The 54,579-nt window shown below is 66.3% G+C and carries 57 protein-coding genes and 2 tRNA genes (2 of these 59 running past the window's edge); 32 read left to right on the plus strand and 27 right to left on the minus strand.

All coding sequences use genetic code 11. The features are described from left to right. A protein-coding gene (locus H3005_RS05145) for a DUF808 domain-containing protein (RefSeq protein WP_099819718.1) crosses the window boundary here: on the plus strand, positions 1–645 show its 3' portion. The gene continues 282 nt to the left of window position 1, outside the view; 645 of the gene's 927 nt are visible here — the last part of the coding sequence; its start codon lies beyond the left edge, outside the window; its stop codon occupies positions 643–645. Positions 646–924: 279 nt separating this feature from the next. Here the strand turns inward: H3005_RS05145 and H3005_RS05150 are convergent, their stop codons facing one another. Further along, positions 925–2,463: a GGDEF domain-containing protein gene (locus tag H3005_RS05150; protein ID WP_191077699.1), complete on the minus strand. Its 1,539-nt coding sequence runs from the start codon at positions 2,461–2,463 to the stop codon at positions 925–927. A gap of 106 nt (positions 2,464–2,569) precedes the next feature. On the opposite strand from H3005_RS05150, the gene H3005_RS05155 reads away from it, so the two are divergent. From H3005_RS05155 to H3005_RS05165, 3 genes are all read left to right on the plus strand, one after another. Next, positions 2,570–3,205, plus strand: coding sequence for an NAD-dependent dehydratase (locus tag H3005_RS05155; RefSeq protein WP_191077700.1), 636 nt, complete (start codon positions 2,570–2,572; stop codon positions 3,203–3,205). Then, on the plus strand, positions 3,205–3,912 hold the full coding sequence (locus H3005_RS05160; RefSeq protein WP_191077701.1) for a YafY family protein: 708 nt from the start codon (positions 3,205–3,207) through the stop codon (positions 3,910–3,912). Before H3005_RS05155 ends, H3005_RS05160 begins: the two co-directional genes overlap by 1 nt. Positions 3,913–4,176: 264 nt before the next feature. Continuing rightward, positions 4,177–4,563 (plus strand): VOC family protein, encoded by a 387-nt coding sequence (locus H3005_RS05165; RefSeq protein WP_191077702.1) that lies wholly within the window; start codon positions 4,177–4,179, stop codon positions 4,561–4,563. 82 nt (positions 4,564–4,645) lie between these two features. Here the strand turns inward: H3005_RS05165 and H3005_RS05170 are convergent, their stop codons facing one another. Genes H3005_RS05170 through pdhA form a run of 4 tightly spaced genes read right to left on the minus strand, consistent with a single transcriptional unit; the run spans position 4,646 to position 8,534 of the window. Next, positions 4,646–6,040: a dihydrolipoamide acetyltransferase family protein gene (locus H3005_RS05170; protein WP_191077703.1), complete on the minus strand. Its 1,395-nt coding sequence runs from the start codon at positions 6,038–6,040 to the stop codon at positions 4,646–4,648. Continuing rightward, positions 6,037–6,390 (minus strand): SH3 domain-containing protein, encoded by a 354-nt coding sequence (locus tag H3005_RS05175; RefSeq protein ID WP_025874583.1) that lies wholly within the window; start codon positions 6,388–6,390, stop codon positions 6,037–6,039. Before H3005_RS05175 ends, H3005_RS05170 begins: the two co-directional genes overlap by 4 nt. 1 nt (position 6,391) lies before the next feature. Then, positions 6,392–7,459: an alpha-ketoacid dehydrogenase subunit beta gene (locus H3005_RS05180; RefSeq protein WP_191077704.1), complete on the minus strand. Its 1,068-nt coding sequence runs from the start codon at positions 7,457–7,459 to the stop codon at positions 6,392–6,394. Continuing rightward, entirely contained in the window at positions 7,452–8,534 is a 1,083-nt protein-coding gene (pdhA, locus tag H3005_RS05185) for a pyruvate dehydrogenase (acetyl-transferring) E1 component subunit alpha (protein WP_089237414.1), read from the minus strand. Before pdhA ends, H3005_RS05180 begins: the two co-directional genes overlap by 8 nt. A gap of 325 nt (positions 8,535–8,859) precedes the next feature. On the opposite strand from pdhA, the gene H3005_RS05190 reads away from it, so the two are divergent. From H3005_RS05190 to H3005_RS05205, 4 genes are all read left to right on the plus strand, one after another. Beyond that, entirely contained in the window at positions 8,860–9,735 is an 876-nt protein-coding gene (locus tag H3005_RS05190) for a tryptophan 2,3-dioxygenase family protein (RefSeq protein ID WP_099819712.1), read from the plus strand. 179 nt (positions 9,736–9,914) lie between these two features. Further along, positions 9,915–11,414: an oligopeptide:H+ symporter gene (locus tag H3005_RS05195; protein WP_191077705.1), complete on the plus strand. Its 1,500-nt coding sequence runs from the start codon at positions 9,915–9,917 to the stop codon at positions 11,412–11,414. 16 nt (positions 11,415–11,430) lie between these two features. Continuing rightward, entirely contained in the window at positions 11,431–12,033 is a 603-nt protein-coding gene (locus H3005_RS05200) for a thioredoxin family protein (protein ID WP_100462741.1), read from the plus strand. A 170-nt stretch (positions 12,034–12,203) separates the two neighbouring features. Continuing rightward, a complete protein-coding gene (locus H3005_RS05205) occupies positions 12,204–13,343 on the plus strand; it encodes a hypothetical protein (protein ID WP_191077706.1) in 1,140 nt (379 codons plus the stop codon). Between the two features lie 41 nt (positions 13,344–13,384). Here the strand turns inward: H3005_RS05205 and H3005_RS05210 are convergent, their stop codons facing one another. From H3005_RS05210 to H3005_RS05220, 3 genes are all read right to left on the minus strand, one after another. Then, positions 13,385–14,446, minus strand: coding sequence for a PDDEXK nuclease domain-containing protein (locus tag H3005_RS05210; RefSeq protein WP_191077707.1), 1,062 nt, complete (start codon positions 14,444–14,446; stop codon positions 13,385–13,387). A 19-nt stretch (positions 14,447–14,465) separates the two neighbouring features. Further along, the gene (locus H3005_RS05215; RefSeq protein WP_100462157.1) at positions 14,466–14,693 is read right to left on the minus strand and encodes a hypothetical protein; all 228 of its coding nucleotides are present in this window, start codon (positions 14,691–14,693) and stop codon (positions 14,466–14,468) included. Between the two features lie 543 nt (positions 14,694–15,236). Continuing rightward, complete coding sequence (locus H3005_RS05220) at positions 15,237–15,731, minus strand: MarR family winged helix-turn-helix transcriptional regulator (protein ID WP_050815698.1); 495 nt, start codon at positions 15,729–15,731, stop codon at positions 15,237–15,239. Between the two features lie 129 nt (positions 15,732–15,860). Here H3005_RS05220 and hppD point away from each other — a divergent pair, with 129 nt between their 5' ends. Both hppD and hmgA read left to right on the plus strand, forming a co-directional pair. After that, positions 15,861–16,973, plus strand: a complete 1,113-nt coding sequence (hppD, locus tag H3005_RS05225) for a 4-hydroxyphenylpyruvate dioxygenase (protein WP_181393117.1) — start codon at positions 15,861–15,863, stop codon at positions 16,971–16,973. Between the two features lie 103 nt (positions 16,974–17,076). Then, the gene (gene hmgA / locus H3005_RS05230; RefSeq protein ID WP_191077708.1) at positions 17,077–18,375 is read left to right on the plus strand and encodes a homogentisate 1,2-dioxygenase; all 1,299 of its coding nucleotides are present in this window, start codon (positions 17,077–17,079) and stop codon (positions 18,373–18,375) included. Positions 18,376–18,425: 50 nt separating this feature from the next. On the opposite strand, the gene H3005_RS05235 is transcribed toward hmgA, so the two are convergent. Then, positions 18,426–18,962, minus strand: a complete 537-nt coding sequence (locus tag H3005_RS05235) for a hypothetical protein (protein WP_191077709.1) — start codon at positions 18,960–18,962, stop codon at positions 18,426–18,428. Positions 18,963–19,086: 124 nt separating this feature from the next. Here H3005_RS05235 and H3005_RS05240 point away from each other — a divergent pair, with 124 nt between their 5' ends. Together H3005_RS05240 and H3005_RS05245 are read left to right on the plus strand one after the other, a co-directional pair. Continuing rightward, positions 19,087–19,731, plus strand: coding sequence for a hypothetical protein (locus H3005_RS05240; protein WP_100553833.1), 645 nt, complete (start codon positions 19,087–19,089; stop codon positions 19,729–19,731). Positions 19,732–19,804: 73 nt separating this feature from the next. Next, positions 19,805–20,764 (plus strand): sodium:calcium antiporter, encoded by a 960-nt coding sequence (locus H3005_RS05245; protein WP_191077710.1) that lies wholly within the window; start codon positions 19,805–19,807, stop codon positions 20,762–20,764. A gap of 142 nt (positions 20,765–20,906) precedes the next feature. On the opposite strand, the gene H3005_RS05250 is transcribed toward H3005_RS05245, so the two are convergent. From H3005_RS05250 to H3005_RS05285, 8 genes are all read right to left on the minus strand, one after another. Further along, positions 20,907–21,293 (minus strand): Na+/H+ antiporter subunit G, encoded by a 387-nt coding sequence (locus H3005_RS05250; RefSeq protein WP_100553831.1) that lies wholly within the window; start codon positions 21,291–21,293, stop codon positions 20,907–20,909. Beyond that, positions 21,290–21,574, minus strand: coding sequence for a K+/H+ antiporter subunit F (locus H3005_RS05255; RefSeq protein ID WP_025874598.1), 285 nt, complete (start codon positions 21,572–21,574; stop codon positions 21,290–21,292). The genes H3005_RS05250 and H3005_RS05255 overlap by 4 nt, the downstream gene beginning before the upstream one ends. Continuing rightward, complete coding sequence (locus H3005_RS05260) at positions 21,571–22,077, minus strand: Na+/H+ antiporter subunit E (RefSeq protein ID WP_089237392.1); 507 nt, start codon at positions 22,075–22,077, stop codon at positions 21,571–21,573. The genes H3005_RS05255 and H3005_RS05260 overlap by 4 nt, the downstream gene beginning before the upstream one ends. Continuing rightward, entirely contained in the window at positions 22,074–23,609 is a 1,536-nt protein-coding gene (locus H3005_RS05265) for a monovalent cation/H+ antiporter subunit D (RefSeq protein WP_191077711.1), read from the minus strand. The genes H3005_RS05260 and H3005_RS05265 overlap by 4 nt, the downstream gene beginning before the upstream one ends. Beyond that, positions 23,606–23,983, minus strand: a complete 378-nt coding sequence (locus tag H3005_RS05270) for a Na+/H+ antiporter subunit C (protein WP_100553830.1) — start codon at positions 23,981–23,983, stop codon at positions 23,606–23,608. The genes H3005_RS05265 and H3005_RS05270 overlap by 4 nt, the downstream gene beginning before the upstream one ends. After that, the gene (locus H3005_RS05275; protein WP_191077712.1) at positions 23,983–26,811 is read right to left on the minus strand and encodes a monovalent cation/H+ antiporter subunit A; all 2,829 of its coding nucleotides are present in this window, start codon (positions 26,809–26,811) and stop codon (positions 23,983–23,985) included. The genes H3005_RS05270 and H3005_RS05275 overlap by 1 nt, the downstream gene beginning before the upstream one ends. Positions 26,812–27,143: 332 nt before the next feature. Further along, positions 27,144–27,629, minus strand: coding sequence for an Mpo1-like protein (locus tag H3005_RS05280; protein WP_100462165.1), 486 nt, complete (start codon positions 27,627–27,629; stop codon positions 27,144–27,146). Between the two features lie 185 nt (positions 27,630–27,814). Continuing rightward, positions 27,815–28,741, minus strand: a complete 927-nt coding sequence (locus H3005_RS05285; protein WP_162291998.1) for a phosphoribosylaminoimidazolesuccinocarboxamide synthase — start codon at positions 28,739–28,741, stop codon at positions 27,815–27,817. Between the two features lie 141 nt (positions 28,742–28,882). Here H3005_RS05285 and H3005_RS05290 point away from each other — a divergent pair, with 141 nt between their 5' ends. The 4 genes from H3005_RS05290 (at position 28,883) to yegS (ending at position 31,633) form a co-directional block, all read left to right on the plus strand. Further along, a complete protein-coding gene (locus H3005_RS05290; RefSeq protein WP_025874605.1) occupies positions 28,883–29,212 on the plus strand; it encodes a DnaJ domain-containing protein in 330 nt (109 codons plus the stop codon). 57 nt (positions 29,213–29,269) lie between these two features. Continuing rightward, complete coding sequence (rpe, locus tag H3005_RS05295; protein ID WP_046983681.1) at positions 29,270–29,947, plus strand: ribulose-phosphate 3-epimerase; 678 nt, start codon at positions 29,270–29,272, stop codon at positions 29,945–29,947. 12 nt (positions 29,948–29,959) lie between these two features. After that, entirely contained in the window at positions 29,960–30,442 is a 483-nt protein-coding gene (locus H3005_RS05300) for a GNAT family N-acetyltransferase (RefSeq protein WP_191077732.1), read from the plus strand. A 258-nt stretch (positions 30,443–30,700) separates the two neighbouring features. After that, positions 30,701–31,633: a lipid kinase YegS gene (gene yegS / locus H3005_RS05305; RefSeq protein WP_191077713.1), complete on the plus strand. Its 933-nt coding sequence runs from the start codon at positions 30,701–30,703 to the stop codon at positions 31,631–31,633. An 8-nt stretch (positions 31,634–31,641) separates the two neighbouring features. Here the strand turns inward: yegS and H3005_RS05310 are convergent, their stop codons facing one another. Then, positions 31,642–32,496 (minus strand): ankyrin repeat domain-containing protein, encoded by an 855-nt coding sequence (locus H3005_RS05310; RefSeq protein WP_191077714.1) that lies wholly within the window; start codon positions 32,494–32,496, stop codon positions 31,642–31,644. Positions 32,497–32,507: 11 nt separating this feature from the next. Further along, complete coding sequence (locus H3005_RS05315) at positions 32,508–33,371, minus strand: ankyrin repeat domain-containing protein (protein ID WP_223880058.1); 864 nt, start codon at positions 33,369–33,371, stop codon at positions 32,508–32,510. A 359-nt stretch (positions 33,372–33,730) separates the two neighbouring features. On the opposite strand from H3005_RS05315, the gene H3005_RS05320 reads away from it, so the two are divergent. From H3005_RS05320 to H3005_RS05350, 7 genes are all read left to right on the plus strand, one after another. Further along, a complete protein-coding gene (locus H3005_RS05320) occupies positions 33,731–35,854 on the plus strand; it encodes an XVIPCD domain-containing protein (protein WP_331273738.1) in 2,124 nt (707 codons plus the stop codon). A gap of 177 nt (positions 35,855–36,031) precedes the next feature. Then, complete coding sequence (trpE, locus tag H3005_RS05325) at positions 36,032–37,507, plus strand: anthranilate synthase component I (RefSeq protein ID WP_191077716.1); 1,476 nt, start codon at positions 36,032–36,034, stop codon at positions 37,505–37,507. A 67-nt stretch (positions 37,508–37,574) separates the two neighbouring features. Then, on the plus strand, positions 37,575–38,351 hold the full coding sequence (locus tag H3005_RS05330; protein ID WP_191077717.1) for an SIMPL domain-containing protein: 777 nt from the start codon (positions 37,575–37,577) through the stop codon (positions 38,349–38,351). Positions 38,352–38,353: 2 nt separating this feature from the next. Then, positions 38,354–38,941, plus strand: coding sequence for an aminodeoxychorismate/anthranilate synthase component II (locus H3005_RS05335; RefSeq protein ID WP_100553822.1), 588 nt, complete (start codon positions 38,354–38,356; stop codon positions 38,939–38,941). Between the two features lie 16 nt (positions 38,942–38,957). Beyond that, complete coding sequence (gene trpD, locus H3005_RS05340) at positions 38,958–39,989, plus strand: anthranilate phosphoribosyltransferase (protein ID WP_089237368.1); 1,032 nt, start codon at positions 38,958–38,960, stop codon at positions 39,987–39,989. A 74-nt stretch (positions 39,990–40,063) separates the two neighbouring features. Next, entirely contained in the window at positions 40,064–40,858 is a 795-nt protein-coding gene (gene trpC / locus H3005_RS05345; protein WP_033832398.1) for an indole-3-glycerol phosphate synthase TrpC, read from the plus strand. Next, complete coding sequence (locus tag H3005_RS05350) at positions 40,855–41,571, plus strand: haloacid dehalogenase-like hydrolase (protein ID WP_100553820.1); 717 nt, start codon at positions 40,855–40,857, stop codon at positions 41,569–41,571. Before trpC ends, H3005_RS05350 begins: the two co-directional genes overlap by 4 nt. A gap of 188 nt (positions 41,572–41,759) precedes the next feature. On the opposite strand, the gene H3005_RS05355 is transcribed toward H3005_RS05350, so the two are convergent. After that, the gene (locus H3005_RS05355) at positions 41,760–42,521 is read right to left on the minus strand and encodes a sulfite exporter TauE/SafE family protein (protein WP_100553819.1); all 762 of its coding nucleotides are present in this window, start codon (positions 42,519–42,521) and stop codon (positions 41,760–41,762) included. A 139-nt stretch (positions 42,522–42,660) separates the two neighbouring features. Further along, positions 42,661–43,350, minus strand: a complete 690-nt coding sequence (gene crp / locus H3005_RS05360; protein WP_089238148.1) for a cAMP-activated global transcriptional regulator CRP — start codon at positions 43,348–43,350, stop codon at positions 42,661–42,663. Between the two features lie 150 nt (positions 43,351–43,500). Here crp and speD point away from each other — a divergent pair, with 150 nt between their 5' ends. Then, positions 43,501–44,295, plus strand: a complete 795-nt coding sequence (gene speD / locus H3005_RS05365; RefSeq protein ID WP_025874620.1) for an adenosylmethionine decarboxylase — start codon at positions 43,501–43,503, stop codon at positions 44,293–44,295. Positions 44,296–44,461: 166 nt separating this feature from the next. Further along, the gene (gene sugE, locus H3005_RS05370) at positions 44,462–44,782 is read left to right on the plus strand and encodes a quaternary ammonium compound efflux SMR transporter SugE (RefSeq protein ID WP_025874621.1); all 321 of its coding nucleotides are present in this window, start codon (positions 44,462–44,464) and stop codon (positions 44,780–44,782) included. A gap of 72 nt (positions 44,783–44,854) precedes the next feature. On the opposite strand, the gene coq7 is transcribed toward sugE, so the two are convergent. Next, positions 44,855–45,499 carry a 2-polyprenyl-3-methyl-6-methoxy-1,4-benzoquinone monooxygenase gene (gene coq7, locus H3005_RS05375; protein ID WP_100462173.1) on the minus strand — a complete coding sequence of 215 codons (645 nt, stop codon included), beginning with the start codon at positions 45,497–45,499 and terminating at the stop codon, positions 44,855–44,857. 196 nt (positions 45,500–45,695) lie between these two features. Here coq7 and rplM point away from each other — a divergent pair, with 196 nt between their 5' ends. Together rplM and rpsI are read left to right on the plus strand one after the other, a co-directional pair. After that, positions 45,696–46,124 carry a 50S ribosomal protein L13 gene (rplM, locus tag H3005_RS05380; protein ID WP_025874623.1) on the plus strand — a complete coding sequence of 143 codons (429 nt, stop codon included), beginning with the start codon at positions 45,696–45,698 and terminating at the stop codon, positions 46,122–46,124. 2 nt (positions 46,125–46,126) lie between these two features. Next, complete coding sequence (gene rpsI, locus H3005_RS05385) at positions 46,127–46,519, plus strand: 30S ribosomal protein S9 (RefSeq protein WP_005411311.1); 393 nt, start codon at positions 46,127–46,129, stop codon at positions 46,517–46,519. Between the two features lie 227 nt (positions 46,520–46,746). Here the strand turns inward: rpsI and H3005_RS05390 are convergent. Together H3005_RS05390 and H3005_RS05395 are read right to left on the minus strand one after the other, a co-directional pair. Next, positions 46,747–46,820, minus strand: a tRNA-Gln gene (locus H3005_RS05390). 58 nt (positions 46,821–46,878) lie between these two features. Then, a tRNA-Met gene (locus tag H3005_RS05395) sits at positions 46,879–46,955 on the minus strand. Between the two features lie 121 nt (positions 46,956–47,076). Here H3005_RS05395 and H3005_RS05400 point away from each other — a divergent pair. From H3005_RS05400 to bfr, 3 genes are all read left to right on the plus strand, one after another. Next, the gene (locus H3005_RS05400; protein ID WP_100553818.1) at positions 47,077–47,697 is read left to right on the plus strand and encodes an RNA pyrophosphohydrolase; all 621 of its coding nucleotides are present in this window, start codon (positions 47,077–47,079) and stop codon (positions 47,695–47,697) included. Positions 47,698–47,805: 108 nt separating this feature from the next. Then, a complete protein-coding gene (locus H3005_RS05405) occupies positions 47,806–48,015 on the plus strand; it encodes a bacterioferritin-associated ferredoxin (RefSeq protein WP_089237360.1) in 210 nt (69 codons plus the stop codon). A 140-nt stretch (positions 48,016–48,155) separates the two neighbouring features. After that, entirely contained in the window at positions 48,156–48,626 is a 471-nt protein-coding gene (bfr, locus tag H3005_RS05410) for a bacterioferritin (RefSeq protein WP_025874625.1), read from the plus strand. 1 nt (position 48,627) lies between these two features. Here bfr and H3005_RS05415 read toward each other — a convergent pair whose 3' ends face one another. From H3005_RS05415 to H3005_RS05425, 3 genes are read right to left on the minus strand one after another with little or no spacing between them, the layout of a single operon-like run. Beyond that, positions 48,628–50,832, minus strand: coding sequence for a hybrid sensor histidine kinase/response regulator (locus H3005_RS05415; protein WP_100553817.1), 2,205 nt, complete (start codon positions 50,830–50,832; stop codon positions 48,628–48,630). Next, positions 50,833–52,731, minus strand: a complete 1,899-nt coding sequence (locus H3005_RS05420; protein WP_100553816.1) for an EAL domain-containing protein — start codon at positions 52,729–52,731, stop codon at positions 50,833–50,835. 44 nt (positions 52,732–52,775) lie between these two features. Further along, positions 52,776–53,393 carry a DUF4126 domain-containing protein gene (locus tag H3005_RS05425; RefSeq protein ID WP_100553815.1) on the minus strand — a complete coding sequence of 206 codons (618 nt, stop codon included), beginning with the start codon at positions 53,391–53,393 and terminating at the stop codon, positions 52,776–52,778. A gap of 178 nt (positions 53,394–53,571) precedes the next feature. On the opposite strand from H3005_RS05425, the gene H3005_RS05430 reads away from it, so the two are divergent. Together H3005_RS05430 and H3005_RS05435 are read left to right on the plus strand one after the other, a co-directional pair. Further along, a complete protein-coding gene (locus H3005_RS05430; protein WP_089237352.1) occupies positions 53,572–54,315 on the plus strand; it encodes a DUF6776 family protein in 744 nt (247 codons plus the stop codon). Between the two features lie 4 nt (positions 54,316–54,319). Continuing rightward, positions 54,320–54,579, plus strand: the 5' portion of a protein-coding gene (locus tag H3005_RS05435; protein ID WP_089237350.1) for a polymer-forming cytoskeletal protein. It continues 205 nt past the right edge of the window; 260 of the gene's 465 nt are visible here — the first part of the coding sequence; its start codon is at positions 54,320–54,322; its stop codon lies off the right edge, out of view.

Genomic DNA, 54,579 nt, shown 5'->3' on the forward strand with positions numbered 1-54,579 from the left:
CTGATCGTGCCGCTGATGATGATCGGCGGTGCCTTCCTGTGCTTCGAGGGCGTGGAGAAGCTGGCGCACCGTTTCCTGCATTCAGCCGATGAGGACGCCGAACACCAGGCCGAACGGCGCAAGGCGCTGGCCGATGCGCAGGTGGACATGGTCGCGTGGGAGAAAGACAAGGTGAAGGGCGCGATCCGCACCGACTTCATCCTCTCGGCCGAAATCATCGTGCTGTCGCTGGGTGTGGTCGCCACGGCGTCGTTCATCAACCAGGTCAGCACTCTGGTAGTGATCGCGCTGGCGATGACCGTGTTCGTCTATGGGCTGGTGGCCGGCATCGTCAAGCTGGATGACCTGGGCCTGTACCTGTCGCGCAAGGGCGCGGCGCTGGCGGCCGTCGGCCGAGGGCTGCTGGTATCGGCACCGTGGCTGATGAAGTTCCTGTCGGTGGCCGGAACCGCGGCGATGTTCCTGGTCGGCGGCGGCATCCTGGTGCACAACGTGCCGGCGCTGCACCACGCGGTGCAGGCGCTGGGCGGTGAAGGCCAGTGGGGCTGGCTGGTCAACGCGCTGGGCAACATGGTGGTCGGCATCATTGCCGGTGCGATCGTGCTGGCGGTGGTGACCGGCGTGCAGAAGCTGCGCGGCAAATAGCGCCAGCTCCTTCCCCGGTAGGGGCCGACCTTGGTCGGCGGTTTGTTTGTCGCGCGTGCCAACCAAGGTTGGCACCTACCAAGCGGTTTCCGGCGCCTTGCCCGGTAGAGGCCTACCTTGGTCGGCGGTTTGTTTGCTGCGCGTGCCAACCAAGGTTGGCACCTACCCAAGCGGTTTCCGGCGCCTTGCCCGGTAGGGGCCGACCTTGGTCGGCGGTTTGATTGCTGCGCGTGCCAACCAAGGTTGGCACCTACCAAGCGGTTTCCGGCGCGCCGGGGACTATCCGGCGTGCACCCGGTTCTTGCCTTCGCGCTTGGCCACATACAGGGCGTCATCGGCGCGTCGCAACATCGAATCCGCATCGTCGCCTGGCTGCCATTGCGAAAGCCCAGCACTGAAATGCACCGGTACCCGCCGGTCCTGCACGGTCAGCACGCGATGCGCCAGTGAACGCTGCAGCCGCTGCACCGTGGCCATGCTGTCCGCGCCAGGGGTTTCCGGCAGTACCAGCACGAACTCGTCGCCACCCAGCCGGGCGATGCCATCGGTAGCACGCAGCAGCAGCCGGCACACCGTCACCAGATGCTGCAGCAGCGCGTCGCCGCCGGCGTGGCCGTGTTCGTCGTTGGTCTGGTGGAAATCATCCAGATCGATCACCGCCAGCCCCAACGGCGAGTTGTTGCGGGCGGCGCGGGCCAGTTCGCGTTGCAGCAGTTCGTCCAGACCACGCCGGTTCAGGGCCTGGGTCAGCGGATCGATACGCGCCAGATCGCCGGCCGCGCGCAGATCCTGTTCCAGCTGGTTGATGCGCTGCTCGGCGCGTTCCACTTCCTGCCGTGCGCTGGCCAGGTGATCACGTGCCTGCGCCGCCTGCTGCTGCACCTTGCCGGTGTCCTGCATCACTTCCTGCAGCAGGTGGTTGAGGTCGGCGATGCTGCGCGCCTCGCGCAGCTGCAGCGCGTAGCTGCCGATGCGGTCGTGGTATTCACCGGTACTGGCAGCCATGCCGTCCATGCGCTCGATGAACTCGCCCATCAGGCTACGCATGGCTGCTTTCGAATCGTCGATTCCCTGCCGCAGCAGGCCCTGCTTGTAGATCACTTCGCGCAGCTCGGCGCGGGTGCGCTCGACCGATTCGGCTTCCAGCGGCCCGGCCAGCAGCTGGCGCACGGCTGCGATCTGACCCTGCAGCCAGCTGCGGTCATCCAGCAGCTCGCTGACGTTCTCCAGCAGCAGTGCGAACAACTCAAGCAACAACGCCTGCTGTTCCTGCCAGCTCTCGGCGCGCACGCCGATCTGGTGACCCAACTCGCGCGCACCTTGTTCGATCGGCTCCAGTGCCGCGCCCGGTTGCCATTGGCGCAGGCGCACGGCCAACGCCTGCGCCTGCTCGCGCAGATCAGGATCGTGCTGCAGCAGCGCCACCACCGCGCCGCCCAGCAGCAACCGCAGCTGTTCGGACAGGCGCAGGCTGTCGGGCTGGCCATCGGGCGAATGCTGGTCGATGGTGCGGATGTATTTGTCGATCAGCTGCCGCATCGCCCGGCCATAGCGCGGCCAGTCGGCACTGGCCTGCGCCGACTGCAGGCGGTCGCCCATGTCGCCCAGCTCGCCGGGCAGGGTGGCCATGCCATTGGCGAAGGCAGCCAGCAGCGGCTCGGGTGCATCGGCTCCGGCAAACAGCTGCTGCAACGCCACGCTGTTCCCTCCCTGCAGTACCACCCGATCGCCGCGCCCGTCATCGACAACCGCGCGCACGCGCACGGGCGGTCCGATGGCGGTGCCGGGGGCAGGGCGGGGGTCGGGCTGGTCCGTCATGGAACAAATCCTGGGGTGGCAGGGGGGCTGGTCACAGCATATCGGCGCAACTGGCGGTGGCTTGAACCGATAGGATGGGCGACAGGATGCCGCAGTGGAGGTGGGTATGCGTGTGATGTTGCTGGGGGCGACCGGACTGGTGGGCGGGCTGGCCCTGCCGATGCTGCTGGACGACCCGCGCTGCCGCGCGGTGGTGGCCCCGACCCGGCGGCCGCTGGACCTGCGTGACCCGAAACTGCACGCCCCGGTGCTGGACTTCGATCAGTTGCCGGATGCGCCGGGCTGGGCACCGGTGGATGCGGTGGTATGCGCGCTGGGCAGCACGATGGCCCAGGCGGGAAGCCGCGAGGCTTTCTACCGGATCGACCACGACTACCCGCTCGCCTTCGCCCGCCTGGCCAGGACCCAGGGCGCCCGTGCCTTCGTACTGAATTCGGCGGCGGGTGCCAATCCGGGCTCGGCCATTTTCTACAGCCGGGTAAAAGGCGAGCTGGAGCGCGACCTGCGCGCGCTGGGCTTCGCTTCGCTGACCCTGGTCCGGCCGGGCCTGATCGGCGGCCACCGCCCACAGGCGCGCCGCGGCGAACAGTTCGCCCTGCAGGTGCTGGGTGCGTTGCGGCCGGTGCTGCCGCGTGCGTGGCGTATCAACCCGGCCACGCGTATTGCGCGGGCGCTGGTGAACGCGGCACTGGCGCCGGCACCGGGCGAGCACGTGGTGGCTTCGAAAGACCTGGTGGACTGATGTCGCGCGCGCTGCGTCTGACCCAACTGCTGCAGGTGCTGCGCCGCCATCGCCGGCCGGTGGCCGGGCAGGCGCTGGCCGAGGAACTGGGCGTCAGCCTGCGCACGCTGTACCGCGATATCGAAACGCTGCGCGAACAGGGCGCCGACCTGCGGGGGGAAGCCGGTGTCGGCTACCAGCTGGAACCGGGCGATGTGCTGCCGCCGCTGACCTTGCCACCGGCGGAGATCGACGCGCTGGTGCTGGGCCTGCGCTGGGTGGCGGCACGCACCGAGCCGGCGCTGGCCGCGGCCGCGCGTGATGCGTTGGCGCGCATCGCCCATGTGCTGCCGGCAGCACGCCGCGAAGCACTGCGTGACAGCGGCCTGCGGGTGGGTCCTTCGCGTACGGCGGCGAAGGTGCCCCCGGCGCGCCTGCAGGCCGTGCGCGAAGCCGTGGGCACGCAGCAGCGGCTGCAGTTCGCCTATGAAGATGCACAGGGGCGGCGCAGCGAGCGCGTGGTCTGGCCGTTCGCGCTGGGATACTTCGATGAAGTGCCGATGCTGGCGGCGTGGTGTGAGGGCCGCGAGGACTTCCGCCATTTCCGCCTGGATCGCATCCGCCATGTGCGCGCACTGCCGGATCACTATCTTGTGCCGCGCGCCACCTTGCTGCGGCGCTGGCAGAAGGCGCAGGGCATCGCCCCGGATTGGCTGGACCGTTCGTGACGGACCAGCTTTGGTAGAGGTCGAGCTTGCTCGACGCTTTCGCTCTTTGCTCTTGGTAGATGTCGAGCTTGCTCGACTGCTCTTGCTGCTCGCGGAGAGCAGTCGAGCAAGCTCGACATCTACCAGAGCCAGGGCAACAGCAGTCGAGCAAGCTCGACATCTACCAGAGCCAGGGCACCAGCAGCAGAGCAGGCTCGAGGCTGCTGACAGGATCTGTCAGCAGGGCCGTACCACCATGAATGCTCCCAACAACGGAGCTTCCCCATGTTCAAGCCCAGCACCCTGCTGCAGTACGTGCGCGACGTCGCCACCAGCGCCACCTTCTACAGCGGCATCCTCGGCAAACCGCCGGTCGAGCAGTCGCCCGGCTTCGCCCTGTTCCTGCTTGGCGATGGCGCCGCGCTGGGCCTGTGGCAACGCGATGACGTGCAGCCGCCTGTCACCGCCGAGGCGGGTGCTGCCGAGCTGGCGATGGTGGTCGCCAATCCTGATGAAGTGCGGCAGCTGCACGATGCCTGGCGCGCACTCGGTGTGCAGATCGCGCAGGCGCCGGTGACGCTGGAGTTCGGCCACACCTTCGTCGGCGTCGATCCCGATGGCCATCGCCTGCGTGTCTACAGCCGCGCCGAGGGCATGATCGCGCGCGATTGATCGTTGCCCCATGCACAAAAAAACGCCGGGCATTGCCCGGCGTTTTCCATTCATGTGCCAACCAAGGTTGGCACCTACCGGATCAGCTGGCCAGCGCCAGATCGTCCATCATCGCGCGCAGGAAGCGGGCTGCTTCACCGCCGGTAGCAGCGCGGTGGTCGAACGTCACCGACAGCGGGATCACCTTGTGCGCTTCCACGCCGCCCATCACCGGGGTCATCTGGTGGCGGGCACGGCCGGCACCGACGATGGCCACGCACGGCGGCACCACGACCGGGGTCGCGTAGCGGCCGGCGAACATGCCGAAGTTGGACAGCGAGATGGTGTAGCCGCTCAGTTCCGACGCTGCGATCGAACGCGCTTCCACCTGCTCGCGCAGACGGTTCACGCCTTCGCGGATGCCGCGTGCATCCAGCATGTCGGCATTGCGCAGCGCCGGCACGAACAGGCCGTCGTCGGTATCAACGGCGATACCGATGTCCACCTGCGCATGCAGGGTGCGGGTCAGCGCTTCACCATCGAACCAGGCGTTCATCGCCGGCACCTTCTGCGCGGCGACCACGATCGAGCGCACCAGGCGCGCGGTGACGTCGTTGCCCGGCAGCCAGGCGTGGATGTCGGCGTCGTCGTTCAGCGTGGTCGGCACGACCTTGCTGTGCGCATCGGCCATGACGCGGGCCATGTTGCGGCGCACGCCCTTCAGCGGCTCCGGCTGGCCCTTGGCAACCACGCCGGGCGGCTGAGTGCGCATCGGCTTGCCAGCGGCAGACAGTGGGGTGCGTGCGTCGGACTGTACCGCCGCGGCCACCTGGGCCGGAGCCGGTGCGGCAGCCGCCGGTGCAGCAACCGCTGCCGGTGCGGCGCCGATCTTCGCGCTGCCATCGGCAGCGGCCTGCTTGACGTCGGCCATGGTCACCGCGCCATCGGTGCCGGTGGCACGCACGCGGCTCAGGTCCACGCCCAGCTTGCGCGCGGTGGCACGCACGGCCGGCACGGCCTTGACGCCGCCAACGGCCAGCGCCTGTTCGGCATGCACCGCGTTGGAGCTCTGCATCGCGCCGACCACGGTGCCGGCGTCATCACGTTCGGCGGCGGCCGGCTTGGCTTCTTCGGCAGCTACCGGGGCGGCTGCGGTGGGCAGCGGCGGCGGCGTCGGTGCGGCCGGAGCGGCCGGAGCGGCATGGCCGTGGCTGTGGCCGGTGTCCTGGCCGTCAGCGCGCTGCGGCAGGTTCGGGTCCAGCGCGAAGCTGGCCAGCACCGCGCCGGTCGGGATGATGTCGCCGGCAGCGCCGGACAGCTTCAGCACCGTGCCGGAGAACGGCGAGGGCACTTCGACGACGGCCTTGGCGGTCTCCATCGAGACCAGCGGCTCGTCCAGCTTGATCACATCGCCTTCCTTGACGAACCACTCGACGATGGTCGCGTCCGGCAGGCCTTCGCCCAGGTCGGGCAGGTTGAAGTTCTTGGTCTGGCTCATTTGCAGTTCTCTTCCAGCAGTTCCAGTTCGCGGGCAGGCAACCAGCCCGTCGCGCCATTGGCGCGCTCGGACCACCACCACCCGCCGTGTTCGTGATGAAGCTTGACCATCTCGCCGTTCTCCACATCCAGCTCGCGGGCGTCATAGTCGCGCAGGGCTTCTGCGCGACCATCGTCCAACAGCTGCAACCACGCTACCGGTGCCCATCCGGCGCGCCCATCACTGGTGCGCACCCAGGCAAACGCCGGCCATTCCTCGTCACGTACGCCTACTTCGACGATCTGGCCGGTGCGGAACCGGAGCGGGTTGGGATACTGGCTGCGGTAAGCCCCGAGAAGGCGGGCCCGCATGTCAGCCTGCCGCCACCGCGCGCTTGGCCGCCGCCACGATCCGCTCCACGCTCGGCAGATACTTCATCTCCAGGCGGAACAGCGGAATGTGAGTGTCGTAGCCGGTAACGCGCTCGACCGGAGCCAGCAGATCGTAGATCGATTCCTCGGCCAGGCGTGCGGCGATTTCCGCGCCGAAGCCCGCGGTCTTCGGGGCTTCCTGCACGATCACGCAGCGGCCGGTCTTGGCCACCGACTCGGCGATGGTGGCGAAGTCCAGCGGACGCAGCGTGGCCACGTCGATGACTTCGGCACTGATGCCTTCGCCGGCCAGCTTGTCGGCCGCTTCCAGCGCTTCCTTCACCTGCGCGCCCCAGGTCACCAGGGTCACGTCGGTACCGTCACGCAGCACGAAGCACACGTCCAGCGGCAAGGCTTCGCCGTCGTTGACGACCACTTCCTTGTACTGGCGGTAGATGCGCTTGGGTTCCATGTAGATCACCGGATCCGGCTCGCGGATCGCGGCCAGCAGCAGGCCATAGGCGCGCTGCGGCGAAGACGGCAGCACCACGCGCAGGCCCGGCACGTTGGTGAAGATCGCTTCGTTGGCTTCGCTGTGGTGTTCCGGCGCACGGATGCCACCACCCCACGGCACGCGCAGCACCATCGGGCAGTGCAGGCGGCCACGGGTGCGGTAACGCAGGCGCGCGGCGTGGCAGATGATGTGGTCGACCATCGGGTACATGAAGCCGTCGAACTGGGCTTCGGCCACCGGCTTCATGCCTTGCGCGGCCAGGCCGATGGTGAGGCCGGCGATGGTGGTTTCATCCAGCGGGGTGTCGAGGATGCGGTCGGCGCCGAAGCGCTGCTGCAGGCCGGCGGTGGCGCGGAACACGCCGCCGTTGACGCCCACGTCTTCGCCCAGCACCAGCACCGACTTGTCATGCTCCAGCTCCCAGGCCAGCGCCTGAGTGATGGCTTCGATGAGGGTGATCGGGGTGTCGGTCATGTTCTGGTCTCCGCGCGCGACGGCAGCGCTGTCGGCGGCGTTGGTGTGCGCGCTGGACGCGCCGTTCTTGATCTCATCCATGGCGCTGCTCCAGGGCGATCGCCTGGGCGCGCTGGGCCAGCAGGTCCTGCGGCGGATCGGCATAGAGGAAATCGAACATCGCCTCGACCGGCTGCACCGGCGTGTTGAGGTACAGGTTCACTTCCTCGTCCACGCGCTTGCCGCACTCGGCGGTCCAGGCAGCTTCTTCTTCCTCGCTCCACACGCCGGCGTTGGTCAGGTACTTGCGCAGGCGCAGCATCGGCTCGCGCTGCCAGGCGTCCTTCACTTCGGCGTCGTCGCGGTAGCGGCGCGCGTCATCAGCGGTGGTGTGGTCGGACAGGCGATAGGTCATCAGTTCCAGCACGGTGCCACCGTCGCCGGCCAGCGCACGTTCGCGCGCCTGCAGCATGGCGGCCATCACCGCGATCAGATCGTTGCCGTCCACCTGCAGGCAGTGCAGGCCGCCAGCCAGGCCCTTCTGTGCCAGCGTCTCGGCACCGGTCTGGGCCGAACGCGGGACCGAGATGGCCCAGCCGTTGTTGACGATGCACAGGATCAGCGGCAGCTTGTAGGCGCCGGCCGAATTCAGTGCGGCGTAGAAGTCGGTCTTGGAACTGCCGCCGTCGCCGCATACGGCCACCGCGATCTGCTGTTCCTTGTTGAGCTTGAACTTCAGCGCAGCGCCTGCGGCGTGCAGGCACTGGGTGGAAATCGGCACGCAGAACGGGAAGTCCTTGGCTGCATTGCCGCCGTAGTCGTTGCCGCGCTCGTCGCCGCCCCAGTACATCAGCACGTCGTGCGGGCGCACGCCACGCATGAACATCGCGCCGTACTCGCGGTAGGACGGTGCGAACACGTCGTCCTTCTGCATCGAGGCGCCGATGCCCACATGCGCGGCTTCGTGGCCGAGGCAGGCGGCGTAGGTGCCCAGCTTGCCGGTGCGCTGCAGCGCGATCGACTTGCCGTCGAACACGCGCACGAACAGCATCTGCTTGAACATCGGCAGCAACGCGCGCGGGTCGCGCAGGGCTTCGGGCAGATCATCGCGGACGAGCGTGCCGTCCGTGTCCAGATACTGCAGGTATTCGATCTTGAACTCAGCGGCAACCGTCATTGCGTACTGCACCTTCGACAGAGAAGTTACAAATGATATGAATCGCCATGTTAAGGAATGCGTACGAAAAAGCTCTCCTGCGGCGCAGCACGGCCTACCGGCCTTTGTACCCCCTTCCGGGCGCTTGATGCCAATAACTTCAACGTATTCAGCCATTGCTGCAAAGCATCACAAACGGCCTTGGGCTGAGCGCCAGTAGAACGGCGCAAACGGTTCCACGCGCAACGGCCGTTCCACAACCGCGCCGCACGCCCCGGTACGGTCATCGCGGCTGCCAGCGCGGCAGCAACGCGCTACCCTTGCCGCCCCCGATCTGGTCCCGCCCATGTCCGTCGACAACAACCAACGCGATCTCGAAGCCGGTATCCACACCGATCTGCAGGGGCGGCTGACCTACGGCGGCTACCTGCGGCTGGACCAGCTGCTCAGCGCGCAGCAGCCGCTGTCCAGTCCGCCGCATCACGACGAGATGCTCTTCATCATCCAGCACCAGACCTCCGAGCTGTGGCTGAAGCTGCTGGGCCACGAGCTGGGTGCGGCAATCGGTTTCCTGCAGCGCGACGAGGTCTGGCAGTGCCGCAAGGTGCTGGCGCGCAGCAAGCAGGTGCTGCGCCAGCTGACCGAGCAGTGGTCGGTACTGGAGACGCTCACTCCGTCCGAGTACATGGGTTTCCGCGACGTGCTGGGCCCGTCCTCGGGCTTCCAGTCGCTGCAGTACCGCTACATCGAGTTCCTGCTGGGCAACAAGAACGCGCAGATGCTGCAGGTGTTCGAGCACGACACGGCCGGGCAGGCGCAGCTGCGCACCGTGCTGGAGGCGCCGAGCCTGTACGAGGAGTTCCTGAAGTACCTGGCCCGCTTCGGCCACGCCGTGCCGGCGGTGTACGAGGCGCACGACTGGACCCAGCCGCATGTGGCCGATGACGCACTGCAGCCGGTCTTTGAACGCATCTACCAGGACACTGACCGCTACTGGCGCGAGTACGCGCTGTGCGAGGACCTGGTGGACCTGGAAACGGCCTTCCAGCTGTGGCGGTTCCGACACATGCGCACGGTGATGCGGGTGATCGGCTTCAAGCGCGGCACCGGCGGCTCCTCCGGCGTGGGCTTCCTGGCCAAGGCGCTGGAGCTGACCTTCTTCCCTGAATTGTTCCAGGTGCGTACCACGCTGCAGGTCGCGCCCCCGCCGGATCTGGCCTGATCCCCATTCAGCTTGGCCGCCCGCGGCTGGCTGGATCGTTTCAGATGCAAGTTCAGCGAGCAGGCAGCGACCTGCCTCAAACGGCGTGTATTTGACGTGAACGCCAGAAGTCGGTGATCCTCGCGCGTTGCTTCACCGCACATCGGACGTGCCTCCATCCACCGAACCAGGAATTCCGCATGAGCGTAAACGCCACTGCGAACACCCCAGAGCCGGCGCTGCCGGACTTCAACACCACGATGGGCCACCCGCGCCCGTTGTGGATGCTGTTCATGACCGAGTTCTGGGAGCGCTTTGCGTTCTACGGCATCCGCTGGGCATTGGTGCTGTACATCGTTGCCCAGTTCTACAACGGCAACGCCGCCGGTGAAGGCGACGCCAGCCGCATCTACGGTGCCTACCTGGCGCTGGTGTATGCCGCCGCGATCTTCGGCGGCTACGTGGCCGACCGGGTACTGGGTTACCAGCGCTCGATCCTGACCGGCGCGATCATCATGGCCGTCGGCCTGTTCATGATCTCGCTGCCGCAGGAGCACATCTTCAAGCTCGGCCTGGCCACGATCATCGTCGGCAACGGTCTGTTCAAGCCCAACATCTCGACCATGGTCGGCAAGCTGTACGGCCTGAAGGACGAACGCCGCGACTCGGGCTTCACCATCTTCTACATGGGCATCAACATCGGCGCGATGATCGCTCCGGTGCTGACCGAGTACCTGGCCCGCAAGGTCTTCGGCACCTCGGAAATGCCGTCGTACAAGGTCGTGTTCATCGCTTCCGGCGTGGGCATGCTGGTCTCGCTGGTGTGGTTCTACATCGGTCGTGCCGGCCTGAAGGGCATCGGCGCACCGCCGGCTGGTGCTGAAGGCTTCGGCCGCATCATCATGGTGCTGGTCGGTTCGCTGTTCGCCATTCCGGTGGCCTACTTCCTGCTCGCCACCGGCGCCACCGCGCTGGCCTGGATCCTCGGCGTGATGTTTGCCGCGCTGGCCGTGCTGCTGCTGGTGGAAGGCATCCGCGAGGGCAAGGTGCAGCGCGACCGCGTGATCGCCATGCTGATCATCTTCGCCTTCAACGTCATGTTCTGGATGTTCTTCGAACAGGCCGGCAGCTCCTTCACCTTCCTGGCCGAGAACATCGTCAACCGCCAGCTGGGTGAGTGGACCTTCCCGACCGCATGGTTCCAGTCGGTCAACTCGGTGGCGATCATCACCCTGGCGCCGATCATCGCCTGGATCTGGGTGGCCCTGGGCCGCGCCAATCCGTCCATCCCGCGCAAGTTCGGCCTCGGCCTGCTGTTCAACGGCGCTGCTTTCGCACTGCTGATGTATGCCCTGTCGCAGATGGTCGTGGACGGCAAGATTCCGTTCTGGACCCTGTTCATGGTCTACGTCATCCAGTCGGTCGGTGAGCTGTGTCTGTCGCCGATCGGCCTGTCGATGGTGACCAAGCTGGCCCCGGTGCGCCTGGTCGGCTTCGGCATGGGCGGCTGGTTCCTGTCCACCGGCATCGGCAACAACCTGTCGGGCATCTTCGCTGGCGCGGTCAGTGGTGAAGGCGGCATGACGGTCGAATCGGCACTGAAGGGGTATACCTTCGGGTTCTGGGCCTTGATCGGTTCGGGTGTGGTCCTGTTCCTGGTCGCGCCGCTGATCAACAAGCTGATGCACGGCGTGAAGTAATGAGAGGGTAGTGGGCATGCGTACAACGTTCGGTGGTGCAGTGGTGGCAGTGGTGTGTGCGGCGCTGATCGGCGCCTGTTCGCAGCCTCAACCTCCCGCTGCCCCCGAGCCCACGCAGCCCCTGGATACCCGCCCCACCGAGCCACCGGTCGCTGACCCCAGCGAACCGGTGGCCTCGGGCAACACCCCGGCGGCGGCCGATATCGCCGCCATCGCCGGGCTTGGCGCGCAGTTCGACCCGGCCCGCAATCCCGTTGCCGACCTGGAAACGGCCAAGGTCGAAGCCCAGCGCGGCAACAAGCGGATCATCCTGGAAGTGGGCAACGCCGCCTGCGAGCCCTGCCATGCGCTGGATGAAGCCGTGGAAGGCAATGGCGATCTGCGCCGCTTCCGTGATGCCCACTACGTGTGGGTCAAGGTCAACGACAGTGCCGAGAATCCGAACGCGGCCTTCCTGGGCCAGTTCCCGCCGCTGCAAGGCGAGCACCCGCACCTGCTGGTGATCGATGCCGACGGCACGCTGCTGGCGCCACAGCCCAGCGAAGCGATGCACAAGGGCAAGACCGTGCAGACCGCACGCGTGATGGCGTTCCTCAAGCAGTGGGCGCCTGACCGGTAGCACCGGGCCTGCCCGGCAGCCTCTCCGCTGCCCGGCCATCCACGCATGGCGTGGATCTACTGCGCGCGCCGTCACACTCTCCGACTCCACATCTCAACTTCAGCGTGCGCACGCCGTTACCGGCAAGGACTTCAGTCGACGACCCGTCGATGCAACCTACCGGAACGCCCATGCACAGCGATCACGCCGAACGTCTGCACGAACCTGCCACTGAACTGGCCGAAGGCGGAGCAGGCGACGGCGTGACCCTGCCACCGCAGGAAGCCCTGCTGGATGACACCGGTACCGGCGCAGCAACGCTTGAACTCGCACCGCCGCGGCATCGGTTGCCGCAGATCGCCTTGCCCGACAACGTGGTGCTGAAGGGCGCGGTGCAGAAGCTGGTGGAACAGAAGGCGAGGCTGGATCGACTGGCCGCCGAAGGGCAATTGGCCGGTCTGCTGCCACCGGAATGGCACGGCAACGGCGTGCGCGCGATCGACCTGTCCAGTTTCGTGCAGGGCGTGCTGCCGTTCCTGCAGCCCGGCGAGCGCGGTGAAACCGCACCGGCCCGCCTGCCGGTGCGCCATGTGCTGGGCGATGACAGCCGCTGGGGCCTGGCCGATGTACCCGAACCGAAGTCACTGGCCTGGTACCTGGCCAGCGACGACCGCGCCAACGCGGGCAGCAAGGATGTTGCCGAGGCCTATCTGGTCGGCGCGCTTGGCTTGGCGTGGATGCAGGAAGGGCGCAGCCGCCCCGGCTTCCTGCGTGCGATGGACCAGGACAGCCTGGCGGCGCGGGTGACCATGCTGGGTTATCCGCCGCCGAGCGAGCTGGCGCTGTACAGCGTGACCGCGCACGGCCAGTCCCAGATCTGGTGCGTGCATGGTCGGCGCAGGCTGCGCCCGCTGGTGGCGCCGTGGCTGAGCGTGCCCCTGCTGACCGCCTATGGCGTGCCCGCACCGGTGGCATGGCCGGGCAGCTTCCCGCCCGTTGAAACCGTGGCCGAAGCGATTGCCGCCGCGCGTCCGGGAAAGCTGCTACCGGAAGTGGATCTGGGCAGAGTGGTCGCCAAGATCGCCGAAGACGCCTCGTCCGAGGCATGGCAGCCGGTCAGCCTGCTGCAGCTGAACACCTGGTCGCCGCGCTGGCCATTCTTCCTCGGTACGTTTGTTGGCCTGCCGTCGCTGCTGCTGGTCACTGCCGCGCTGGCGTTGCCCGGGGCGGTTGAAGCGGCCACCGTTGCCGCCTCGCTTGGCTTTGCCGGCGGCGCCATCGGCGCGCTTGCGGTGCCGTGGATCCATGCACGGCGCAAGCATCTGAGCTGAGTGCGTGGGCCATCTGCGCGTGGTGTGGATCTGTTGACGCCCTAACGGTCGATCTCTGCAGCAGTGAACTCCATGCGTTGCCGCGCACGCTCCGTGGCGGCCTGCAGACGTTGCTTGAGGACTTCCCGGGAGGGAAGGGATGTCAGGTACTCCGCCACATGGATGCCTGAGCGGTCCAGCTCCAGCAGCTCGATCTGGCCTGCCTTCTTGCCTGTGCAAAGGATGATGCCCAGCGGTGCCTCTTCACCTTCCTCTCGCTCGTATCGATCCAGCCAACGCAGATAGAGCTCCATCTGGCCTTTGTACGCTGGCTTGAAGTCACCGATCTTCAGTTCGACGGCTACCAGCCTGCGCAGGCGGCGGTTGTAGAACAGCAGGTCGAGATGGAAGTCGTCGTCGTCGATCTGGATGCGTTTCTGGCGGGCGACGAAGCTGAAGCCTGCCCCGAGTTCAAGCAGGAATCCCTGCATTTCACGCAGGATGGCGCCTTCCAGTTCCTGCTCGTCCCAGCACTCCTTCAGCCCGAGAAAATCAAGTACGTACGGGTCGCGCAGGACCAGGCCCGGGGAGAGCTGCTGGTTTCTGCGCAACGCCGACAGCTCATTGGCAATGGTCTGCTCGGGCTGGCTGGAAAGTGCCGTGCGTTCGTACAGCATCGAGTCGATGCGCTGGCGCAACATGCGGACACTCCAGCCTTCCGTGCTGGCCATCTGGGCGTAGAAGTCACGCTTGAGCGGATCAGACAGCGGGATCAGCGCGATGAAATGGGTCCAGCTCAATTGTCGTAGCAGTGATACGACAATCTGCTCGTCGGCAAATGCGATGGAGAACTGCACCATCCTGCGCAGGCTCTTTTCACCAAACGAACCGCCGAACTCGGCAGACAGTGTCCTGGCGATGCGCTTGAACAGGACCTCTCCATAGCGTGCCCGGCGTCCATCCATCTGATCGACATGGATGCGACGTCCTATGCGCCAGTACAGCAGCGTCAGTTCGGCATTGACGGTCCTCACCATCCCGGCGCGGGCCGTGGATATCAGTTCCCGGATATCAGCCAGCAGATCGTGGGTATGCGGCAGGGTGAGGGGCGGTGTGTCATCCATGAGGTGCCTTCCAGCAGGGTCAGGGTTCGGCAATCACCCGCAGCGCACTGGCATAGCCCTTGGCGAGACTGGTCAGGTCGAGCAGCCGGTTCAACGACAGCAGCAGGCCCGGCTGGCAGGCCTTCAGGCGCTGATGTTCGAACCACGCCTGGGTGACGGTTTCCAACGTGGCCAACGCCTCATCGATGCGTTGCAGGTCGGCTTCGCGGTCGATGGGCTCGGTGGTGGGGTGATTGGGGCGTGTCATGGCGAAGCTCCGGGGAGAGGCCGCCGGAAAGGCGGCAGGCGATGCGTGGTTGAAAGACCGTGATCCGAAGGAAGAACGGCGGCCATGCGGCCCCACGCACCGCCCGCCAAAGCAGGTCAGCGCGAGTCGCCGCCGCCCGCGATGGGCGGCGACGGGTGCGGCGTGGTTTCCTTCGGATCATCGGGCTTTCAACCCCGGCAGCGGTGCTCCGCTGCGCGCCTACCCTCGGGCCGATGGGACCGGCCGTCCAATAGGCAATGCCATTCGATGCGCGAATTTCGATACAGCCGCTCTGTCGATCAGGACTCTACCGGCCCGATGCCGAAACATCAGGTGGTAAACGCGACACGTCGAGTCGAATCCGGCCGAAAGACCGTTCGTCGGCGCGCAATGAACACCGCGCGTTGCACGTCATCGATGGAGCGCGCCGGATCCCTCACAGCGCAGCCCGCGACATCATCCACGCCTGGCGTGGGTCCATGTGTCGACCAAGGTCGACACCTGCCAAGGGCGGCGGGGGGGGGGGGCGCCGCCCCGAAGGGTTCAGACCCCTTCGCCCATCCGCTCCAGGCCATCCCCGGCCAGGCGCAGGATCAGCTTCTCCAGCACCTGCTCCTCTTCCTCGCTCAGCACCGACATCAGCTTGCGGGTGATCTCGATCACCATCGGTGCGATCGTCTCGTACACCTCGAACCCCGCCGCCGACAGCGCCAGCACCGAGCGGCGGCGGTCATCACCATGCGTCTCACGCTTGATGAAACCGCGTTCCAGCAGGCGCGCCACCGCGCGGCTGACCGCCACCTTGTCCATCGCCGTGCGGTCGGAGACCTCGCTGGCCGACGACCCGGGATACAGCGCCAGGATGGTGATCACCCGCCACTCCGGGATGGCCAGGCCATAACGGTCGCCGTACAGCTTGGCGATGTTGCCGCTGACCCGGTTGGACAGCACGCTCAGCCGGTACGGCAGGAACTGTTCCAGGTCGAGCAGGACGTGGGAGGCACGCAGGCGGGTGGAAGCGGGATCGGCGGGGCTCATGTTGCGGTGCACCTTGCTGGTGGTTTCAAGTGTAACTATAAGTGTTGGGTCCGTACCCTGCATTCTCGCCGGGTCCAACCCCGCCCGCACCTGGTTTGTGCCGATGCGGCACCGATTCGGAGCCACGCCATGAATACCGCAGTCCCGTCCGCCTCGCATCCCAACCCCGGCATGCAGGTCACCACCTTCGAAAACCCGATGGGCATCGACGGCTTCGAGTTCGTCGAATTCGCCGCACCGGCCGGCCGTGGCGCCGAGCTGCACGAGTACTTCCGCAAGATGGGCTTCAGCGCGGTGCTCAAGCACAAGCAGCGTCCGATTACCGTCTATCGTCAGGGCGACGTCAACTTCCTGGTCAATGAAGACCCCGATTCGTTCGCCGCCGACTTCGCTGAAAAGCATGGCCCGTGCGCCTGCGGCTTCGCCATCCGCTTCAAGAAGCCGGGCGCGGAGGTCTACCAGACCGCGCTGGGCAATGGCGCCGAAGCCATCGCCTTCAAGCCGGAGAGCAAGGCGGTCAACGCGCCGATCATCAAGGGCATCGGCGACTGCATGCTGTACCTGGTGGATCGCTACGGAGATGCCGGCAGCATCTTCGATGGCGACTACGAGCTGATCGCCGGCGCCGAGCTGCGCCCGAAGGGCTTCGGTCTGACCTTCATCGACCACCTGACCCACAACCTGTACTTCGGCAACATGCAGCAGTGGTCGGACTACTACGAGCGCCTGTTCAACTTCCGCGAGATCCGCTACTTCGACATCAAGGGCCTGAAGACCGGCCTGGTGTCCAAGGCGATGACCGCGCCGGACGGCATCGTACGCATTCCGCTGAACGAGTCGTCCGACCCGAAGAGCCAGATCAACGAGTATCTGGACGCGTACAAGGGCGAGGGCATCCAGCACATCGCCTGCTTCACCGAGAACATCTACGACACGGTCGAAGCGATGCGCGCGCAGGGTGTGGATTTCCTCGACACGCCGGAGACCTATTTCGACGTGATCGACCAGCGCGTGCCGAACCACGGTGAGGACGTCGCCCGCCTGGCGAAGAACAAGATCCTGATCGACGCCGACCCGGAAACCCACCAGCGCAAGCTGCTGCAGATCTTCACCCAGAACTGCATCGGCCCGATCTTCTTCGAGATCATCCAGCGCAAGGGCAACGAAGGCTTCGGCGAAGGCAACTTCACCGCGCTGTTCGAGAGCATCGAACGCGACCAGATCCGTCGCGGCGTGCTGTAAGGTCTTCGGTAGCGCCGGGCCAGTCCCGGCGCCTGCCCATCTGTAGAGCCGAGCCATGCTCGGCTGCTTTCCGTTCCGGTCCCGCCGTACCCAGGAGCCCCCCATGTCCAGCGCCATCACCGCCCGCGGCTACCAGTCCGGTTTCGGCAACGAGTTCGCCAGCGAGGCCGTGCCCGGTGCACTTCCGGTCGGCCAGAACTCGCCGCAGAAGGTGGCCCATGGCCTGTACGCCGAGCAGCTGACCGGCACCGCGTTCACCGCACCGCGCGGCAGCAACCGCCGCAGCTGGCTGTACCGGATCCGTCCGGCGGTGACCCACGGTGAGTTCACTCCGTTCGCGCAATCGCAGCTGCAATGCGATTTCGGTGCACAGCCCGCTTCGCCGAACCAGCTTCGCTGGAGCCCGCTGCCGCTGCCGGAGCTGCCGACCGATTTCGTCGAAGGCCTGTACACGATGGGCGGCAACGGTTCGCCCGACGCGCATGCCGGCGTCGGCATCCATCTGTACGCGGCCAACCGTGACATGGTCGGCCGCTACTTCTACGACGCCGACGGCGAGCTGCTGATCGTGCCGCAGCTGGGCAGCCTGCGGCTGCTGACCGAGCTGGGCGTGATCGAGATCGAACCGCAGCAGATCGCGGTGATTCCGCGCGGTGTGCGCTTCCGTGTCGAGCTGCCTGACGGTCCGAGCCGTGGCTACATCTGCGAGAACTACGGCGCGCTGCTGAAGCTGCCCGACCTGGGCCCGATCGGCTCCAACGGCCTGGCCAATCCGCGCGACTTCGAGACCCCGCATGCAGCGTTCGAAGACATCGACGGTGATTTCGAGCTGATCGCCAAGTTCGACGGCCGCCTGTGGCGTGCCCCGATCGACCATTCGCCGCTGGACGTGGTGGCCTGGCATGGCAACTACGCGCCGTACCGCTACGACCTGCGCCGCTTCAACACCATCGGCTCGATCAGCCACGACCACCCGGATCCGTCGATCTTCCTGGTGCTGCACTCGCCCAGCGACACCGCGGGCACCAGCAACATGGATTTCGCGATCTTCCCGCCGCGCTGGCTGGTGGCGCAGAACACGTTCCGCCCGCCGTGGTTCCACCGCAACATCGCCAGCGAGTTCATGGGCCTGGTGCATGGTGCCTACGACGCCAAGGCCGAAGGCTTCGTGCCGGGCGGTGCGTCGTTGCACAACTGCATGAGTGGCCACGGTCCGGACGCGCCGACCTTCGACAAGGCCTCCAGTGCCGATCTGTCCAAGCCGGACGTGATCAAGGACACCATGGCTTTCATGTTCGAGACCCGTGGGGTGATCCGCCCGACCGCGCAGGCGCTGGCCGCAGGCCACCGGCAGGGCGATTACCAGCAGTGCTGGAACGGCCTGCGCAACAATTTCCGTTGATGAAAAAGGGGACGGAGGGAATTANNAATTCCCTCCGTCCCCTTTTTTTTTCAGGCCACCTCGGCGAACGCGCTGCAATGCTCCACCGGCAGCGCCTCCATCAGCCGCTGCCGCACGCGCTGGCAGTAGCCTTCCGAGGTCAGCGCCGGCAGCACCTGCAGCGCCGACTGCATCACCCGCAGGACCTCGCCTTCCGCGCGCGCCTGCTGCAGGTCGCGGAACAACGCCGCTGCGTTGGGATGCCGCTGCATCTCCAGGATTCCCAGCACATAGATGCGCGCGGCGACCAGCGAGCGGCGTCGCTCGACTGGCGCGGCGGACGCTGCGGCGGCTGACGGCGCCAGCGGGGCAGCAGCCACACTCGGCGCAGGTTGCGTGGAAATGGCGGCGTCCGCGCCGGTCACCAGATATCCGGCCTGGATCAGCTGGATCACCATCGCTGCCGCGTCCTGCCCCAGCAGTGCGGTCAGCTCGGCGATGCTGCGCTGGCCATCGCACAGGATCAGCAGCCGTCGCTGGCGCATGTCCAGCGGCGCGCGGTGGGCCTGCAGCGCGGTTCGGGCGAGGTCGGTCTTGCGCGGTTGCATGGGGAGGACAGCCAAGTCGGTGCTTGCCCAGCCTGAATGAGGGCGATGAAACCGCGATGACAATGCAGCGCCTGCACGCGCGCTGGGGTAGCGTGCACCCACCCTGTGCCAAGGATCCGCACCGATGAAGCACCTCCCGATTGCCGGCCTGCTGCTGTTGTCGCTGGCCGCCTGCAACCGTAGTCCCGAAACCGCCGCGCCGGACGCGCCTGCTGCCGCAACCGCACCGGCGAAAGACGCCTCCGTTCCCGCCGACGCCGATCTGGCCACCGCATCGCCGGTGGACCCGCGCCGCGACAGCCCGGCACGCCTGGATGGCTTCGGCGGCGCCACGCTGGGCGCCGGCATCGCCGAGGTCCGCAGTGGCTTCGGCACGCCGTTGCAGGGCCTGGGTACCGATGCCGCTGGCAAGCCGCTGCCTGCCGACGATGCCAATGAAGGCTGTTACTTCCTGCGCCCGCAGGACGCCGAAGACCCGCGCCTGATGTTCGAGGCGCGCAAGCTGGTCCGCTACGACGTACGCAGCCCGTCCATCGTCGCCCCCGGTGGCGGCCGCGTTGGCATGACTCTCGGCGAGCTGCAGGTGCTCTATCCCGAGCGCGCCGACGTTGGCCCGGACAAGTACGACGACAAGGCCCAGCACCTGCGCGTGCGCCCGGCGCAGGAGGGCGCGGCGATCATCGATTTCGCCCTCGGCGCTGACGGCAAGGTCGGCGCCTGGCGGGTCGGCAGGACCCCGCAGGTGGACTACGCCGAAGGCTGCGGCTGATCCACCCTTCTCGGCTCACCCGCAGCGGGTGGGCCGAGCGTAGAATCGCGCCACGACCGCTGGGGAGTGCTCGATGATCGCCATTGCCATTGCCTGGTTCCTGCTCGGCCTGCTGTTGCTGGCTCTGGGCGGGGACTCCATCGTCAAAGCCGTTTCCGGCCTGGCACAGCGCTTCGGTGCCAGCGCATTCACCGCCGGCCTGCTGTTGCTGGGCATCACTACTTCGCTGCCGGAGCTGGCGGTCAACGCCCGCGCACTGGTGATGGGCCAGCCGGAGCTGGCCTTGGGCAACGCCGTCGGCAGCAGCGTGGTCAACCTTGGCCTGACCCTGGCAATGGCTGCCATTGCCGCGCCGCTGTTGTTGCGTGCCCGCCTGCAGACGGTGCTGTGGTGGGCGTTGCTGGCCGCGGGCCTGCTGCTGATCGTGTTCGGGCTCGATGGCCGCTTGGTGCGCTGGGAGGCTGGCGTGCTGGTGGCCGGGTTCGTGGTGGTGCAGTTCCTGCTGCTGCGACGCGGGCGCCATGAGAGCGCCGAGGTACAGGCGATCATCGCCGAGTCGGCACTGAGCCGCACCAGCCTGCCCTTGAATGTGCTGCGCGTGCTGATTGCCGCATTGGCGTTGTATTGGGGCGCGCGCCTGGTGGTCGGTGCTGCTGCTGATTTTGGTGCTGCGCTGGGCTGGACACCGCTGCTGGTCGGTCTGCTGCCGGTGGCGATCGGCACCGCGTTGCCGGAGGTGGCAGCCGCCGTCGCGGCAGCGCGCCGTGGTCACGGCGACATGGTGCTGGGCCACGTGCTCGGTTCCAGCGTGGTCAACCTGATGCTGGTGATCGGTGCGATGGGGCTGCTGCAGCCGCTGGCGCTGCCGGCCTCGTTCGTACGCCTGGAACTGCCGGCGCTGCTGGCGTTCGCCCTGGTGCTGTACCCGATGCTGCGCGGCGACCTGCGCATCAGCCGTATCGAAGGTGCGGTGCTGCTAGGCGCGTTCGTGGCCTGGTTGGGGCTGGAAATCGCGCTGGTCACACCGGTCTGACCGCTGCGATGGATCCACCCCGCGCGCGGCCTGAGGTAGTGCCGGCCGCTGGCCGGCAACCTCGGCGAACTCGCAGCCAGGCATGGCCTGGCTCTACTGGCGGTTATCCGGGGTAGTGCCGACCAACGGTCGGCACCCACGGTCAACGCACGGTGGTTTCCTCTTCCCGCTCCGGTTCCGGCGGCGGCAGCTGTTCTTCTTCCGCACGCTCGTTGCCCGGCAGAGTGGGGCGCGTTTCCATCAGCAGCGACAGCGCCGCCTTGGCCATCAGGTGCGCGCTGATCGGTGCGGTGATGAACAGGAACACGGTGATCAGCAGCTCGCGCGGCTGCGGGTCCTGGCCCAGGAAGATGTGGTAACACACCGAGCACACCAGCACGCAGCCCACGCCCAGCGTGCTGGCCTTGGTCGGTGCGTGCAGGCGCTTGAAGAAGGTGGACAGCTTCACCAGCCCCAGCGCGCCGACCAGGATGAAGAAGCAGCCGAACAGCAGCAGGATCGACAGCGCGATCTGGATGAAGGTGATCATTCGACGATGTCCCGGCGCAGCACGAACTTGCTCAGCACCACGGTGCTGCCGAAGCCGAGCATGGCGATGATCAGTGCCGCCTCGAAGTAGATCGCCGAATTGAGGTACATGCCGAACAGCATCAGCTCGGCGATGGCGGTCACCGACAGCGTATCCAGTGCAAGGATGCGGTCGGGCACGGTCGGCCCGCGCAGCAGGCGCCAGGTGGCCAGCAGCATGGCCAGGCCGACCACGTGCATGCATACCACCAGGGTGGTCTGGATGATCTGGAATCCAGTCATGGGAAGATCTCCATCAATGGGGCTTCATAACGGCGCTTGATCGTGTCGATCAGGTCCTGCGGGTCTTCCAGGTGCAGCACGTGCACCAGCAGGAACTTCCGGTCGTCGCTGAGCGCGGCCGACACCGTGCCGGGAGTCAGGGTGATCATGCTGGTCAGCGCGGCGATGCCGTGGATGTTGGCGATGTCCAGCGGCAGCCAGATGAAACCGGGGTGGATGTTCTTTTCCGGGCCCAGCACCTGGATGGCCACGCGGATGTTGGACATCAGGATGTCCCACAGGGTCACGAACAGCAGCTTCGGCAACGGCCGCAGGGTGCCGATGCGGGCGAACTCGCGGTCCAGGCGCGCAGCGAACAGTGGAATGACCACGCCCAGCAGCAGGCCCAGCAGGAACTGGCCGAGCGTGAAGCTGTCGGACATCAGCAGCCAGAACACCACCACCATCACGCTCAGCGCGGGCGAGGGCAGCAGGCGGCGGATCGGGGAACGCTTGGCGGTCATGGCTGGCGGATCTCCGGCGTGGTCGCGCGCAACTGCTGCACGTAGTCGCCCGGCTGCAGCAGCTGGGTGGCGATGGCGTCGGTGTGCTGCATCAGCGGCGCAGCGAACAGTGTCATGCCGATGCCGTAGGCCAGCAGGATGCAGGCGGCAAACAGCTCCACACGGCGCAGCGGTGCCTTGCGCGGCGGCGGTGCATCGGGATCGGGCAGCGGCACGCGCCAGAACAGGCGGATGCCGCCGCGGGTCAGGCCCATGATGACCAGCAGGCTGCTGACCAGCACTGCCGTCCACACCGCGCCGGTGTACTGCGCGGGCATGCCGGCCAACAGCGCGGCCTTGGCCAGGAAGCCTGACAGTGGCGGCAGACCGGCCACCGACACCGCCGCAATCAGGAACAGCACGGCGGGCGTCTCCTTGCCGGGCATCGGCGCGATCACTTCCTTGCGGTCGCTGGCGCCGCCACGGCGGCGTCGGATCAGGTCGGCGACCAGGAACAGTGCGGCGGCGACGAAGCTGCTGTGCGGCAGGTAATACAGGCCGGCCGACAGCACCTTCGGCGTGCCGACAGAGAAGGCGATGAACAGCGTCGCTGCCGAGACGATCACCAGATACGAAATCAGCACGCGCAGGCGCGCTGCGGCCAACGCACCCAGGCCGCCCAGCACCAGCGTCGCTACGCCGGCCCACAGCAGCCAGTCGCGGCCGTAGCCGGCCATCGCACCCGCATCCTCGCCGAACCACAGCATCTGGATGCGCAGCACGGCATACAGGCCCACCTTGGTCATGATCGCGAACAGCGCCGCTACCGCCGCCGGTGCACGCGCATACGATTCGGGCAGCCACAGGTACAGCGGCATCAGCGCGGCCTTGGCACAGAACACCAGCAGCAACAGGCCCATCGTCGCCTTCACCAGGGTCAGCTGCGCCGGCGGCACCTCGGCAATGCGCTGCGACAGCTCGGCCATGTTCAACGACCCCAGCGAGGCGTACAGCAGGCCCAGTGCGATCAGGAACAGGGTCGAGGCGGTGACGTTGAACACCACGTAGTGCAGGCCGATGCGCATGCGCAGGCCACGGCCGCCACTGAGCAGCAGGCCGTAGGAGGCGATCAGCATCACCTCGAAGAACACGAACAGGTTGAAGATGTCGCCGGTCAGGAAGGCACCGTTGAGGCCCACCAGCTGGAACTGGAACAGCGCATGGAAGTGCGGTGCGCGGCGGTCCCATCCTGAGCACGCATGCAGCAGGCAGGGAATGGCCAGCAGCAGGGTGGTCAGCAGCATCCAGGCGGACAGCTGGTCGGCGACCAGCGCGATGCCCAGCCGCGACGGCCAGTCGCCCAGCAGGTAGACGCGGATGTCGCTACCTGCGGTGTCGGCGAACAACAGGCCGACCACCACCGCCAGCGCGGCCAGCGAGGTCCACGCCACGGCACGCTGTACCTTCGGCCCATAGCGGCGATGTTCGACGAACAGCGACAGCGCAGCGCCGAGCAGCGGTACCAGGATCGGCAGGATCACCAGATGATTCATGCGCGGTCCTCGCCCCGGCGCGGCGGTGCATCGTCGTCCGGCTCGTGCGCGTCCACATGGTCACTGTGGTTGTCGCTGCGGCTGCGCATGGCCAGCACGATGCTGACAGCGGTCATCGCAAACGCGATCACGATCGCGGTCAATACCAGTGCCTGCGGCAGCGGATCGGTGTAGTTGCCGAGGTGGCTCTCCACGCCCTCCTGCAGCACCGGCGCTTTGCCCTGCACTACGCGGCCACCGGCAAAGATCAACAGGTTGGTGGCGTAGGACAGGAAGGTCATGCCGAGGATCACATCGAAGCTGCGCGCGCGCAGCAGCAGGTAGATGGCGATGGCGGTCAGCACGCCGATCGCAGAGGCCAGGGCCAGTTCCATCAGTGCATCTCCCCCGTTCGTGCCGAGCGGCGTTGCAGGTCGATCTCGCCCTTGCGCGCGGTGCGCGTCCGCGAGGGTTTGACGGTGGCCATCATCGACAGCATCAGCATCGCGCCACCGAACACCACCAGGTACACGCCGATATCAAAACCAATCGCGCTGGCCAGCGGTACATCACCGATCAACGGCAGGTGCAGGTCCAGGTGACCGCTGGTCAGGAACGGCACGCCGAACAGCATCGAGGCGCCGCCGCTGAGGATGGCGATCAGCAGGCCGGTGCCGATGCAGCGGATGTAGTCGAAGCCGAAGCGCGACTCCACCGATGCGGTGCCTTGGATCACGTACTGGATCAGCAGCGGCACGGCCAGCACCAGGCCTGCGATGAAGCCGCCGCCCGGCGCGTTGTGGCCGCGCAGGAACAGGAAAATGGAGACCGTCAGGGTCAGCGGGAACATGATCTGGGCCAGATCGGCCGGTACCGGCAGCTTGATCGGCGGGCCGGGCATGATCTGCTCCGGCGCCATCCGCGTACGCCGCAGCAGCGCATGCACGACCAGTGCGGCGATGCCGAACACGGTGATCTCGCCGAAGGTATCGAAACCTCGGAAGTCGACCAGGATCACGTTGACCACGTTCTGGCCGTACGCCTCGGGCAGTGCGCGGGCAAGCAGTTCGCCGGCCATGGTGTTCGGCGGCAGCGTCATCGCGCTGTAGGCCAGCGCGCCGAGGCCGGCACCGGCCACGATCGCGATCAGCGCATCACGGCGCTTGCGCCAGCGCGGCCGCTCTGGGCCGGACTGTGCGGGCAGGTAGTTCATGCCCAGCAGCATCAGCACCAGCGTGACCATCTCCACCAGCAGCTGGGTCAGCGCCAGGTCGGGTGCGGACAGGAACACGAAGGTCAGCGCCACCATCAGGCCGACACCGCCGACCAGCAGCACCGCCAGCAGGCGCTGCTTGTACATGCGCAGGGTCGCCACCGCGCAGGACATCATCACCAGCCACAGTGCCCAGCCCAGCAGCGGGATGGGCTGCGGTTTTGTCCATTCCGGCGAGGCCGGGTTGGCGATGTAGGGCGCGGCGGCAACCACGATCGCCACCAGCACCAGGCCCAGCAGCATGCGCTGCAGGCTGCCGTTGGCGATGCCGGCGGTCAACCGCTGCGCACCGGCCGAAAGCAGGTCCAGCTGGTGGTGGAAGACGTTGCGCCCCGGCGTGGTGTTGGTTACCCCATGCAGGTCGATCAGCTTGCGCAGGCCGAAGTAGAGGGCCACGCCACCGACCACGCCCGCGGCGCTCATCGCCAGCGGCAGGTTGAAGCCATGCCAGATCGACAGGTTGTACTCGGGCATCGCGCTGCCGAGGATCGAGGCAGCTGCCGCGTGCAGCACCGGCGCCACCGTCAGTGCCGGGGCGATACCCACCGCCACGCAGATCACCACCAGGATCTCCACCGGCACCTTCATCCAGCGCGGCGGCTCGTGCGGCACGCGGTCCAGGCCATGCGGACCCTTGCCGAAGAAGGTGTCGTGCACGAAGCGCAGGCTGTAGGCCACGCCGAACACACCAGCCAGCAGCGCAGCGATCGACACCGCCGTGCGCATGGTGTCGGTGCCACCGGCCGAGAGCGCTTCGGCGAACAGCATTTCCTTGGACAGGAAGCCATTGAGCAGCGGGATGCCGGCCATCGCCAGCGACGCGATGATCGCCAGCGCGCTGGTGAACGGCATCAGCCTGCGCAGGCCACCGAGCTTGCGCATGTCACGGGTACCGGTCTCGTGGTCGATGATGCCGGCGGCCATGAACAGCGAGGCCTTGAAGGTGGCGTGGTTGAGGATGTGGAACACGCCGGCGACCACCGCCATCGGTGTGGACAGGCCGAACAGCAGGGTGATCAGGCCCAGGTGCGAGATCGTCGAATAGGCCAGCAGGCCCTTCAGGTCATGCTGGAAGATCGCGTTCCAGGCGCCGATCAGCAGGGTGATCGCACCGATGCCGCTGACCGTGTAGAAGAACAGATCGCTGCCGGCCAACGCTGGATGCAGGCGCGCCAGCAGGAATACGCCCGCCTTCACCATGGTGGCCGAGTGCAGGTAGGCCGACACCGGGGTGGGCGCGGCCATCGCGTGCGGCAGCCAGAAGTGGAACGGGAACTGCGCGCTCTTGGTGAAGATGCCCGCCAGCACCAGGAACAGCGCATAGGGGTACAGCGCGCTGGCGCGGATCTGCTCACCGGCGGCCAGCACCACGTCCAGGTCGAAGCTGCCGACGATGCGACCGATCAGCAGCACGCCGGCCAGCAGGGCCAGGCCGCCGCCGCCGGTGATCACCAGCGCCATCCGCGCGCCCTCGCGGGCGTCCTGGCGATGCGACCAGAAACCGATCAGCAGGAACGAGCTGATGCTGGTCATTTCCCAGAAGATCATCAGCAGCAACAGGTTGCCGGACAGCACCATGCCCAGCATGGCGCCCATGAACAGCAACAGGTAGGTATAGAAGCGGTGCGCGCTGTCCTGCGGGCTCAGGTAGTAGCGCGCATACAGCACCACCAGTGCGCCGATGCCCAGCACCAGCCCGGCGAACATCCAGGCCAGGCCATCCAGGCGCAGGGTGAAGTCCAGGCCGATCTGCGGCAGCCACGGCACCATCGTCCGCACCACCTGGCCATCGAGCACCGATGGGGTCAGCCAGGCGAGGATCGCCAGCCCGCCCAACGGCGCCAGCGCCGCCAGCCAGGCAGCAGTCGAGCGCGAACTACGGGGGAAGGCTGCGACAGCCACTGCCATGAGGAACGGCAGGGCCAGCAGCAGGGGCAGGCTGGGGAGCATGCAGGGAATCCATGATTCACGAGCAGGTCAGGGAGCATAACAGGCTGCCAAATGTCGCCGAAACCCATTGAACAGCGATCAATTGCATGTAACGTGCGCTGATTCATTTTTTCTGCGATGCAGCATGCCGCGTGGATGACCCGTCAGGACCTGGCTGACGGGTCCACCCTACGCCCACGCAGGGAGACCGCAGCCCCTGTCGCACAGGGACCGCCGCCGTCGGGCGGGGCGAGGAGAGGAGGTCACCGCGGCAGGCTGGCAGGCGCGCCGTGCAGTGTGGGTGATGGCATCTGCCCGTTCAGGAAACGAAGGCGTCGATGCGGTGACGCCGGTCAGTAGCGCCAGTCGAGCTTGCGATAGGCCTTGGCCATCACCCAGGCCGGGCCGATCAGCAGGTAGGTCAGGTCGGTCAGGAAGCTGGGCTTGCGGCCTTCGAACTTGTGGCCGATGAACTGCGCGATCCAGGCGACGACGAAGACGCCGATCGCCAGCCAGAACAGATTGTGCAGGCCGATTTCCGCTTCCAGCAGCCGGCACAGGCAGCCGAACACGAAGAACTGGATGAGCATGCCGATGCCCAGCGGGCGCGACAGCTTGTTGTAGAAGCACCAGGCGCTGAACATCGCGAACGCCGACCAGATGCCGTACTGGAACCAGGTGATCAGCGGCGGCACGCACCACAGCAGGGCCACCACCGACCACAGGATCGCCGGCACCGCCACCACGTGGATGCGTTGGTTGACCACATTGCGGTGATCGTCGGAGTAGCTGGCGAAGTAGCGGTCGATCGGACGCGCAAGCTGGGTGGTGGTCTGCATGTGGCCAGCATACCCCGGCCGGGGCCGTCAGTAGAGCCAGGCCATGCCTGGCTGCAGGTCCGCCGAGGTTGCCGGCCAGCGGCCGGCACTACCCCGGGGAAACCGACAGTAGAGCCAGGCCATGCCTGGCTGCCGGGGGGCGCAGGAAACCGCCCCCAGCCAGACCGGCCGGGGGCGCAGGGGAATCAGTCGACGCTGATTCCGGCCAGGCGCTGCAGCGCCTCGGCGTACTTGGCGCGGGTGCGCTCGATGATCTCGGCCGGGATGCTCGGGCCCGGGGCAGTCTTGCCCCAGTCCAGCGTCTCCAGGTAGTCACGCACGAACTGCTTGTCGTAGCTCGGCGGGCTGGTGCCCACTTCGTACTCGTCGGCCGGCCAGTAGCGCGAGGAATCCGGCGTCAGCATCTCGTCCATGATGTACAGGCGACCATCGGCGTCGGTACCGAACTCGAACTTGGTGTCGGCCAGGATGATGCCGCGCTCGCGCGCGTAATCGGCCGCGAACTTGTAGATGCGCAGCGTGGCGTCGCGCACGCGCTCGGCCATCTCCGCACCGACCGTCTTCACCATCGCGTCGAAGTCGATGTTCTCGTCATGGTCACCCACGGCGGCCTTGGTCGAGGGGGTGAAGATCGGTTCTGGCAGCTGCTCGGCCTGGCGCAGGCCGTCGGGCAGGTCGATGCCGCTGACCTTGCCGGTGCGCTGGTAGTCCTTCCAGCCGCTGCCGATCAGGTAGCCGCGGGCGATCGCTTCCACCGGTACCGGCTTCAGCTTGCGGGTGACCACCGCGCGCTTGGCGTACAGGGCCGCGTCCACGCCCTCGGGCAGCACGCTGGCCACGTCGATGCCGGTCAGGTGGTTGGGCATCAGGTGCGCGGTCTTGGCGAACCAGAAGTTGGACACCTGGCAGAGCATCTCGCCCTTGCCCGGGATCGGGTCGGGCAGGACCACGTCGAACGCCGACAGGCGATCGGTGGCGACCATCAACAGGTAGTCCCCCGGCGGGGTACCGGCCGGCAGCCGCTCGCGCGGGATATCGAACACATCACGCACCTTGCCGCGGTGGCGCAAGGGCAGGCCGGGGAGATCGGATTGCAACAGCGTGGTTGGCACGGGCACTCCTGGGGCTTCGTCGATACGGCTGCCCAACGGACCCGGCGGGCCCGCTGACCAGCGGGCGGCCTAGTGTAAAGCGGTCTGGGCCCGCTGTGACGTAAAATGAGCGTCCATTTCGTCGGCCGACCCCGGAGCGCCATGCGCTGGTACGGAAAACTGCTCGGATTCATCGCCGGGGCCCTGTTGTTCCGGCCCAATCCGCTGTTCGGCGCGGTGGTAGGCCTGTTGCTGGGACATGCCTTTGACAGCGACTGGTTCCGCCTGAACAAGGAGAACCCTTACCGCGAGCTGGGGCTGACCTCCGAGGCCACCGATGCCGAGGTCGAGCGCGCCTACCGCAAGCTGATCTCCCAGTACCACCCCGACAAGCTGGGCGGCGCCGCCCCCGAGCTGCAGCAGCAGGCCGAGCAGAAGTCGCGGCGCATCAACGCCGCCTACGACCGCATCAAGACCCTGCGCAAGCGCTGACCCCACAGTCCCGCCTGCGGGCGGGAGACCCCTTTCCCCGTTCCGAAGGCCCCGGCCATGTCCAACTGCCTCATCGCTCCTTCCATCCTCTCGGCCAACTTCGCCCGCCTGGGCGAAGAAGTCGACAACGTCCTGGCCGCTGGCGCCGATTGGGTCCATTTCGACGTGATGGACAACCACTACGTGCCCAACCTGACCATCGGCCCGATGGTCTGCCAGGCGCTGCGCAAGCACGGCGTCACCGCGCCGATCGACGTGCACCTGATGGTCGAGCCGGTGGACCGCATCATCCCGGACTTCGCCGAGGCCGGCGCCACCTACATCAGCTTCCACCCGGAGGCCAGCCGCCACGTGCACCGCACCATCCAGCTGATCCGCTCGCTGGGCTGCAAGCCGGGCATCGTGCTCAATCCGGCCACACCGGTGGACATCCTCGACTGGGTGCTGGACGACCTCGACCTGGTGCTGCTGATGTCGGTCAATCCGGGCTTCGGCGGCCAGGCGTTCATCCCGTCGGCGTTGGACAAGCTGCGCGTGGTGCGCCAGAAGATCGATGCCAGCGGCCGTGACATCCGCCTGGAGATCGACGGTGGCGTGAAGGCCGACAACATCGGTGAGATCGCTGCCGCAGGTGCCGATACCTTCGTCGCCGGCTCGGCCATCTTCAACGCCAAGACCAGCTACCAGGACGTGATCGCGCAGATGCGCGCCAACGTCGCCGCGGCACGGGGCTGAGCCATGAGCACGGTGGCCGTGTTGAACATCCGTCCGGCCACCGTCGCCGACGCTGGCCTGATCCTTCGGTTTATCCGCGAACTGGCGATCTACGAGAAGGCCGAGCATTCGGTGCAGACCGATGAGGTCGGCATCGCCGAAAGCCTGTTCGGCGCTGACGCCACCGCCCGCGCGCTGATCTGCGAGGCGAACGGCGAAGCCATGGGCTACGCGGTGTATTTCTACAACTATTCCACCTGGCTGGGCCGCAAGGGCATCTACCTCGAAGACCTGTACGTGAGCCCGGAAAAGCGCGGCTCCGGTGCGGGCAAGGCGCTGCTGAAGTACATCGCCCGCCAGGCGGTGGCTGAAGGTTGCGGCCGCTTCGAGTGGTCGGTGCTGGACTGGAACACGCCGGCCATCGACTTCTACACCGCAGCCGGCGCCAAGCCGCAGGACGAGTGGACGGTGTACCGGCTGGAAGGTGAGGCGCTGCACGATTTCGCCAACGGTTGAGGCGGAATGCATCCACGCATGGCAGGCAAAAAAAAGCCACGCCAAATACTGGCGTGGCCTTGCTGCATGCGTGGGAGGCTGATCCTGCCTCCATCCGTCGTCCCTGCTATGGCCTTCCATTCTCCGGGCCGGCGATGACATCTGCATGACATCCTGCATTGGCGAGCCCAACCATCTGACCTGAACGGTTGCCAGCGTCTTTCACTGGCCACGAACGCCCGATTGCTAGCCTGTGCCGCCTTTCCCTGGAAGAACTGCATGAGCACACCGCGCTGGCGCCTGATCCTCAACGGCAAGTCCGCAGGCAACGATGACCTGCGCGATGCCGTGGGCCACTGGCGTGACCGTGGCGTGCAGCTGGAAGTGCGGGTGACCTGGGAAGACGGTGACGCCGAGCGCTACGTTGCCGAGGCCATCGACCACGGCGTGGACGTGATCGTGGCGGCCGGTGGCGACGGCACGCTGAGCGCGGTGGCCGAGACGTTGGCGCATCGTGACGAGCCGGCTGGGGCGCTGCCGTCGCTGGCGTTGGTGCCGATGGGCACCGCCAACGATTTCGCTACCGCTGCCGGTATTCCGGTGGAGCCGCAGGAGGCCTTCGCACTGATTGCCGGCGGCACGCCGCGTCCGATGGACCTGCTGCGCGTTGATGCCGACGGCAAGCCGTGGTGGTGCGCCAACCTCGCCAGCGGCGGCTTCGGTACCCAGGTCACGGTGGAAACCGATGCGGGCTTGAAGAAAATGCTCGGCGGTCTGGCCTATGTCATTACCGGCATCGCCAAGCTCGGTCGCATCGAACCGATCACCGCGCGCCTGAGCGGCCCGGATTTCCAGTGGGAAGGTGGGTTCATCGCGCTGGGTATCGGCAACGGTCGCCAGGCCGGTGGTGGTCAGCAGCTGTGCCCGCAGGCACTGATCGACGACGGTCTGCTGGACGTCACCGTGGTGCCGGAACTGGACGGTGAAGTCGCCGCTACTCTTGGGCAGATGCTGACCGGCGGCAAGGAGGCGGCGCTTGAACGTGTCGCCACGCGCGCGCAGCTGCCGTGGCTGCAGATCGACGCACCGCAGCCGCTGACCTTGAACCTGGACGGCGAACCGGTGCAGGCACGCAGCTTCCGCATCGAATGCGTGGCGGGCAGGGTGCGGATGCACCTGCCGGAGGAATGTGTGCTGCTTTCCGGCCGCTGATACAGGAATTACGGCAGCGGAATATCTTCTTCCTTCGTGGGGAAGCCGAAGGCTTCACGTTTGTCGCGGATGCCTTTCGGCATCGGGGGACGAGGGATGTCGCGTGTGACGAGCCACTGCTGGCACTTCCTCTGCCATGGTAGAAGATCGGGTGTAGTGATGCCCCAGAAGATGTGCTCGGCGATCAGCATTCTGTCGGGGGCGCCGACGGAGGATTTCAGCAGTACCGTAGGGTCTGCCCCGTGTTCCAGCAGCCAATAGGCATGCTCGAATCCACCCCGGGTGGTGTACCAGCTCAGTACTGTGTCGGCGGTGCCGCGATTGGATTCATTGATGTTCGCTCCATTCTCAATCAGCAGTTTCACGTTTTCCCACTGATTGCCCGCAATGAAGGCTTGAAACAGCAACGTTTCGCCCGCTGAGTTCCGCGTGTTGGGGTCTCCACCGTGCTGAAGCAGCAATTGCAGGTATCGCGGGTCGTCCAGCTTTGCGGCATAGACCATGGCGTTGTTGTAGCCAAGTCTGCGGCCATCCACGACCTTGTATGCGCGTGCATTCGGATCTGCGCCGTTGTCCAGGAGGGCGCGTAGCCCATCAAGATTCTTCGCCCGAAGAGGCCACGCCACCAGGGGGATTCCAGCATCACGAGCGAAGACCTTGTCCGGATCGACTCCTTCGTCCTTTATCAGGTGCGTGATCGTCTCGGCATCCCCTTGCTCGCTGGCAACGGCCAGCTCAAGTGCCCTTCCCTTGAAGTAACCGCTGGCACCATGCGTTGACTGTGGCGTGCAGCCCGAAAGCAGGAGCAGCGCTGCTGCCAGAAGGGCGTAATGCACAAAGAAGCGTCGGAGGTGAACGTCCATGTCTGATCTCCTTACAGCAGCGGAATGTCTTCTTCCTTGCTCGGGAATTTGAAGGCCTCACGCTTCCTGCGGATGTGTTCGGGCATCGGCGGGCGGGGAATGTTGCGTTCGATCAGCCACTGCTGGCATTTCTTCTGCCACGGCAGGTTGTCCGGCGTGGTGATCTCCCAGTAGATGTCCTCGACCATCTTCTGCCGGCCAGGCTGGCTTGACCCTTCCGGCTTTGCAATCGCGGGATCAGCACCATGTTCCAGAAGCCAGTACGCGTAATCGAAGCCGCCTCGCGTGGTGTACCAGCTCAGGACCGTGTCGTCGCCCAAGTCCAGGCTTGATTCATTGATGTTGGCCCCGTTCGTAATCAGGACCTGGATGTTCTTCCACTGATTTCCGCTGAGGAATGCCTGCAGCAGTAGAGTCTCGTTGGCCGAGTTGCGGGTGTTGGGGTCTCCGCCGTGCTTCAGCAGCAGCTCAAGGAAGCGAGGGTCGTCCATCTTTGCCGCGTAGACCATCGCATTGTTGTAACCAAGCCTGCGTCCATCCACCGTCTTGTATGCGCGTGCATTCGGATCTGCGCCGTTGTCCAGGAGAGCGCGTAATCCATCAAGATTCTTCGCCCGAAGAGGCCACGCCACCAGGGGGATTCCAGCGTCACGAGCGAAGACCTTGTCGGGATCGACTCCTTCGTCCTTTATCAGGTGCCGAACGGTGTCCGAATCGCCATGCTCGGTTGCTATCGCAAGCTCAAGGTTTTTTCCGTCGAAGTACTGTTCGGCGCCATGGCTCGACGAAAGGGCGCATCCGCTTACCATCAGAAAGATGGCGCAGACCACTATCGGGAACATCCGTTTCACACTTTCAAAAACATGAATGGGCATGTTGATTCCGCAACGGTGCTCGAGACGTGACATTAGCAAACGGATCTGATAATCGATATGTGTCGCGGGGGCATGTCCCCTCAAGGTGAATGGAGCTTGCCATGACGGATCACGACATTGACGCGCGGGCACGCGCAGTCCAGGAGCAGCGCGAGCTTGTGGAGCAGTTGCGCGCAAGCGGCCACACCGAAGATGCAGAGCGCTTGCAGGAGACATACCACGCACGTGAGATGTCTGGACTCGCCTCCGATGTGTATCAGTCAGCGAAGCATGCTGGCGAGCCGCCGGCGGGCTGGACTCGCGCAAGCACTGATCCTGCCGCGTTGCGTGCGGCGGGCTTCGAACTGTCGGACGCAACCGTGCGCGACTTGTTACAGCCGCCTGAATCGGGATTCCGCGCCGAAATCTACATCCCCGACAAGCGCGTCTTCGGTGAGGATGCGAAACCTGTCGTGGTCTACAAAGGGTCCACGGGTGAGATTCTTGACCCGCTGGCGCCCAATGGAAAACGAGAATCCGGCGGCGAGGATTTCCTCAACAACGGCCAGCAGGGCATCGGCATGCGCAGCGATTACTACGATCGCGCCATGCGTCTTGCCTCGATCGTCAATCAGGAACGCCCGGGCGGCTTCGAAATCGCCGGTCACTCCCTCGGTGGAGGCATGGCTTCCGCCGCGTCCGCAGTCACCGGCGCACGTGCCACCACGTTCAACGCCGCCGGCCTGCATCCGGCAACCCCGGCGCGTTATGCCAAGGACAACGGCCTGCCGACCTTCGACACGCAGCAGTCCGTGCACACCTACCAGACCACCGGTGAGGTGCTGAACGATGTGCAGAACGGCATGCACCGCCTGAGCGAGCATCAGCGTCGTGGCTACGGTGTGCTTGCCAACGAACTGGGCATGGTGCTGAAGGATCCGGCCATGCAGAAGGTCGTCGGCGAAAAGCTGCGCGAGATGCTGCCTCCGGGCGCGCAGACCTCCGCTGCACAGTTCATCGAACAACTGGCGAGCCAGCCGGGCCAGCAGGCGCTGCGTGATATTCCGCTCGCGGCAGGGCGCCTCGAATTGTTGCTTGAGCCCAAGACCCGCGACGCGCACGGGGCACTCGTCGATCGCCCGCATGTGGCGCCGCCCAGCCAGGTGGCGGAGCTGGCGGGCCCGCTGTCCTCCGTGCTGCACGCCACGGCGTACGGCATGCGCGGCGGTCGCCTGGCCGGCGAGCAGGTCGAACGGGCCGGCGCCGTCACTGCCCATGCGCTGGACAAGGTGGGCGATGGTGTCGAGCGCGTACTGAAGACCGAAGGCATGGTCATCGGCCAGGTGGTGAACATGGGGTCCACCAGCCTGCAGGTGAGCACCCGGGCGACCAGTACGGTGATTGCTTCGGGGCGTGAACTGACCGGCAGCATCGAAGCCACCCTGCACCGCGTCGAATCGCAGACCCGCTCCCATGGCCTGTCCGCACTGTCGTGGGTGGCTGACCGGGTGGGCGCGGACAACGTTGCCGGCCGACTTGCCAAGCAGGCCGAAGCTGTCCGTGACCACGGCGAGCAGCATGCGCAGCACGCGACGAAACAGGCCGTCGCCGACGCCGCAGGCACACGCGCAGCGGGTGAACGCGTGGCCGCTGCCATCAGCCACGACGGCCAATGGGTGGCCGGCAAGCTGCAGAAGGGATTCGCCACCGCCGGCGCCCATGTCGATCGTGGCTATGACCTGGTGGCGTCGCAAGTGAAGGGCATCACCGCCAAGGCGCCGATCACCCTGTCCACGCTGGGTGGTGCCGCGGTGGGCATCGGGGCTGCCGCCGCCACCCACCTGCCGACCGGCAACCTGCCGTTGGACGCAATGAAGCTGCACAACCTCGACAGGTCCGAACGTGTCATCCGCGGCATGATGCCGGCCTTCAGCGAGGCCACCGCCCGCCATGGCATGGATCCGACCGTCATCCCCAGCCTGGATTCGGAACTGAGCAAGCAGGAAGCCGCCGCCCGCAAGCTGGTCGAGCAGCACCAGCGCATACAGCATCCGGAAGATGGCCGCCGCGCCGGCGTGGCAGCAGAGCCCGCTGCGCGCGGGCCCGGCATCAACGACCCTGGCCACGCCGATTACCGGTTGTTCAATGGCGCACAGACCGGCGTGCACGCCCTGGATGCCGCCCACAACCGTGTGCCGAACCTGCAGAGCGACCAGCTCGCCGGTGCACTGGCCGTGCAGGCCAAGCGCGAGGGGCTGGAGTCCATTTCCCACGTGGTGCTCAGCGACGATCACAGCCGCGCCTTCGCGGTGGATACGCCCGACCTGAACGCCGCGCACCGCCGCCATGCCCACGTTGATGTGGCGGCGGGCATGGCCCAGCCGCTGAGCGCGAGCACCACCCAGATCGACGCGATCAATGCCAGTCGCGAGCAGGCGCAGGGGGTGTCGCTGGCCCAGCAGCAGGTGCAGGAGACCCAGGAACAGGCGCGGCGGATGGGCTAGGGCGAAGACAAACCGCCCGTCGCCAAAGGGTTTCCCTGCGGCCAAAGCTGCGATACAGTCATTGGGTGTCCAGCCTGACGACCCCGCATACCCTTTCTTCCGCACGCCGTTGGTGGCGATGGTGGCCTGTTGCCGTCGTCCGTCCCCATAACGCTGTGTCCCGGAAGGAAAGTCGTCTTGATCTCGCACGCTCAGTTTCAGCAGCAGGCCGCTGAAGGCCACACCCATATTCCCGTTGTCCGCGAAGTGCTGTCCGACCTGGACACGCCGCTTTCGGTCTATCTGAAGCTCGCCGACGGCCCCAATACCTACCTGTTTGAATCCGTCGAAGGCGGCGAGCGCTTTGGTCGTTACTCGATCATCGGCCTGCCGGCACGCCGCGTGTACGCCTTCCACGGCCACACCCTGACCGTACGCGAGCACGGCGATGTGGTGGAAACCCGTGAGGTGGCCGACCCGTTCGCCGAGGTCGAGGCGCTGCGCAGCGCCCACTCGGTGCCCAAGCTGGAAGGCCTGCCGGGCTTCACCGGTGGCCTGGTCGGCTGGTTCGGCTTCGAATGCATCGGCTACATCGAGCCGCGTCTGGCCTCGCCGGCTGGCCGTGACGAACTGGGTACGCCGGACATCCTGCTGCTGCACTCCGATGAGCTGGCAGTGTTCGACAACCTGAAGGGCCGGCTGTACCTGATCGTGCATGCCGACCCGCGTGTCGAAGGCGCCTTCGAGCAGGCCCAGGCCCGCCTGGATGCACTGACCGCCAAGCTGCGCGCGCCGGGGGCCGGCTATCCGGCGCCGCTGACCAGCGACGTGCTGGACGAGTCCGATTTCGTTTCCGGTTTCACCCGCGAAGGCTTCGTCGACGCGGTCCAGCGCAGCAAGGAGTACATCCGTGCTGGCGACATCTTCCAGGTGGTGCTCAGCCAGCGCCTGAGCGTGCCGTTCAAGGCGCGCCCGGTGGATGTCTACCGCGCGCTGCGTGCACTGAATCCGTCGCCGTACATGTATTTCCTCGATGTCGGCGACCTGCAGGTGGTCGGCTCCTCGCCGGAAATCCTGGTGCGCCTGCAGGACGGTGAAGTGACCGTGCGCCCGATCGCCGGCACCCGCCCGCGCGGCGCCACGCCGGAGCTGGACCAGGCGCTGGAGGTCGAGCTGCTGGCCGATCCGAAGGAACGCGCCGAGCACCTGATGCTGATCGACCTGGGCCGCAATGACGCCGGCCGCGTGTCCAAGGCGGGCACCGTCGAAGTGGGCGAGCAGTTCGTGATCGAACGCTACAGCCACGTCATGCACATCGTCAGCGAAGTGACCGGGCAGCTGCAGCCGGGCCTGAGCTATGCCGACGTGCTGCGCGCCACCTTCCCGGCCGGTACGGTCAGCGGCGCGCCGAAGATCCGCGCGCTGGAAGTGATCCGCGAGCTGGAACCGATCAAACGCAATGTCTACGCCGGCAGCATCGGCTACATCGGCTGGCACGGCGATGCCGATACCGCGATCGCGATCCGCACCGCGGTGATCAAGGATGGCCGCCTGTACGTGCAGGCCGGCGCCGGCATCGTCTACGACTCCGACCCGGACAAGGAATGGGACGAGACGATGAACAAGGGCCGCGCGCTGTTCCGCGCCGTCGCCCAGGCCGCCAAGGGCCTGTGAGTTTCCCTGTGCTGTGGCCTGCGCCGCAGCACCCTTCGCTGTTTCCATTCAAGACAAGGAGTACCGCATGAAGCTGCTGAGCGTTCTGCTGTGGTCGTCGCTGCTGGCCACGATGGCCCCCTCTGCGTGGGCACAGGCCAACACCATTCCCTCGCAGCCGCACCTGCTGGTGAAGGGCGAGGGCGCGCGAACGGTGATGCCGGACCGGTTCACCGTCGAACTGCTGGTCAAGTCCACCGATCTTCAGCCGGATACTGCGCGCTCGCGCGTGCAGGGCAATGTCGATGCGGTGCTGGGTGCGTTCAAGCGCAACCATGCACTGCCGGCAAGCGTGGTGGCAGACAACCTGACCATCCAGCCGGACTACCGCTACAGCGTGCAGGGCAAGCAGGAATACCTGGGGACGCGGGTGAGCCGGCGCCTGAAAGGCAGCTTCGGCACCACCGGTGACCTGCAGGCCTTCCTGCGCGTGGTCGATGCCAGCGATGACCTGCAGATCAGCAGCATGCGGCCTGGCTACTCGAAGGAAGCCGCACTGCGTGGCGAACTCAAGGCCGAAGCGGCAACGCAGACACGCGCCTCCGCCAAGCACCTTGCCACGGCCTATGGCGCTCGCATCACCGGCCTCTACAGCATCTCCGACGTGGCCCCGAACTTCGCCTACGGCGTGCAGGCAGGCAACTGGCCCCGCAGCGGTGACATGGTCACGCCGCCCAGCCCGCCGGCTCCGGCACAGACCAGCATCGAGACAACCGGCTCGCGCGCGCGCGAATCGATCGAAGCCGGCCCCATCACCTACACCGAAAACGTGTACGCCATTTTCCTGATAAGCGACGGAACCTGACCATGTTGTGGATGATCGACAACTACGACAGCTTCACCTACAACCTCGTGCAGTACCTGCAGACGCTGGGTGCCGAGGTGAAGGTGGTGCGCAACGATGCGATGAGCGTGGACGAGATCGCCGCGCAGAAACCCGAGCGCATCGTCATCTCGCCCGGCCCGTGCACACCCAACGAAGCGGGTGTGTCGCTGGAGCTGATCCAGCGCCTGGGGCCGACCACGCCGATCCTCGGCGTGTGCCTGGGCCACCAGGGTATCGGCCAGGTCTACGGCGGTACGGTCATCCGTGCTGGCAACATCATGCACGGCAAGACCTCGCCGATCCGGCACGAAGGCAAGGGCGTATTCGCTGGCCTGCCGGACGGTTACCAGGCCACCCGCTACCACTCGCTGGTGGTGGACAAGACCAGCCTGCCCGACGCGCTGGAAGTGACCGCGTGGACCGAGAACGAGGATGGCTCGATCGAAGAGATCATGGGCCTGCGCCACCGCCAGTTCCCGGTCGAAGGCGTGCAGTTCCACCCCGAATCGATCCTCACCGAGCATGGTCACGCGCTGCTGCGCAATTTCCTGCAGCGCCCGGCTGCCTGATCCAAGGAGTATTCCGATGAGCTTCTCCCCCCAGGAAGCCCTGCAACGCACCATCGAGCATCGCGAGATCTTCTTCGACGAAATGGTCGACCTGATGCGGCAGATCATGCGCGGCGACGTCTCGCCGATGATGACCGCCGCCATCCTCACCGGCCTGCGCGTGAAGAAGGAAACCATCGACGAGATCGCCGCCGCAGCAACGGTGATGCGCGAATTCGCGCTGGCCGTGCCGGTCGCCGATACCACCCACCTGGTCGACATCGTCGGCACCGGTGGCGATGGCTCGCATACCTTCAACATCTCCACCTGCGCGATGTTCGTTGCCGCTGCCGCCGGCGCGCGCGTGGCCAAGCATGGCAACCGCAGCGTGTCGTCCAAATCCGGCAGTGCCGATGCGGTCGAAGCACTGGGCGCGGCGATCGAGCTGCAGCCTGCGCAGGTGGCCGCGGCCATCGAACAGACCGGCATCGGCTTCATGTTCGCGCCGATCCACCACCCGTCGATGAAGGTGGTGGCGCCGGTGCGTCGCGAGATGGGGGTGCGCACCATCTTCAACATCCTTGGTCCGCTGACCAACCCGGCCAATGCGCCGTCGGTGCTGATGGGCGTGTTCCATCCCGATCTGGTGGGCATCCAGGCGCGCGTGCTGCGCGAACTGGGCGCCGAGCGCGCGATGGTGGTGTGGGGCCGCGACAACATGGACGAGATCTCGCTGGGCGCCGGCACCCTGGTGGGTGAGCTGCGCGACGGCAAGGTGCGGGAGTACGAGATCCATCCGGAAGACTTCGGCATCGCCATGTCGGCCAGCCGCAACCTGCGCGTGGATGGCCCTGAGCAGTCCATCGCCATGCTGCGCGCGGTGCTCGACAACGAGCCGGGCCCGGCGCTGGACATCGTCGCCCTGAATGCGGGCGCGGCGTTGTACGTGGCCGGCGTGGCCAGCGATATCGGCGACGGCCTGGCCCGCGCCCGCGCGGTCATCGCCGATGGCAGCGCCCGTGCCCGCCTGCAGCAGTATGTCGATACCACCCGCGCGCTGGTTGCCTGAGCGCGCGGTTCAGCCTGACCCACCCGATGGCCGATAATGGTCGTCCTCACCGCCCCAGCACCGACCCGACGACGATGAGCGATATCCTGCAGACGATCCTGGCCCGCAAGGCCGAAGAAGTAGCCCAGCGCCGCGCCCAGCGACCGCTTGAGGAGCTGCAGGCGGCGCTGGCCGATGCGCCACCGGTGCGCGGCTTCGTGCGCGCGTTGCAGGCCGCCGTCGCCAATGGCGATCCAGCGGTGATTGCCGAAGTGAAGAAGGCCAGCCCGTCCAAGGGCGTCATCCGCCCCGACTTCCGCCCGGCCGACATCGCGGTCAGCTACGAGTTCGGTGGCGCCAGCTGCCTGTCGGTGCTGACCGATGTCGATTTCTTCCAGGGTGCCGATGCCTACCTGCAGCAGGCGCGCGAAGCCTGCACGCTGCCGGTGCTGCGCAAGGACTTCGTGATCGACGCCTACCAGGTGGTCGAGGCGCGCGTGCTCGGCGCCGACTGCATCCTGCTGATCGTCGCCGCGCTGGACGATACGCAGCTGGCCACGCTGTCCGAACTGGCGATGTCGCTGGGCATGGACGTGCTGGTGGAAGTGCACGACATCGACGAGCTGGAGCGTGCACTGCAGGTGCCGGCGCCGATGATCGGCATCAACAACCGCAACCTGCGCACCTTCGAGGTGTCGCTGCAGACCACCCTGGACATGCGCCTGGCCGTGCCGCGCGACCGCCTGCTGGTCACCGAGAGTGGCATTCTCGGCCCGCAGGATGTGGCGCTGATGCGCGATGCCGGCATCCACTCGTTCCTGGTCGGCGAGGCCTTCATGCGCGTGGAAGAGCCGGGCGAGGGTCTGCGTCAGCTATTCTTCGCAGCATGAAAACGTACTATCCAACGCCGCGCGAGGATGCGCCGCTGGTGGTCTTCGACTTCGACCACACCCTGTATGACGGCGATTCGGGTACCCACCTGTTCGCCTCGCTGATCAAGCGCAACCCGCTGCGGATGCTGGCGGCGCTGCTGGTCACCCCGATTGCCGGACCGATGGTGGCGATGCTGCCGACCCGCCGTGCCGGCATTTCGGTCTACGTCTGGATCGGCAGCTTCGGCCTGCACCGCGCGCGCGAGTTCAACAAGGTGATCGATGCCTACGTGCTGCGCAATGAAGCGCAGATGCGCGCCAAGCTGTTGCCACAGGCGCTGGACGTATTCGCCGCGCACCGTGCCAAGGGCGATCGCGTGGTGGTGGCCACCGGCGCACCGCCGGAGCTGGCCCGCGCGATCCTGGCCTTCGTCGCCCACCAGGACGTGCCGGTGATCGGCACCGAAGTGGGGCCGCGGCTGGGCGGGGTAGGGCCGACCCGTCACTGCCACAACGAAGAGAAGATGCGCATGCTGCGCGAGCGCGGCTACGGCGACATCGATATCGCCTACTCCGACAGCACCGCCGACCTGCCGCTGCTGCTTGCGGCGAAAGCGCCGGTGGTGGTCAACCCAAAGCCTGCCAAGGTGGAATTCTTCCGCCGCGTGCTGCCGGCCGGCACCCGCATCCTCAACTGGGGCTGTGTGGACCGGGGCGGCGACAAGGCATAGTCCGGGGTCAGATCCCCGCAGGGGCTCTGACCCCATCGCACGATGACGGATCTGCCGGGCAAGGACCCGGTAGTGCCGGCCGCTGGCCGGCAACCGTGCACGGGTTTCCGCAGGCCATGAAGTTGCCGGCCAGCGGCCGGCACCACCGGATCCCACGCGGGTAGCGCCGGGCCATGCCCGGCGAGCGGTCAGCGGTACAGATACCCGAACAGCGCATGGCCCACCTGGAACAGGCTGATGCCCAGCACCAGCACGCCCACTGCGACCAGTACCCAGCGTTCCTTCACCCGCTTCACCAGCACCGCCGCCACCGGCGCGGCCATCATGCCGCCGATCAGCAGGCCGGCGACGATCTGCAGGTGCTGCACGCCCATCGACAGCAGGAACGTGGCCGAAATGGTCAAGGTGACCACGAACTCGGCCGCGTTGACGGTGCCGATCGTGGTCCTGGCCTGACCGCCGCGGGCGAGCAGGGTGGAGGTGGCCACCGGGCCCCAGCCGCCGCCGCCGCTGGCATCGAGCAGGCCGGCGAAGAAACCCAGCACCGGCACCCGGCGGATCTCGCCCTTGGGCATCCAGCGGCCGGCCGCGCGGGCCAGGATGATGATGGCCAGCACCAGCAGGTACAGGTAGATCAGCGGGCGGATCAGGTCGCCAGGGACCTGTGTCAGCACGTACGCGCCGAGTGCACCGCCCAGTGCGCCGGGCAGGGCGAGGCGGAAGAACAGGCGTTTGTCGACATTGCCGGCTACCAGATGCGACACACCGGAGGCCCCGGTGGTGAACACTTCAGCGGTATGCACGCTGGCGCTGACCTGTGCGGGAGGCAGCCCCATGCTGAGCAGCACTGATGAAGAAACCAGCCCGAATGCCATGCCCAGCGCGCCATCAACCAGCTGTGCGCCGAGGCCGATGAGGATGAACCACCAGAATTCGCTGCTCAGCTCCATGGATCGAGCCTAGCGGATGCGGGTGTGCGCGACATGCGATGGCGTGTCGCACCTACGACAATCCACCGGGCATGACCCGGCGCTACCGTGGTGGAGACCTTGGGGTAGCGCCGGGCCATGCCCGGCGGACATCTGTCGATCAACGGGTGCCGTACAGCACCACGGTCTTGCCGCGGGCGTGCAGCAGGCCATCGGTCTGCAGCTTCTTCAACACCCGGCCGGCCATTTCGCGCGAGCAGCCGACCAGACGGGCCAGTTCCTGGCGTGAGACGCGCAGCTGGCTGCCCTGCGGGTGAGTCATCGACTCCGGCTCCTGCGCCAGATCGTGCAGGGTGCGCACGATACGGTCGGTGACATCCAGGAAGGCCAGACGGCTGGCCTTGCGGCTGGTGTCCAGCAGGCGCTTGGAGATCTGCTGGCCCAGCGCGTACAGCAGGCGCGGGGCATCGGCCGACAGCGGGCCGAGGAACAGTTGATGCAGGCGCTCGTAGCTGATTTCGGCCAGCTCACAGGCAGTCCGGGTGCGCAGGATCACCTCGCGGCGGTCCGACTCCACGAACAGGCCCATCTCGCCGACGAACTCGCCGGCGCCGAAATAGCCCAGTACCAGCTCACGGTCCTCCTCCTCCTCGGCCATGATCGAAACCGAGCCGCTGATGACGTAATACAGAGTGCCAGCCGGGTCACCGGGTCGGAAGACGTCGGTACGGGTGGGATAGCGCCGCCTGTGGCTGTGGGCCAGAAAGCGGTCGATTGTTGCGATGTCCAAGGCCAATGGGCTGCTAGCTAGGCGCACGGTTGACACGATAGGGGCGCTCCCTCTGCGCATGAACGGATTCACGGGGTCGATAGCGGAGCTTAACCAGCGCAATTGTTAAGGGCAAACAGTGTGCCAGAAGCTGAGCGTCTTCACGTTCCCCCTGGAGACACTTATGCCGCATAATTCACCCTTTCCCTTCTTACACAGGAATCGACCGCCGTGGTCAAGCCGTTGCCTCGCCTGAGGTTGCAGGGTTTCAACAACCTCACCAAGGCGCTGAGCTTCAACATCTATGACGTGTGTTACGCGCGCACCGAAGAGGAGCGTCAGCGTTACATTGAATACATCGATGAAGAGTACAACGCCGACAGGCTTACTCAAATCTTGACCGATGTCGCTGAGATCATCGGCGCCAACATCCTCAACGTGGCGCGCCAGGATTACGATCCGCAGGGTGCCTCGGTGACGATCCTGATCTCCGAAGAGCCGGTGATCGACAAGAAGCAGGCCGGCAAGGAGTTGATTTCCGATGCCGTGGTCGCGCACATGGACAAGTCGCACATCACCGTGCACACCTATCCGGAAACGCACCCGCAGGAAGGCATTGCCACCTTCCGCGCCGATATCGACGTGGCTACCTGCGGCGTCATTTCGCCGTTGAAGGCACTGAACTACCTGATCGAGAGCCTGGAATCGGACATCGTGATCATGGACTACCGTGTCCGTGGCTTCACGCGTGATGTGAAGGGCAAGAAGCACTACATCGATCACAAGATCAACTCGATCCAGAACTTCCTGGCCAAGAACATCAAGTCGCGTTACGAGATGTTCGACGTCAACGTCTACCAGGAAAACATCTTCCACACGAAGATGCACCTGAAGGACTTCGACCTGGACCAGTACCTGTTCGAGGAGAAGGCCAAGAACATCTCGTTCAAGGAACGCATGAAGATCGAAGCGCTGCTGCGTCGTGAGATCGAAGAGCTGTTCCACGGCCGCAACCTGGCTGAGTGACCCATGCGCGATGCCGTCAGGCATCGCCACCCAGGCGGGACGCCCCGCCCCGTGGAGCCTGCGCTTGGCGCAATCTTCAGTTCCACGGCGATGTACCGACCTACGGCCCGGTGTGAAAACACCGGGCCGTTTCGTTTTTCTCAAAAAAGGTAAGGAGCCCCCACCCATGCCCTGGATCTATCTGCTGCTGGCCGGTCTGTTCGAGATCGGATTCGCCCTTGGAATGAAGTACTCCGAAGGTTTCAGCAAACCCGTGCCGACCGCCCTGACGGTGGTGTCGGCCCTGATCAGCCTGTACCTGATGAGCCAGGCGATGAAGAACATTCCAGTGGGCACGGCTTATGCGATCTGGACCGGCATCGGCGCCATGGGCGTGACGGTGCTGGGCATCTATCTGTTCAACGACAGCGCCTCGCCGGCACGCCTGGCCTGCGTGGGCCTGATCGTGGCCGGTGTGATCGGCCTGAAGCTGGTGTCGCCCAACTGAAAGGTGGCCCGACCAACGGTCGGGCCCCACCGTGTGGTTTGGTAGGCCCCCACCGTTGGTGGGGGCTCCCCCTCAAATGCGGTAGGCAATGGTCTTCATCACCTTGGAGGCCAGCGCCATCGCGCCGGGAATCGGGAACGGCAGGCGGCGTGCGCCGGCTTGCTCGGCGTGCTCGGCATGCCGGGCCTCGTCTTCCTTCATCACCCGGATGACCGCGCGGCTGCGCAGGTCGCCGGCCGGCAGGTCGACCAGGTGTTCGTCCAGATGGGCTTCCACCTGGCGCTCGGTCTCGACCACGAAACCCAGGTTCCAGCCATCGCCGCGCAGCCCGGCCAGGGTGCCGATGGTGTAGCTGCCGGCGTACCAGAGCGGATTGAACAGGCTCGGGCGGCTGTCCAGCTCGCCCAGGCGGGTGGCGCACCACGCCAGGTGATCGGTCTCTTCCTGGGCCGCTTCCAGCAGATGCTCGCGGGTCGCCGGATCGCGCGCCACCGCGGCCTGGCCGAAGTACAGGCCCTGGGCGCAGACCTCACCGACATGGTTGATCCGCATCAGCCCGGCCGCGTGGCGACGCTGCGCGCTGTCCATGCCCGGCTCGCCGGTGTCCGTGGCCGGATAGGGGCGGCTGGCCGGCGGGTTGCCGAACACCGTGTCCAGGGCGCGCTGCGCCTCGGTCAGCAGATGGTCCAGCGGGGTGGTCTGGCGAAGCACGGTCATGGCGGCACGGCGTGGAGCGGGGGAGGCCCGATTCTCGCCTGGCCCCGGTTCCCTGCCAACCCGGGGCGCAAGCCGGGTTGCACCCGCCAGCCAAGCTGCGTACAATGCCGCCCCTTACGCTCCACCTTTCACAACGCGTGGCAGAGTTCCGGCGAGTCCTTCGCCGCAATGAGCCCGACCTAACCAAGAGTTCTTCATGAGCACTTTCACTGCCAAGAACGAGACCGTCCAGCGCGACTGGTACCTCGTCGACGCCGAGGGCAAGACCCTGGGCCGTCTCTGCACCGAGCTGGCCCGCCGTCTGCGTGGCAAGCACAAGCCGGTCTACACCCCGCACGTTGATACCGGCGACTACCTGGTCGTCATCAATGCAGAAAAGATTGTCGTCACCGGCAAGAAGCTGCAGGACAAGATGTATCACCGTTTCACCGGTTACATCGGCAACCTGAAGACCGAATCCCTCGCCCAGGCGCTTGAGCGCCACCCGGAGCGCGTGATCGAGACCGCCGTCAAGGGCATGCTGCCGAAGGGCACGCTGGGTCGCCAGATGTACCGCAAGCTCAAGGTCTACGCCGGCACTGAGCATCCGCACGCCGCACAGCAGCCGCAGGTTCTGGATATCTAATCATGGCTATCACTCAAAACTACGGCACTGGCCGCCGCAAGTCCTCCACCGCTCGCGTGTTCCTGCGCAAGGGTTCGGGCAACATCACCGTCAATGGCCGTCCGCTGGACGAGTTCTTCGGCCGTGAGACCGCTCGCATGATCGTGCGCCAGCCGCTCGAGCTGACCAAGAACACCGAGAGCTTCGACATCCTGGTCACCGCCGCTGGCGGCGGCACCACCGGCCAGGCCGGTGCGATCCGTCTGGGCATCGCCCGTGCTCTGGTCGAGTACGACGAAACCCTGAAGTCCGAGCTGCGCAAGGCCGGCTTCATGACCCGCGATGCCCGCGAAGTCGAACGTAAGAAGGTCGGTCTGCACAAGGCCCGCCGCGCCACCCAGTTCTCCAAGCGCTGATTTACCGCGCCTGGCTGGGCTCCTTCGGGAGCCCGCTGGTTGGAAAAGCAAAAGCCCGGCTTCGGCCGGGCTTTTGTCGTTCTGGGGGTGTGCATTTCGAGGTTGCCGGCCAGCGGCTGGCACTCCCTGTTCCAGGTGCGCGCGGCGGGCGAAGGTGGGGCGTGGAATGCGTGACCAGATTAAACGCAAAAGGCCAGATCTTTCGATCTGGCCTTTTGCGTTTAATTTGGCTGCCCCTGATGGATTCGAACCACCGATGCCTGAGTCAGAGTCAGGTGCCTTACCGCTTGGCTAAGGGGCAATGTAACGTGTAACTATTTTCTCACTCTTCACGCTGAAAAACAACTTGATTTTCAGTGTGGTGGCTATGGGTGGACTCGAACCACCGACCCCAGCATTATGAGTGCTGTGCTCTAACCGGCTGAGCTACATAGCCTTGGTGAGCCCGCTATTCTGCTGATGTGTACAAGGACTGTCAACACCTTTGTATCGAGCTTGTGGCCCGACAGACGGCATGGGATAGTCCCAACCAGTAGATTTTCTTAGGAGTCCGCATCGTGATCGATCCGGACGGCTATCGACCGAACGTCGGCATCGTGCTGATGCGGCAGGACGGGCAGGTGTTCTGGGCACGACGTGTGCGCCGGGATGGCTGGCAGTTCCCGCAGGGTGGCATGAACACCGACGAGACGCCTGTCGAGGCCATGTATCGTGAACTGCAGGAAGAGACCGGGCTGTTGCCGGAGCACGTTGAAGTGCTCGGGGCGACACCGGGCTGGCTGCGCTACAAGCTGCCGGCGCGTGCCATCCGCCGCAATGAACGCCAGGTCTGCATCGGCCAGAAGCAGGTCTGGTTCCTGCTGCGCCTGACCGGTGACGAGGCCCACGTCAGCCTGGACCATACCGACTCGCCCGAGTTCGATCATTGGCGCTGGGTCGACTTCTGGTACCCGGTGGAGCATGTGGTGGTGTTCAAGCGCGGTGTCTATGCGCGCGCCCTGCGACATCTGGCGCCGTTGGCCCAGGGGGTGGCGGGGCAGGGCATCAGTGCCATGCCCAAGAGCGCTGCCGAGGCCTGGATGCCAGGCCATGCCGCTGGCCATGACCGGCCGCGAAAGCGGCCCCGCAGCCACGGGTACTGGCCGAAGAAGGCGCAGGGCGAGGGGCCGGTCACCTGACGGGCTGAACGGTATCGAGAATGGTTCAGGTCTCTGATTGACAACCATTCTCGTTTCCATTGGAATAGCGACCAGGCCGCTACTGGCCTGTTGCCCTGGTTCCCGCCCGTGTACGTCTGCATCTGCAACGGTGTTACCGACCATCAGATCCGCGAAGCCGCCAGCCATGGCGTCACGTCGGTGGCCGAGCTGACCATGCGTACCGGATGCGGCGCTACCTGCGGTTCCTGCCTGGACATGGCCGGTGATCTGCTGGCCAAGGCACGTGCCACCCACGATCTGCCGTTGCCGGTACTGGGCCTGGCGCAGGTCGCCTGAGTCGTCTCGCAGCGCGTTGACGCTGCGTTCTCCTGATCTTCATTGCGGGCCGCACTGGCCAATGCGCACGATTCGCGTTCCTTCACGTGCGCGCGCAAGGCGTTACAGTGCCCGCGATTTCAGCGTGCAGGAGCATCCCCATGAAGGGCGACACCAAGGTCATCGAATTCCTCAACAAGGTCCTCTACAACGAGCTGACCGCGATCAACCAGTACTTCCTGCACGCCAAGATGCTGAAGAACTGGGGTATCAAGGAGCTGGCCGAACACGAGTACAAGGAATCGATCGAGGAAATGAAGCATGCCGACATGCTCGCCGATCGCATCCTGTTCCTCGAAGGCCTGCCGAACTTCCAGGCGCTGGGCAAGCTGCGCATCGGTGAGAACCCTACCGAGATCCTGCAGTGCGATCTGTCGCTGGAACGCGATGGCGTGGTCACCCTGCGCGAGGCCGTGGCCTACGCCGATTCGGTTGGCGACTACGTCAGCCGCCAGCTGTTCGTGAAGATCCTCGACTCCGAGGAAGAGCACATCGACTGGCTGGAAACCCAGCTGGAGCTGATCGAGCGCATCGGTGAGCCCAAGTACCTGCTGAGCAAGCTCGAAGAGTGATTCAGCGGGCCTGGCCGGCGAGATAGCCGGTCAGCGCCACGCGTGCGCGGGCGAACTCCGCCACCAGCAGCGCCACTGCCACGGCAGGGCGCTGCAGGCTGCCACTGCGGGCTTCGTGTTCGATCCGCCGCGCCACTGCTGACAGCGACAGCGCACCAACGTTGGCGCTGGAGGATTTCAGGCTGTGCGACAGCGCCTGCAGGCGTTCGATGTCGTTGCCCTGCGCGGCCTGCTGCAACTGCTGCACCAGCTGCGGTGCGTCTTCCAGGAATACCGTCACGATCTGCGCAGCGGCATCGCCGATCACCGCATGCAGTTCATCCAGCACGCTGCGATCAAGCACCGGCTGTGGAATCGGGATCGAGCGTGCTCGTTCATCGCGCGGGCCTTCACCGTCGGGCGCGCTCGGCGCTGCGGGCAATTGCACGGGTTCCGGCAGCGCTGCATGTGCGCGATCCGCGGATGCCCGGCCCCAACGTTGCAGCAACGCATGCAGCGCCTCCCGTGCGATCGGCTTGGACAGATAGTCGTCCATGCCTGCCTGCAGGCAGCGTTCGCGATCACCCGCCATGGCATTCGCAGTCATCGCGATGATCGGCAACCGCGTGCGCCCCGCATCGGCTTCTTCCCTGCGCCAGTGCTGTGTTGCGCTGTAGCCGTCGAGCACCGGCATCTGGCAGTCCATCAGCACGACGTCGATTCCACCTTCGCGCAACAGTGCGAGGGCCTGCTCGCCGTCGGCGGCGTTGCGCACCTGGCACTGGAAGACCCGCAGCAGGTGCTCGGCCACCATCCGGTTGACCGTATTGTCCTCGACCAGCAGGACACGCAGATCCAATGACGGCAGCGTAGCGGCCGGCTGTGCATCTTCGGCGTTGGCCAGCAGCGCTGCCGGACGCGCGGTGGCGGTTGGCTGCGCCAGCAGCGCGTGCAGGGCGGCATCGTTGAATGTGCTGTGCAGCTGCTGCTGGCGCGGCCGCAGCGTGACCGGATCGTCCTGCAGCCACAGCACCTGCAGCGTGTCGTCGGCACCGCGCTCGGCCAGGGCCCGCTGCAGGGCCGCCTCGCCGTTGCGGCGTTGGCGCGCGTCGATCAGCAGCCATGCCGGTGTGCTCTGGCCCGGACGTGGCGCTGCACGCAGGCGTTCCATCGCCTCATCGATGCTGGCCAGCAGCTGCACCTGCAGGCCGTGGTGCGCGGCGATGCGTTCGACGCGTAGCTGCAGCTGCGTATCGGCGGTGTACAGCAGCAGCGCTGCCGGCGAGCGTGCCAGCGCCGGCAGATCGCCGGGGACCTTCAGCAGCGGTATTTCGAACCAGAAGGTTGCCCCCTGTCCCGGGGTGGAACGCACGCCGATGTCGCCATGCATCAGGTCGGTGATGCGCTTGCAGATGGCCAGGCCCAGGCCGGTGCCACCGTAGATGCGTGTGGTGGACGCGTCGGCCTGGCTGAAGGACTGGAACAGCCGCGCCTGCTGGGCCTCATCGATGCCGATGCCGGTGTCGACCACTTCGAAACGCAGCTGGTGCTGGGCGGGGCCTTCGCCCAGCCGCTGCACGCGCAGCTGCACCTGGCCGCGTGCGGTGAACTTGATGGCATTGGCCAGCAGGTTGCCCAGTACCTGGCGCAGGCGCACCGGGTCGCCGCGTACCGGCAGGCGCACGGCCGGATCCAGTTGCAGGCTCAGCGTCAGGCCCTTGGCTTCGGCGGCGCGCTGCAGCAGCTGCACCACGCCGTCGAGCAGTTCGCGCAGGTTGAAGCTGGTGATCTCCAGTTCCAGTGCCTGCGCTTCCAGTCGCGAGTAATCGAGGATGTCATCGACGATGCGCAGCAGCTGCTGCGAGCTGGCCGAGGCAGTGGCCAGCATCTGCCGCTGGTCCTCGCCGAGCGGACCACGGGCGATCAGCTCCAGCATCGGCAGGATGCCGTTGAGCGGCGTGCGGATCTCATGGCTCATGGTGGCCAGGAACTCGCCCTTGGCCAGCACCGCCGCTTCGGCCGCCTGCTTGGCCTGCAGCAGCTGATGTTCCAGCTGGCCCTGGCGCTCGGTGGTGCGCCGCAGCTGGTCGCGCTCGCTGATCAGGGTGATGCGGTCGCGCTGCAGTGCCGCCAGCGCGTGACTGCGCGAACGCAATCGCAGGCCCAGTACCAGCAGGGCGATGATGGCCAGGGCCAGCACCGCCAGCAGCGCGACCGTCGATGACACTCAGAGCACCGCGTTGTGGAAGTCGAAGTTCAGGTCGCTGCCGGCCGACTGCACCATGTTGCCCTGGATGTAATCGACACCGCCGACCCACATCGCGGCCGCTGCCTGCGGATCCTCGATCTGCTGGCCGATGATCTGCAGGCCGGCTGCATGCGCCTGCTCGATCGATCGGCGCAGTTCTTCGCGCGTATCCGGGTTGGAGTGGCTGCTGGAAAAGCGTGCGGCCATGCGCACGAACGACAGCGGCAGCTGGGTGAGCAGGGCAAGGGCTTCGCTGCCCGGTTCGAACTGGCTCAGGCAGAAGCGCACGCCGACGCTGGCCATGCGCTGGCAGAACTGCTGCAACGGCACGGTGTGGATCAGCGCATCGGGCAGGCGCACGTCGATCACCAGCGCGCTGCCGGGCAGGCGACGTTGCTGCAGCGATTCCAGCAGCCAGTCAGCGAACGCATCGCGCTGCAGGGTACGCAGCGACTGCGAGACGAACAGGTTCAGCGGCTGGGTGGCGTGGCGATACAGGTCGAGCAGGCCCATCGCATGCTCCAGCACCTGCTGGTCGAGGTCGGCGATGCGGCCGGCAGCTTCGGCCGCCGGAATCACCTGGCCGGCGGTCAGCACGCTGCCATCGGCCCGGCGCAGGCGCAGCAGCAGCTGGTACTGCGCGCTGCTGCCGCCGGCGACGGCGACGATCGGCTGGTAAGCGAGCTCCAGCTGGCCTTCCAGCAACGCCAGATGCTCCTGCTCGGTGGTCACCTGGCGGTGCACGTGGCCCGCCACGCCGGCGCTGAGCAGGCGTGCCTGCAGGGTGGTGCGTTCGACCGCTTCCAGGGCGCTGCTGGCATCGTCGAAACCCGGCGACAGCGGCGCGTAGCCGACCACACCACGCAGGTGCACCGATTCGTCGTCGCGGATCACGAAGGCGCGCGCGGACAGCTGCTCGCGCAGGGTGCCGGCAATCGCTTCCAGGCTCTCCTCATCGGTGTTGCGTGCCAGCAGCAGGAAGCTGTTGTCGTTCAGGCGCGCCAACAGGTGCGGATGGCCAGCTTCGGCAAGGCGTTGCCCGGCCTGCACCATCAGCCGCTCGAAGGCCGCGTAGCCGTAGCGCTCGCGCAGGCCCAGCGCGCTGGAGATTTCCACGAAGAACACGCCACCGCGTTCGTGCTGGGCAAGCGTTGCGTTGAGCTGCTGCAGCACGTGGTGGCGCGTGGGCAGCCCGGTTTCCGGGTTGCTGGTCGCCGGTGCGCCGTTGGCACCCGGCAGGGTCGCGGCCTGCGCGCGTGCGCGGCGGATACGGTTGGCCACCGCAGCGATCAGGTGGCGTGGCCGGATCGGCTTGCTCAGGTAATCGTCGGCACCGCAGTCGAGCACTTCGAACTGGCGCTCCGGGTCCGGGTCGCCGCTGAGGAATACGATCGGCAGCAGCTGCATGCCGGGCTGCTGGCGGATCATCGCGGTCAGCCGCATGCCATCCAGCCCGGGCAGGTGCAGATCCATCAGGATCAGGTCCGGGCGTTGCTCGCGGATGGCCTGCTGCACGCCATCGGCGTCGCCGAGCACGATCGCCTGCATGCCAGCGCCATGCAGCACGCTCTGCGCGAACAGCGCCTGGGCACGGTCGTCTTCGACGATCAGCACGCGGTAGGGCGAGTCGGCGTCGACAGGCGCCACGTCATTGTTGCCCGCCTCTGGCAGTGCGGCGGCGGAGGGCAGCGGCGGCGGAGCAGTCAGTCGGGTACCGTCGCTGGGTGCTGACGAGGCCGGCATCTGCACGGTCGCTGACGGCGGTGCCTCGGCAGGCGTGGCCGCAGCCAAGGGGGCGGCCCAACGTTGCCAATGATCGGCCGGAGGGGTTTCAGCGCGTCCCGGGCGGGGGCCCGCGGCGGATTCGTTTGCGGCCATCGATGCTCCTGGTGTTCGCGGCCATTATGCGACAAGCCCGCCGATCAGCCGGTACCGGGTTGCCGTTGTCCGTCGTCGCTGCCGCCACGTGCCAACCAGCGCACGCTTTTCCACAGGGTGCGCCAGACCAGCCAGACCAGCAATGCACCGGCCAGGCTGCAGGCCAGCACCACCACCAGCGCGATCCATGGATGCGCCAGCGCGAGCGCCAGCCCGCCGATCACCACGGTATCTTCGGCCGCCGAGGCGACCCAGTTGCTGGCCGGCTCCGGCGATGTGTTGAGCAGGGCGCGGGTGCCGGCCTTCAGGCCGTGGCTGGCCAGCGCAACGCCCGCGCCGGCCACCAGTGCACCGGTGCCCAGGTCGCCATCGGGTGACAATGTCGCTGCTGCGAGGAAGGCACCGGCGGGTACGCGCGCCAGGGTCTGCACCAGGTCCCAGGCTGAATCGACGCCGGGAATCTTGTCCGCGAAGAATTCGGCGATGGCCAGCACCGCCGACGTGCCCAGCACCCACCACGATTCGGTGGCCTGCAGTGCCGGTGGCAGGTCGACCCAGCCGAGCAGGCCGGCGATGCCGACGCCGAATACGGTGAGGTAGACGCGGATGCCGGCCAGCCAGGCCAGCAGGATGCCGATCACGAACAGGTGGGCTTCGGTCATGGCGGGCTCCGGCGGCGGAACTGTGCGGGGTGCCACACTATCGACGATGGAGTGGCTGAATGCCACCGCCCGGTGCCGGCCGGCACGGGGGAAACCTGCCGTTCCTGTCATACACTAGCCCGTCGTTTGCCCCAGGGGCCGTACTGGCGTCGCCACTGCGATGCCACGGAGACTACCCATGAACAACCGCCCTCCCATGCGTGTGCAGGTCCGCCTTCCCGGTGCCCCGCAACCACCTGCCGACCGCCGTCGCCTGCTGGTGATCGCGGGCATCTGGCTGCTGAGCCTGGTGCTTGCGGTGCTGGGTGGCTGCTGGCTGGGTGCGCCGCGCGGTGAACAGGGCCAGCGCGTGCAGGTTGCCGAGAAGCGCGCCGATACCCTGCAGACCCAGCTGACCGAGCTGCAGCAGAAGCAGGCCACGCTGGAAGCGTCGGACCGCATCAGCCGCGCCGCCAACAACGAAGTGCAGTCTTCGCTGGCCGAGCGCGATGAAGAGATCGCCGGCCTGCGCGCTGACGTCGCCTTCTACGAACGCCTGGTGGGTTCGACCAGCCAGCGCAAGGGCCTGAACACCCATTCGATTGAATTCAGCCCGGAATCGGCCGGCACCTGGCAGTACAGCGTGGTGCTGACCCAGAACCTCAACCGCGGGGCGATCAGCCAGGGGCAGATGCGTTTCACGGTGGAAGGCGTGAAGAACGGCAAGCTGGCCACCATCAGCTGGGACGAGCTGCACCAGCGCAGCAAGGTGCCGGGACAGGATTACTCGTTCCGGTACTTCCAGCAGCTCACCGGCAGCGTGATGCTGCCGGCTGACTTCACCCCGCAACGGGTGAAGGTGACATTGGGGAGTGGTGCGGGGGGCACCACGCAGGTATTCGACTGGAAACAGGCCGGCGCACCGGCCAGCAAAGGGGAGTAGGCAGATGTTCGGAAGCAGCAAATCCAGCCGTGATGGCCAACTGGTGGTGGATGCCCTGATCGGCAACCAGGTGGTGATCCGTGGCGATGTGGAATTCAGTGGTGGCCTGTACGTGGAAGGTCGCATCCACGGCAAGGTGATTGCCCAGGAGGGCGCCAGCGCGGCGACCCTGACCCTCGCCGAGCATGGCGTCATCGAGGGTGAGATCCGCGCCCAGGTGGTGGTCATCAGTGGCCGCCTGGACGGTGACGTGCATGCCACCGA

This window comes from Stenotrophomonas sp. Br8 (assembly GCF_014763005.1).
Classification (GTDB): Bacteria; Pseudomonadota; Gammaproteobacteria; order Xanthomonadales; family Xanthomonadaceae; genus Stenotrophomonas; species Stenotrophomonas lactitubi.

Bases quoted from the DNA above. Each gene is read 5' to 3' on its own strand.
- H3005_RS05150 (WP_191077699.1), bottom strand. From the start codon at position 2,463: ATGACGGACCAGCCCGACCCCCGCCCTGCCCCCGGCACCGCCATCGGA.
- H3005_RS05155 (WP_191077700.1), top strand. From the start codon at position 2,570: ATGCGTGTGATGTTGCTGGGGGCGACCGGACTGGTGGGCGGGCTGGCC.
- H3005_RS05160 (WP_191077701.1), top strand. From the start codon at position 3,205: ATGTCGCGCGCGCTGCGTCTGACCCAACTGCTGCAGGTGCTGCGCCGC.
- H3005_RS05165 (WP_191077702.1), top strand. From the start codon at position 4,177: ATGTTCAAGCCCAGCACCCTGCTGCAGTACGTGCGCGACGTCGCCACC.
- H3005_RS05170 (WP_191077703.1), bottom strand. From the start codon at position 6,040: ATGAGCCAGACCAAGAACTTCAACCTGCCCGACCTGGGCGAAGGCCTG.
- H3005_RS05175 (WP_025874583.1), bottom strand. From the start codon at position 6,390: ATGCGGGCCCGCCTTCTCGGGGCTTACCGCAGCCAGTATCCCAACCCG.
- H3005_RS05180 (WP_191077704.1), bottom strand. From the start codon at position 7,459: ATGGATGAGATCAAGAACGGCGCGTCCAGCGCGCACACCAACGCCGCC.
- pdhA (WP_089237414.1), bottom strand. From the start codon at position 8,534: ATGACGGTTGCCGCTGAGTTCAAGATCGAATACCTGCAGTATCTGGAC.
- H3005_RS05190 (WP_099819712.1), top strand. From the start codon at position 8,860: ATGTCCGTCGACAACAACCAACGCGATCTCGAAGCCGGTATCCACACC.
- H3005_RS05195 (WP_191077705.1), top strand. From the start codon at position 9,915: ATGAGCGTAAACGCCACTGCGAACACCCCAGAGCCGGCGCTGCCGGAC.
- H3005_RS05200 (WP_100462741.1), top strand. From the start codon at position 11,431: ATGCGTACAACGTTCGGTGGTGCAGTGGTGGCAGTGGTGTGTGCGGCG.
- H3005_RS05205 (WP_191077706.1), top strand. From the start codon at position 12,204: ATGCACAGCGATCACGCCGAACGTCTGCACGAACCTGCCACTGAACTG.
- H3005_RS05210 (WP_191077707.1), bottom strand. From the start codon at position 14,446: ATGGATGACACACCGCCCCTCACCCTGCCGCATACCCACGATCTGCTG.
- H3005_RS05215 (WP_100462157.1), bottom strand. From the start codon at position 14,693: ATGACACGCCCCAATCACCCCACCACCGAGCCCATCGACCGCGAAGCC.
- H3005_RS05220 (WP_050815698.1), bottom strand. From the start codon at position 15,731: ATGAGCCCCGCCGATCCCGCTTCCACCCGCCTGCGTGCCTCCCACGTC.
- hppD (WP_181393117.1), top strand. From the start codon at position 15,861: ATGAATACCGCAGTCCCGTCCGCCTCGCATCCCAACCCCGGCATGCAG.
- hmgA (WP_191077708.1), top strand. From the start codon at position 17,077: ATGTCCAGCGCCATCACCGCCCGCGGCTACCAGTCCGGTTTCGGCAAC.
- H3005_RS05235 (WP_191077709.1), bottom strand. From the start codon at position 18,962: ATGCAACCGCGCAAGACCGACCTCGCCCGAACCGCGCTGCAGGCCCAC.
- H3005_RS05240 (WP_100553833.1), top strand. From the start codon at position 19,087: ATGAAGCACCTCCCGATTGCCGGCCTGCTGCTGTTGTCGCTGGCCGCC.
- H3005_RS05245 (WP_191077710.1), top strand. From the start codon at position 19,805: ATGATCGCCATTGCCATTGCCTGGTTCCTGCTCGGCCTGCTGTTGCTG.
- H3005_RS05250 (WP_100553831.1), bottom strand. From the start codon at position 21,293: ATGATCACCTTCATCCAGATCGCGCTGTCGATCCTGCTGCTGTTCGGC.
- H3005_RS05255 (WP_025874598.1), bottom strand. From the start codon at position 21,574: ATGACTGGATTCCAGATCATCCAGACCACCCTGGTGGTATGCATGCAC.
- H3005_RS05260 (WP_089237392.1), bottom strand. From the start codon at position 22,077: ATGACCGCCAAGCGTTCCCCGATCCGCCGCCTGCTGCCCTCGCCCGCG.
- H3005_RS05265 (WP_191077711.1), bottom strand. From the start codon at position 23,609: ATGAATCATCTGGTGATCCTGCCGATCCTGGTACCGCTGCTCGGCGCT.
- H3005_RS05270 (WP_100553830.1), bottom strand. From the start codon at position 23,983: ATGGAACTGGCCCTGGCCTCTGCGATCGGCGTGCTGACCGCCATCGCC.
- H3005_RS05275 (WP_191077712.1), bottom strand. From the start codon at position 26,811: ATGCTCCCCAGCCTGCCCCTGCTGCTGGCCCTGCCGTTCCTCATGGCA.
- H3005_RS05280 (WP_100462165.1), bottom strand. From the start codon at position 27,629: ATGCAGACCACCACCCAGCTTGCGCGTCCGATCGACCGCTACTTCGCC.
- H3005_RS05290 (WP_025874605.1), top strand. From the start codon at position 28,883: ATGCGCTGGTACGGAAAACTGCTCGGATTCATCGCCGGGGCCCTGTTG.
- rpe (WP_046983681.1), top strand. From the start codon at position 29,270: ATGTCCAACTGCCTCATCGCTCCTTCCATCCTCTCGGCCAACTTCGCC.
- yegS (WP_191077713.1), top strand. From the start codon at position 30,701: ATGAGCACACCGCGCTGGCGCCTGATCCTCAACGGCAAGTCCGCAGGC.
- H3005_RS05310 (WP_191077714.1), bottom strand. From the start codon at position 32,496: ATGGACGTTCACCTCCGACGCTTCTTTGTGCATTACGCCCTTCTGGCA.
- H3005_RS05315 (WP_223880058.1), bottom strand. From the start codon at position 33,371: ATGCCCATTCATGTTTTTGAAAGTGTGAAACGGATGTTCCCGATAGTG.
- H3005_RS05330 (WP_191077717.1), top strand. From the start codon at position 37,575: ATGAAGCTGCTGAGCGTTCTGCTGTGGTCGTCGCTGCTGGCCACGATG.
- H3005_RS05335 (WP_100553822.1), top strand. From the start codon at position 38,354: ATGTTGTGGATGATCGACAACTACGACAGCTTCACCTACAACCTCGTG.
- trpD (WP_089237368.1), top strand. From the start codon at position 38,958: ATGAGCTTCTCCCCCCAGGAAGCCCTGCAACGCACCATCGAGCATCGC.
- trpC (WP_033832398.1), top strand. From the start codon at position 40,064: ATGAGCGATATCCTGCAGACGATCCTGGCCCGCAAGGCCGAAGAAGTA.
- H3005_RS05350 (WP_100553820.1), top strand. From the start codon at position 40,855: ATGAAAACGTACTATCCAACGCCGCGCGAGGATGCGCCGCTGGTGGTC.
- H3005_RS05355 (WP_100553819.1), bottom strand. From the start codon at position 42,521: ATGGAGCTGAGCAGCGAATTCTGGTGGTTCATCCTCATCGGCCTCGGC.
- crp (WP_089238148.1), bottom strand. From the start codon at position 43,350: ATGCGCAGAGGGAGCGCCCCTATCGTGTCAACCGTGCGCCTAGCTAGC.
- sugE (WP_025874621.1), top strand. From the start codon at position 44,462: ATGCCCTGGATCTATCTGCTGCTGGCCGGTCTGTTCGAGATCGGATTC.
- coq7 (WP_100462173.1), bottom strand. From the start codon at position 45,499: ATGACCGTGCTTCGCCAGACCACCCCGCTGGACCATCTGCTGACCGAG.
- rplM (WP_025874623.1), top strand. From the start codon at position 45,696: ATGAGCACTTTCACTGCCAAGAACGAGACCGTCCAGCGCGACTGGTAC.
- rpsI (WP_005411311.1), top strand. From the start codon at position 46,127: ATGGCTATCACTCAAAACTACGGCACTGGCCGCCGCAAGTCCTCCACC.
- bfr (WP_025874625.1), top strand. From the start codon at position 48,156: ATGAAGGGCGACACCAAGGTCATCGAATTCCTCAACAAGGTCCTCTAC.
- H3005_RS05420 (WP_100553816.1), bottom strand. From the start codon at position 52,731: ATGGCCGCAAACGAATCCGCCGCGGGCCCCCGCCCGGGACGCGCTGAA.
- H3005_RS05425 (WP_100553815.1), bottom strand. From the start codon at position 53,393: ATGACCGAAGCCCACCTGTTCGTGATCGGCATCCTGCTGGCCTGGCTG.
- H3005_RS05430 (WP_089237352.1), top strand. From the start codon at position 53,572: ATGAACAACCGCCCTCCCATGCGTGTGCAGGTCCGCCTTCCCGGTGCC.